Below are 57,671 nucleotides of genomic sequence, written 5' to 3'. Positions count from 1 at the left end.
ATCAAATTCATATTTTTCCGCCATTTTCTTTACTAAAGCATCGGGCGAACCGGAAATCGCAATAATCTTATGGCCTAATTTCTTATGACGGCGAATTTCATCACGAGTAAATTGGTACACTCTTTCCCCTTTTTGTTGAATCACCCGATCCGCAATTAATGTAATATGCTCAGAGGATATGCCAACAGATACTTCTTTAAAAATAGCGACCATTTTTTGCAAATAATCATCGTAGTCACCTTGTCTTCTATCCCAAGCTGAATAAGCCGGTTGGACTTCATCACGCCAGCGATCAGCTTCAATAATTTCATGCGTCACCAGTTTCTTAAAGACCTCTGTAATTAACCCTTCTCGATAAATAGTTCCATCAATGTCAAAAAAAGCAGCGATTTGGCTCATAGATACCTCCTTGTTTTTTGCATTATACCATTAAATAGGAATTGAAATGAAATGAAATCAATTGTAGAATATGACCGTACACAGTGATGGAGAAGGCCTTAAAGCAGAACCTTTCAGCGAGTCTATGATGGTGGAAGTTAGACAAGGGGAGTTTTATGTGTTAAAGACTCCGGAGTGAACCGGTGAAACACGATACTTTTGACTAAATAGGCGGATTCATTCCGTAAATTAGGGTTGGTACCACGAATAAGCTCTTCGTCCCTAAACGAGGAGCTTTTGTTGTTTTAAGGAGGTTTTATGGCAAACAATCAACAACCAGAATTACCATTAAATGACCAAATGCAAGCGCGTCTAGATAAAATGAACGCTTTAGTCGAACAAGGCATTGCGCCTTTTGGTCAAGGTTTTCATCAAGAATCCCATGCTCAAGACATTAAGGATTTATATGGTTCCAAAACCAAAGAAGAATTGGAAGAAAAAAAAGTTGAAACAACCGTAGCCGGTCGTATCATGATGAAACGCAGAATGGGTAAAATGGGGTTCATCTCTTTATTAGATAAGACAGGGCGGATTCAAATCGTTATGAATCAACGCATTATTGGTGAAGAAATCTATGAATTATTCAAAAAAAGTGATCTAGGCGATATCATCGGTGTCAAAGGTACCATCATGAAAACACAAACCGGTGAACTATCCATTGAAGCTCATGAATACACTCATTTAACCAAAGCTCTTCGACCTTTGCCGGATAAATTTCATGGTCTACAAGATAAGGAAGAAAGATACCGTCGTCGTTATTTAGATTTGATCACCAATGATGAATCAAGAAAAGTAGCGATTTTAAGACCGAAGATCATTTCCGCCATTCGTCATTACATGGATTCCCAAGGGTATATTGAAGTAGAAACCCCTGTTTTACAACCACTATTAACAGGTGCCTCTGCCCGCCCTTTTATCACTCATCACAATGCCCTTGATCGTGATTTCTATTTGCGTATTGCCACAGAATTACCGTTAAAAAGGTTAATCGTTGGCGGATTGGAACGGGTATATGAAATTGGTCGTATTTTCCGTAATGAAGGAATGGACTTAAAACATAATCCTGAATTTACCACCATGGAAGCGTATTGCGCTTATTCCGATATGCAAGGCATGATGGATTTGACAGAAGGTCTTTATGAAACGGTAGCGATGGAAGTCTTCGGTAAGACCGATTTTGAGTTCATGGGGAAAACCATTTCCTTGAAGGCTCCATTTAAGAAGTGGAACATGGTTGATGCTGTCAAAGAATGCACCGGTATTGATTTTTGGAAAGAAATGTCTGTTGAAGAAGCTCTTCAATTAGCCAAAGAACATCACATCGAAGTAGAAGAACACCAAAAGAGTGTTGGTCATATCATCAGCTTATTCTTTGAAGCATTCTGTGAAAATAAGATTGAACAACCAACCTTTATTTGGGGACACCCGATTGAAGTTTCCCCATTAGCCAAAAAAGGTAAAGATCCTCGTTTTACAGAACGTTTTGAATTAAGCATCATGGGAATTGAAATGAACAATGCTTTCTCGGAATTAAATGATCCAATTGATCAAAAACAACGTTTCTTAGATCAATTAGCTGCCAAGGAAGCAGGAGATGAAGAAGCTTCGGAAATGGATCAAGATTATGTTGAAGCTTTGGAATATGGCCTTCCACCAACCGGCGGTATCGGCTTTGGGATTGATCGTTTTGTCATGTTACTAACGGGAAATGACTCCATTCGTGATGTTCTTTTATTCCCGACCATGAAACCTTTAGGATCCGAAGGAAAGAAGTTAGCCAATTCCAAAGAAAACGAAGAATTCTCGATATCCAATGAAAAAATTGATTTTTCCAATGTCCAGATCGAACCTCTTTTTAAAGAAGAAGTGGATTTTGATACCTTCTCCAAGTCAGATTTTAGAGCCGTTAAAGTAAAAGCCTGTGAAACTGTCCCTAAATCCAATAAACTCTTAAAGTTTACTTTAGACGATGGAAGTGGAGAAGATCGTATTATTTTATCCGGTATCCGTATGTACTATGATCCGGAAGAATTAATTGGCAAAACTTTAATTGCGATTACCAATCTTCCTAGTCGTAAAATGATGGGTATTGAGTCTTGCGGAATGATTCTCTCTGCTTTGCACATGGAAAATAACGAAGAAGTACTCCATGTCTTAATGGTGGATCATCATATCCCTGCCGGAGCAAAGTTATATTAAACTAAATTATAACTTCAAAAAGTGGGCAATTGAATAGAAGAAATGTGCTAAAAAACAATCATACTTATCTATAACATTGTCATCGCTGTTGATAAGGATGATGAAATCTTAGAAACAGATCATGTGATGATAGTCAGTAAAACCACTGTTGATATTGAAGATTATCCCGGTTTTAACTGACTTTTCATTTGTCTTTCTCGTTCATGCCATATTATAATTGCCCTAGATATATTGTGTAAGTTAAACACTAGATAGGAGATCATATAATGCCATGTACAACTCTTTTAGTTGGTAAAAAAGCCAGCTATGATGGATCTACTTTCATCGCTCGTAATGAAGATTCCCCTTCTGGAGAATTCACAGCCAAAAAATTTGTGGTCATTCATCCAGAAGAACAGCCAAGAAAATACAAATCAGTTCTATCTCATGTGGAGATTGAATTACCGGATAATCCTATGCGCTATACCGCTATGCCGGATGCCTTAGGAAAAATTGGCATTTGGGCAGCAGCCGGTGTTAACGCTGAAAATGTCGCCATGACAGCTACTGAAACCATTACTTCTAATGAGCTTGTTTTATCTGCAGATCCTCTTGTCGAATATAAAGAAGCAACCCAAGATCATCCGGAAGTCATTGGTGGAATTGGAGAAGAAGATATCGTCACTTTAACACTTCCCTATATTCATTCCGCTCGAGAAGGTGTATTGCGTTTAGGTTCTTTATTGGAAACTTATGGAACTTACGAAATGAATGGGATTGCCTTTCAAGATATAGATGAAATCTGGTGGTTAGAAACCATTGGCGGTCACCATTGGATGGCTATTCGTGTTCCGGATGATCAATATGTGGTCATGCCAAACCAATTGGGAATTGACCATTTTGACTTTGAAGATGCTTATGGAGCTCAAAAGAATTATCTATGTTCATCCGATTTAAAAGACTTCGTCACAAATCATTTCTTAGACCTATCTCTGGATGGAAACTTTAATCCAAGATGGGCCTTTGGGTCTCATTCTGATGCGGATCATGTTTACAACACTCCAAGGGCTTGGATGATGTTGAAGTATTTCAATCCAACCACTTATAAATGGGAAGGAGAACATGCGGATTACACACCAGAAATGGATAATCTACCTTTTTCTTTGAAACCGGAAAGGAAAATCACGATTGAAGATGTGAAATATTCTCTTTCCTATCACTATCAAGGTACCGATTTTGATCCTTACAACCAACACGCTGATCCACGATTAAGGGGGAAATATCGTCCCATCGGCATTAATCGAAATAACTTTTTATCTTGTACTCAGATTCGTCCTTATATGCCGAAAGAAAATCGCTCTTTAGAATGGATTTGTTATGGATCCAATGTTTTCAATGCCTTTGTACCTTTCTATACCAATATTGAAAAAACGCCTGACTATTTAGCTAATACCACAGCTGAAGTCACCACCGAAAACTTCTATTGGGTCAATCGTATCATTGGTGCTTTAAGTGATGCTCATTTTGCGGAAACAGCTAATCATATCGAACGCTATCAAAATAGCGTCCAATCCAAAGGACATTTCTTGATTCATCAAACTGATCAGCAATATTTATCTGAAAAGAAAGTGGAATTATTACAAGAAGCGAATGAAATCATCGCTGAAATGGTTAAAAAAGAGACTAATTTTACATTAGATAAAGTTTTATATACAGCCAGTTGCTTAATGAAAAACGGCTTTTCCAGATCTGATGCTTAAATTATTTTTAAAATATCATCACTGGTTCACATATGAAAAAGAAAAGGATTATTCCTTTTCTTTTTAAGATAACGAAAAATGAACACGACGATATCTCCTTTGATACCGCCGCTTTTCGTAAGCTATGACCTAATTTGAACTTCCGCTTTTTCATTCATAAAATGAAACCGGCGGCTTGCTCTTGCTTCTTAAAAAACTCTTCATAAAAATCACAAATTCAATCTTTTATTCAATTCTCAAAATATTGATATCGTGCATTCCGGTACTGAGAAGCACGCTGTGATTTTCTACAGAATGAAACCCTCCGGCTTTTGCTGCATCAGCAATCTGACCTTTTATTACACCCATAGGCATTCCTTGTAAATTAAATGCCATATAGCCTAAAATCATGTCCCATGGTCCGGAATAATCCGGTTCAATTCCTTCATTTAAACATACAACTACACCACCGGGATTTAATGCTTTTTTAACTTTGCAAAGAAATTTGCACCGCCTGCAATGGCGAATAACATAATGGATGAGCAGATGATTAGATCATATCCGCTGCCAATATCATCGTTTATAAAGTCTCCGGTTTTGACTGAAACGCTGTCTTGCATATCGGAAAGCGCCACACTTTCTTCGATAAGTGGCTGCATATCCGATCTGTCAAAAAGAACGCCCGTACGATTGCTTACGTCCTGTATAACTGCAATTCCAAGACAACCTGCACCGCAGCCCAAATCCAATATTTTGTGAATAGATTTATACTCAGGAAGGAATCGAAGAATTTCTAACAGTTCATATTGACGTATCCCTGATTGAGCATCACGCATCGCATCGCCATAAGATGCAAAATCCATAGACTGCTGTGTCTGTTCCTGCGGTTTAGGACCTTCTTTCACTTGCTGTGCTACGTTTCCAAGGCTCATTCCTTGATTATTGCAGAAAAATGCTAACATACTTCCCATATATGCAGGCTTCCCCTTAACAAGATATTTTGAAGTTTCCGGCATATTACAAAATGTATCTCCTTTTCGCTCAAGATAACCAAGACTGTACAAACCTTTCAAAAGATTGAAGGTGTTGCCTTCATTCCAGTTCATTTTTTTAGATAGCTCTTTTGTGGTAATAGGCTTTTCTAAATTAGAAAAGACATCTAATTCGATGGCACCCTGTATCAGTTGCTGATAAGCGGTGAGATACGGTAGTGCTGTAAGTTGTTCATAAATATTTGCTTTGTTAATCATAGTAATTTATCCTTTCTTTAATTTATAATTGCTTATGGCATAATTTTTCCATTTTATGTTTAGTGAATATCAGTTTTATCGATAAATTTCAGATTGTGGGTTTTCAAGCTCTGCAAAACCATTCGAAAGTCTCTTTCGTGCAACTTCAATATATGGATGTATAACGGCTTTTACAGGACATTGATGATAACACTCGGCACATAAAATACAATGCTTAGGTTCACGAACCATTTGTATGGTGTTATCAATATATGCAAACATATTGACAGGACAAGCTGCAACACATCGTTTACAACCAATGCATTTTTCTGTATTGATTGTAACTTTCTTATATTTTCCATGAATTTTTTCTTGGCTGAAAATGCGGAACATAATGCGTTTCATAAACGGTGCATATGCAAATTTCTTTCTTACATTGACCACAGCTATCTTGTCATTTACAACCTTTTCTGTTATTTTTGCCGCTTCTGCAAGGATTTGATCCTCAACTTTTCCCGGCAGATTTGGATTGATCCGTTTTTTGAAAGTTGCTGTCAAAGTATGCTCCGCAGCAATCTTAATGCCCATAATCGGAATATATCCTCTGCCATTAAGCGCTTTACCCATTTCTTCCAGTGCAACACTGCTGTGCACTCCCCCATAGGTCACAAGTGGAATCGCAGGAATCTGTTTTTCCTTTTCCCGAGGAAGTGCCCGTATTGTCCTGAGCATATTTTGCTCACAATGTCCGGCATATACCGGAGCACAGGGAATTAACAAATGATGTTCTCCAAGATCATTAACCAGTGTTTTTGTAATTGTGAAGTCCTGAATATACTTATCGTTTTTTGTGATATTGATCATATGACAGGAAATTCCATTATTTTCAAGCAAATGCATGAATTTTTGTGCCGCAATGAGTGTATGTCCTGATGGACTAAATACAATAAAAACGACTTTCATTGCTTATCACTTTCCTTCCGTTTATCATCAAAACAATAATAACTGCCGTTTCCATACTCCCAGCTTCCACCCCCTGCTCCTAATTCAAAATGTAATTTAGCAATTCCAAGATCAATCATCGCAGTTTCTGTCGGCACTGTAATGGAAGCAGTTACCTGTCCATCTTTATATTTGAATACAAAGGGGCGTAAATTTCTTGCAGTAGGGGCAAGATAAACGGCATCCATACCATGGTTAAACCACTCCGGCAAAGGCGCTTCTGTTTCTATTAAAGCTTCCTTAGCTTTACTCTGCCTGTTCATACCATATTCCATCATTCGTTCTTTAAGTGAATGTTTTTCATCTGAATATCCGATTGCTATCACACAGTCTAATGTGTCGTTCGCTCTACACAATGTCGTCGCTGCTTTTTTGTCATAACTGGTTCCTACCCAACAACTAGATAATCCCATTGCGGTCGCTTCAAGAATTATTTTTTCACCATAACGACCCACTTTCTCCATACGGTCAGGAAGATCTTTGTTGCCAATCATAGCAATGTAGTTCTGAACACCTACAAATAAACCATAGCTTTTTCGGAATCCGTTAAAAAGTTCCGCTCCGCTTCCAATGACTAATTTTATATTAAGTCCGGATTCTTTGTTGAACAAAGCAATGATATCTTCAAGCTGTTTCACATACTTGGAATCAATAGGTCTATTTGTATACTTTCTGCGGGAGCATCTTTTTTTCATAGCGGAAAGATATTCTTCGATTTTCATTTTTACCTCCTCACGCAAAAATTTTGCAAACTTATTTTGCCTAATATATAATTAAATTAGTCGAATCTAACCTATTTTTTATATTATTTATTCATATCTTTAGCGTCAATGAAAGATGACAATAATTAGCTATTAGCATAAACTATTTATCGAATGGAGAAAATATAACTTTATGAGCGGGCAATTAGAAAAAATGTACAAGGATATTTTTGCGGACAGAGGCGTTATTCCGTGTGAACCCTTGCCCGGGTTTAATCCGAACGGCAAATTTTATAAAATGAATCCTGAGCTTGGAAAGGGACACTGCTGGGTATATCAATGTAACCCATACGTGACTATCACCATTATGAATCAGATTCACTACGAAGATACCTGTTGCGCTTTTGAACAGCCGGAATATATTTGCGTCGGTTATTTTTACTCTGTTTCCGGCGAAATACTGACACCATACCGCCGTTTGACATCCGGAGCAATCCAGGCATATGTAGGGAAAAAGAGTGAATATCGTATGATACTTCACAAAAAAATTCCTATAGACAGTGTAAGCATTACCTTTATGCCGGAATACTATAAGAAATATTTAAGCGAACAATACCCGGACCTTTATGAAAATCCTTCAGAAGCATTCGCACAGATAGACGGCTATCCCGATTTTCCTGAACTGGTCACGGTTTTCAACCAAATTAAAAGCTATATGGGTGACGGTATATCTGCAAAGTTGTTTTATGAAAGCAAAGTGAATGAAGCGCTTTCCATAATTCTTGAAAAAGCAAAAAAACGGAATAAAGAACATATTAGACATAGATTTTTAATACCCGATGATGATTTGGATGCCGTTGTATCTGTGGCTAATTATATTAACGACCATTATGCCGCGGATATCAGGATCGATTTTCTTGCACAAATTGCATGCATGAGCCAAGCTAAGCTGAAATATATATTCAAGGATGTATATCGGATGAGCATTCAGCAATATATTGTTACACGTCGTATTACACATGCTGAACATCTCCTTAGAGATACAGTACTTCCGGTATCTCAAATTGCCGAAATGGTCGGTTATAAACATATAAGCAGTCTGTCTGATATGTTTAGACAGCATACAGGAATGAAGCCTACCGAATACAGGGAAAAAATGCAGATGATAATAAATAAGTGATTAGGTTATTTTATGATATGAGTAACCAATGATAATGGGTAGATATCGCCTAAACAAAAGAGATAAAAAGACGAAGAAACAGACATCTAATGTGTCAAATACTAATTGAACAGATCTTACAAAATAAACGTTGCTGTTATATAAATTGAAGCGTTTTTCTTTGCAATCTTTGGCAAAAAGTGAATTTCCGTTGTTGTAGAGATTAAGGGATAAGTGGAATAGCAAGCATAGGAAAGGGGTACCCTTTCCATAAAAAATCTCTATTTCCCGAAGTTCCGGTGATAAAGATTTTGCTTGCTGGGAAGTCTCCCAAACCCTCTATGAACGCAGAAAGGAAATTCACCGCCCTCAAAAAGCCCTGTATTACAAGCCTGTATATGCCTCTATTTCGTAACATGGGTATGAAAAAAACGGTGTCCTTATGCTTTCTTTACAGAAGTGAAAGAACACCTCTTTTACGATTTCCTATTTAATTTTGATCCCTGCAATATACCTTTCTTATCTGTGGTAGAATACTTTTATCTGCAAGAGTTTTTACAGAACATCAAGGCTTTTCCCTCAAAAGTAGTAAATTGGTAGTAAATTCAACTTATTCTCTTGTAAATTCCCTTGTATTTCAAGGGGTTTGAGGGTTAATTATTAAAGTCTAAAGCAAAAAAGTCAATGGCTTCTTGAAAAATAGTACTATCACTTGGATACGTTAAGATATTTTCTACCTCTTCTTGCGTAAGCCAATACACTTCACAAACTTCTTCTAACTGAGGCTTTAAATCTCCATTCAACGCTTTCGCTACGAAAAAAATAACTTTCTTCCAAACACTTGGCATAACCAAATAGTGATGACCCCTTCGAAAACCCGGAAGCAACTGTATTTTCACATTTGTTTCTTCGAAGACTTCTCTTTTAGCCGTCATGAATTCATCTTGCCCTTGTTCCATATGCCCTTTTGGAAATGTCCAATGACCCTGAACTTGATGAATGACCAAAAACCTTCTTTGTTTCAAATCGTCTCGATAGACAATCGCTCCACAAGAGATTTCTTTTTTCATGTTATTTCAATCGAATCGTTAAATAAGTTGTTCCGAAGCGCTGATCAGCTAACTCATCAAAAAAATTTTCAACTTCTCGTTCACCAAAGGTAGCTAATAATTCCTCGTAAGAAATTTCTTTTAATTTTGTCAAAAAATAAATAGGACTTAAAATTTCAATAGTTTGAAATAATTTATGATCATCTTCAACAATAATGGCCTTTTGGTCATCATCTACATTTTGATTATAACAAGCTAAAAGATCCTTTACTAACATTCCCATACCCCTTTTCTTTTTTCATTATAGCATTTTCATTCTAATCGGTTCAAAAAGACTACATCAACCTCTTCTGATAGCCCCCACTAATATCCAATACATTCGTTGTGATTACAAAAGCGTTAGGATCTAAATTTCGAATATCCTTTTTAACATCATTGACTTCTGATTTATCCACAATGGTCACCAGTACTTCTGTTTGTTGATTAGTATAGGCTCCTTTACCATCCCAATAAGTGACTCCTCGTCTATATTCTTTCATGATTTTTTCTTTAACTTCCGGATGATGAGTGAAAATCATCAGTTTGATTTCAATGTTTTGAAAGTGCCAACGATCAATTGTCAAAGAAAAAACAACTATATAAATAATCGAATACAACGCTGTTGCAACGTCAAACAACATCGCCATAATAGCGTATAAAATCATATTATAAAAAGTATTAAATTTACCAACTGAAAAGATTTTATTTTTTGAACTCATATATAAGCCCAATAAATCTAATCCACCAGCACTGGCTCCATTGCTTAAAATCAAACCACAGCCAGCACCACCTAAAACACCAGCCATCACAATACTAGCCAATTTATCATCTAAAACAGGCTCTTTGGTAAGGATAAAGTATGTAAATATCAAAGTTTGCACAGCAATGGATAAGATGGTACCAAACACCATTCTTTTTTTCATTGTTTTATAGGCTAATAATAGTAAAGGTATATTAAACAGTAAATTGATGATACCGGCTAAATCTACACCGGTTAATTTGGGGAACATTAAAGTTCTTACCATCTGTGCTGTCCCGGGCACACCACCAGAATAAAGTGCCAAGGGTAATAAAAAATAATTAACTGAAAACGCATATAAAATAGAACCTACAACAATTAAAATAATATTTTTAATCGTCACTTTTTTAGGTTTGACAAAGACCATATCAGACATATATCAATCCTCTATTCCTAGTTAATAATAGTGAATATTAGAACCCGTTTCAAGTGGGAGGAAAGCGTTTTTCACTTCTTTTTAGATCGTAACAAAAGTTCATGTAGACATTATAAAAAGAATTCAGTATTCTGAACTCTTCCTATAATTTTCTTTATTTTGATCAAAGAGATATCGCATTCCTCGGTAAGCTAAATCACCATCATATTCATCAATCTCTTCTAATTCCTTCGCCATCACTTTGCCAAGACCACCGGTAGCGATCACATAAGCCGTTTCATCATTTAACTCTTTTTTAGCTGTGCGGATGATTTCCTTCACTGCACCAAGATAACCATACACAATTCCCGCCTGCATACCGGTAACGGTACTGGTTCCTAAAATAGATGAAGGTTTCTTAATTTCAATTTCCGGTAATTGAGCGGTTTGATTCGTTAAAGCATTGGCTGAAATGCCTAATCCGGGTTGAATGATGACATATTTAAAATCCCCTTTGGCATCCACATAGTCATAGGTGGTTGCTGTTCCAAAATCCACTACAAGTCCTCCTTCAGGATGAAAATGATGGATATAAGCACAATTCACAATACGATCTGCACCTACTTGATCAGCGTATGGTGTCACCAATTGAAAATTGAGTTTCATCTTATAGTCCACCATCATCGTATTGCAATGAAGGTATTTCTTAAAAGCAGAAGTCAAAGAATAATTCAGCTTCGGAACCACTGAAGATAAAATAACCCCTTCTAAATCTTCCACTTTCACCTTCGCTTGATTCATCAAATTCATTAAAAAGAACCCATATTCGTCCGATGTTCTAGGCGTTTTTGACATCAAGCGAAAACGATCCACAATTACCTCATCTCGCATTAAGGCAATCGCAATATTTGTATTTCCCACATCCACGCATACCAGCATCTTCTTAATCTCCTTTATTGATTTGATCAAAGATCTTTTCTGCCAATTCCTTTTTTGTCAATAAACCAAAATCGGTTTGACCATTTTTGGATAACAGATAGCCATGATTGGTATCCCCTTGAAAACCCGAACCAAGCTCATGAATGGAATTTGCAATTAAGTAATCACACTTCTTTTTTATCAATTTTTCCTGAGCATTCTTTAACAAGTTTTCCGTTTCCATCGCAAAACCGATCAGAATTTGATGTTCTTTCTTTCGAGTACCTAGAGTGGCTAAAATATCCATTGTCCTCTCCAAAGACAATGCCCAACCGGAATCTTGTTTTTAATTTTTTCCTTATAGATATTCACTGGTCGATAATCCGCTACCGCAGCTGCCATAATGGTGATATCTGCTTGTTCAAAATGAGAAAGCATCGATACTTCCATTTCTTTTGCAGATTGAACCGAAATTACTTCAATATCTTTAGGACAAGCTAAACTCACACATCCACTCACCAGATAGACCCTAGCTCCTCGATTTCTCGCTTCCTTAGCCAAAGCATACCCCATCTTTCCAGAAGAATGGTTCGTTAAATATCGAACAGGATCTAGTGCTTCTTGAGTCGGCCCGGCACTAATCAAAACCGTTTTTCCAAGTAAATCTTTCTTAGTGGTTAATAAGCGTTCTATCTCTTCCACAATCAATTCTATTTCCGGAAATTTTCCTTTTCCGACATCTCCACATGCCAACAAGCCGGTTTCACTTTCCATCACTGAAATTCCATAAGCTTCCAATGTTTTTAAATTATGTTGAGTGATTGGATTTTCAAGCATATGACTATTCATCGCCGGCACAAGTAGTTTAGGGCAAGTCGCTGCTAAAAAGCTACTCGTCAACATATTATCTGCCATTCCATACGTTATTTTCGATATTGTATTAGCACTGGCCGGAGCTACTACAAATAAATCTGCCCACTTTGCCAACTCAATATGACGAACAAAAGGGGTTTCTTCATTGACGAAGACATCTGTATACACTTTTCTCTTTGATAACGTTTCAAAGGTTAAAGGAGAAATAAATTCACAAGCTGATTTTGTCATCAAAACTTGCACTTCATAGCCTTGTTTGCTTAAACTAGAAACAAGGAAGGCAGATTTATAGGCTGCAATACCGCCTGTCACTGCAATCACAATGTGTTTATTTGTCATAAAACACCTCACTTTCGGATATTATAACACGCTAAAAAGGAGAGCCTTTATGAAAAAGTATTTAGTCGCATCCGATATTCATGGATCTTTTTATGCTACCAAGAAAATCATTGAAGCTTATGAATTTCACCAAGCAGATGGTCTTTTACTGTTAGGAGATCTTCTTTATCATGGACCTCGTAATGCTTTACCAATGGATTATCAACCAAAAGAAGTAGCGAAATTACTCAATACCTACCAAACCAAAATCATTTGTGTTCGAGGCAATTGCGATGGAGAAGTGGATCAAATGGTTTTAGATTTTCCTATCACTTCGGATTATTCTTTTTATCAAATCGGCACTTTACGTTGTTTTTTAAGTCATGGTCATATTTATGAGCCTAAAGTCTATTCTTTCTTAAAAAAAGACGATATTTTTCTTTCCGGACATACCCATATTCCAACCGCTTCGTTTCAAGATGGTATTTACTTTCTAAATCCCGGTAGCGTTTCTATTCCGAAAGCCAATCATAAAGCCAGTTATGCGATATTATCAGAAAAAGATTTTCAAACCTATACTTTAGATCATCAGCCATATTCCATTTCTTGTCTTTTCAAAACTGAGTCATCTACTGTTTTCATTAAAAAAGAGCCGAAGCTCTTATAATTTATCACAATCCACTAAAACATAGGCTTTTTCATCTGAAATCATCATCGCCAATCGTTGTACAAATGCCTCTGCTTGTTCTTGATTTTTAAAGACACGGATCGGCTCTACACCATTATACATATCAAAACTAACATCATAAGAACCATCATCTTCATACACACGACTAACAATCACTGCCTTAAGTTGATCACTGTTATAATAAGTAATTTCTTTTTCTCTGACCACTTTCAGTAACATAAACCATCTCCCTTTTTCTTAAGTATAGTCTATTTTTATAAAAATCCAAAATGTTCTAATGCTTTGGTAACACCTTCTTCATCCACGTTTGCTGTCACATAATCCGCTACCGATTTAACTTCTTCGCTTGCATTACCCATGGCAATTCCCAATTCTGCTTTTTGAATCATGGTTTTATCATTTCCACCATCTCCAAAACAAATCCAGTCCTTCGAAAAGCCAAGTAATTCAACGGCTTTTTCAATTCCTTCTGACTTCCCACCTTCCTTGGGAATCATATCTGCAAATGTCTCTGTCCATCTTTGCGATTTCAAAGCAGGAACAGCCTTTAAAAAAAGAGAATCCTGTTCTTTTGGAATGTAAGGGCATATTTGATAAATAGGTTTTTCTAAAATTTCATCTAAACTTTTTGGCTCATAGAAATAGGTGGCAGGAAGCCTTTTTTTAAATTGATCCATCACGTCTTTGTTTCGACAAACATGAAAGGATTGATCCTTTGCAAAATAAGCACAAAAAGCCTCTGTTTTCGCCATATAGTCAAAAGCCTTTTTCACACTGTTTTTCGAGATCGGCAATTCATAAATACACTCTTTTTTCTCATTCAAAACATATTGACCATTCATTAAAACATATCCGTCCCATGGAAAACTCATTAAAGAAGAATCCAATGTCGGCAGTTGAATCGGTGGTCGTCCACTTGCTAAAGCTAAGCGAAATCCCTTTTCTTTCAAGCAATATAATGATTGTAAAGTTTGTTTAGATATACGATGTGTTTGAAAAGATAATAAAGTGCCATCTATATCAAAAAAAATGGTTTTCATAACCTTATTTTAACAAAAAGAAATCTACAGTGAATCGTTCTTTCAGAAATTTTTCTAACAAAGAATTGCTCTGATTATCGTAATACCGATAGTTCGACCCTCTTTACTTTTAGTTTAAACACCTAGCATCTATTTTTAAAAGTTCAGGTAAAATTCACATAACCTTCATTTATTTCACACACCCTATCGGTATAGTATAGGTGTCAGTTAATGATAACTGATTCTTCATTCTCTCCCATTAAAAAAGATACCGACTTTGGTCGGTTTTCTTTTTTTATCTTTTTTTGAAAATTCACATAAAATTCAGAATAAGTCCATGAGCTTCTCACATTCTTCTTTTATTCTATAGGTGTCAGTTAATAATAACTGATTCTTCATTCTCTCCCATTAAAAAAGATACCGACTTTGGTCGGTTTTCTTTTTTTTATCCCTTTTTTGAAAATTCACATAAAATTCAGAATAAGTCCATGATCTTCCCACATTCTTCTTTTATTCTATAGGTGTCAGTTAACAGAACTGACACTCATTCTCTCCCCTATAAAAATATTTATGAAATGAAAAACCACTTCTTCAAAAGTGGTTTTTCATTTATATTTAGCTAATAGCTTCGCCACTACATCTCTAAATTGATTTCGCTTAACATCCAGGATCACAAGTGTCTGACGTTTTGGAAACTTAGCATCACTCCATAGATCCGTTACTGTTTTACCAAAGCTGATTTCTCCTTGTGTTTCTACATAGACACCGGCTTTTTTTCCTGTGAAAAGATCTGGATATTTCAAATACAGGACAGGACAAACATCGTGTAAACATAACATTGGTCGATAATAACGGGTGTATAGATCAATATTTGATTTTGTGGATTCTAGGTAAAATTCTGAAACTGCCGTTTTGTCTTGTGCCATTTTTTGAACTTCTTCTACTTCAAGATAAGCCTTCATGGTCACATCTAAGCCAAACATAACAATAGGAATACCGCACTTAAAGACTGTTTCTGCCGCATGAGGATCCGTATGGATATTAAATTCTGAGCAAGGTGTACAATTACCGCCCATAGCAGCTCCACCCATAATTAAGATACGCTTCACATATTGTGTTAAATCAGGATGTTTATACAAACTGATAGCAATATTCGTTAGCGGTCCAACCGCCACAATTTCTAAATTACCTTTAGCTTCCAAAGCCGCTTCATAGAGGGCATCCCATGCCTTTTTTTCTTCTACGATAGCTTTTGACTCCGGGATAATAGCACCACCCAAACCATCTTTTCCATGTACAAAAGCCGCATCCTGTAAATCAATCATTAAAGGTTTATGCGCTCCAGGATAAACTTTAATATCCTCTTTTTTTGCTAAAGAACAAACATTTCTAGCATTCACGAAAGTTCGATCATGCCCTACATTTCCAGCTACTGCTGAAATCCCTTTTATCAAAAGATGATCCAACTGAAAAGCACATAATAAAGCAACCGCATCATCCACTCCGGTGTCTGTATCAATCCATACTGGAATTAAACGACTCATATTTTTACCTCATGACCTTCATAAGCTCTACAGCTATCCACCAATAATTGCACAAATGCAGCTCGATTTACATTGACAACCACTTGGGCATTACAAGTCTTTCCACTCAACTTTCCACCAAAATCACCGATAGTGGCTCCTCTTGTATAATGACCCTTAGTTTCAATTTGGACATAAGCCTCTTTCATTTCAAAAATTTCCGGTTTTACCAAAACCGCCACGGCACATGGGTCATGCAAAGGAGAACCATTCCAACCAAGTTCTTTATGATGCTTAAAGAAAAACTCTAACCAATCCGCTACAATCGTTGCCACTTGGTTTTTAACAGATCTGATCTTCTGACCATCCTCAGGATAAACAATAGCCTTTTCAGTCACATCCAATCCACACATAATCAATGGGATTCCCGATTGAAAAACAATGGCTGCTGCTTCAGGATCTTCAAAAATATTAAATTCAGCCGCCGGAGTCCAGTTTCCATTCTTTAAACCACCACCCATAATAGAAATACGTTCTATTTTTTCCTTCAATTCCGGATGAGCCAATAATAATTCCGCCACATTTGTTAAAGGACCTGTTGCAACAATCGTTACTGCTTCTTCGCTTTCCTTTAAAACTTTTGCCATCAAGGAAACTGAAGATAAAGAAGACAAATTCATGACAGGTTCTGGTAAAGCCGGACCATCCAGACCCGATTCTCCATGGAAATTCCCCGCTGTTATCAAATCTGACATTAAAGGAACCTCTCTACCCTTTGCGATTGGGGCTTGAATTTTTAATAATGTACAAATTCTCATTGCATTATAGGTTGTCTTTTTTAACGTTTGATTACCGGCAACACTGGTTACAGCCAGAATATCGAAGAGAGGATTAGCTTTCGCTATCACCCACGCTATCGCATCATCATGTCCCGGATCACCATCTAAAATCAATGGTATCTTTTTCATGTTTTTCTCCTTATTGATTTATGACTTCCTGTAAAGCTTCTTTAGAATGAGAGCGTTTAGCTTTACGAATTTCATGTACTGCAAAAATGACTAAACCAATGATTGTAATTAAATATGGAATTGGTGAAACTAAGTTTGAATCAATACCCGTTGCTGAAATCTTAATGCCTAGGGCTTGTGCCAAACCAAAAATCATGGCCGCAAACATGGCACCAACCGGTTCTCCTGCTCCCATCGCTTGTGCTGCCAAAGCAATAAAACCACGTCCGGCTACCATATCTAAAGACCAACCGGCCGCATAATACATGGACATAAAAGCACCACCTAACCCACAAAATACACCGGCAATCACCATGGTGATATATTTAATTTTTTTGACACTGACACCAACAGAGGAAGCCGCATTTGGATTTTCACCAACTGAACGAATGTTTAAGCCTAAAGAAGTCCGATACAAAAGAACCCAAGTCAAAGCCACTAAGATAAAGGCAATATAAGTCAATAAATTATGTCCCGAAAAAATTGGACCAATGAAAGGAATAGACTGTAAACCGGGAATATGAATATTTGGAATCTGCAATTCCTTTGTGATAAAGGAAGTCGTTGATGTGAATTGTTTTCCTTCGGTTATTCCGGTAATAATCTTAACTAAGAAAATCGTTCCTCCCGATCCAATCATATTGATTGCCGTACCCGTTAAAATCACATTTGTCTTCAATTGAAAAGCGAAGAACCCCATCAATAAACTCACTAAGATTCCCGTTACAATCGCCACCAATAACCCTATCAGCCAACTGGAAAAATAATACGCAAATAAAGAACCAAACAACGCTGAAATCATCATGGTTCCTTCTAAACCAATATTAGAAATACCTGCCTTTTCACAAATCACAGCCGCCAATGCCGCAAATAAAATTGGAGCTGTAATACGGAAAACAGAGAAGAAAAATTCAGGATTCAAGATCATTTCAAACATACTATTATTTACCTCTTTCCGAGTTCGGTTTTTCTTTCAGTTCTTCCTCAGCGCTCTTAACCACCAAACGTTGACGATATTTCGCCAAGAATTGATCAGCCGCAAAGAACAAGAAGATCACCGCTTGAATAATATCAATTAATTGAGCCGGTACCGTAGAATAAGTGGACATCAACGTACATCCTTTTCCTAAATAAGAAATAAAGAAAGCCGCTAATGGTGTAAAAGCAGGATTATTGCCAGCCAAAATGGCGACCGTTACCCCTGTCCAGCCATAACCAGGTAAAGAAGTCCAGTCAAAATAAATATTCTTACCCAGCATTTCAATACCACCACCCATGCCGGCTAATAAACCACCGATCACTTGAGCCAAGATAATGATGAAGGCCACATTCAAACCCGAATACATGGAGAATTTTTGATTGATACCAATCATGCGGATGGCATATCCCCAACGAGTTCGATACATGAATAAAGTCACCAAAACAACCATAACCATCACAACTATAAAACCAATAGATAATTTTGACCCATTATCAATCAATTGAGGCAACATCGCATTGGATTGAAAATTAGCTGTCTGTACCGTTCCCTTTGTCTTATCAGCAATAAAAGTATTCATTAAAAACTTAATAATGTACATGATAACATAGTTCAACATCAACGAATTTACCATTTCACTGACATTTAATTTAGCCTTTAAAACCGATGGTATCAACATCATCAAGCCCGCTACAATCGTTCCCGCTAATATGGCAATGATTGGTAATAAAGCCCCCGGTAAAGGAGCGTAAACAGCCACTAACGCTGTCACAAAACCACCAAGAAGAATTCCTCCTTCTGAGCCAAGATTAAATTGATTGGCTGAGAACATCACACAAGTCGCTAAACCGGTGAAAACAATTGGAATCATACTGGCTAAAATATCGGTGAAACTCTTAACACTGAAACTACCATCCGCCTTAAATAAAGGTCTAAATAACATCGTTGATAAAGCTGAAAAAGTAGAACTTAATTTTTCAATCAGTGAGTCTCCCTTAGAACTGATAAAAATAAATATGGCTGCAACCAGCAACGCAATTCCAATAGCCATAGCTCCACGAACAATATTAAACATCAAACTTCTTTTCTTATTCATGACATACCCTCTTTATTTCTTCCGGTGTTTGTTTTTGAAGACCTAACATAAAACGTCCCATTGTTTCATCATCCAATTTCGACGTATCCTCAAAATAGGCAACGATCTTTCCACCATACATAACCATCAAACTATCGGATAATTCCATGACCTCATTCAAATCAGCCGATACCAGCAAAACACCAATTCCCGAGCGTGACAATTCCACTAATTTTTTGCGAATAAATTCCGTTGCTCCAACATCAATACCTCGTGTCGGCTGATCAGCAATAATTAATTCCGGATGACTGGAAAACTCACGCGCCACGACAACCTTTTGAATATTTCCTCCCGATAACATGCCGACCCTTTGATTACGATTCTTGCATAAAATTTGATATTCTTGAATCAATTGATCCGAAGCTTCATGAATTGCCTTTGTATGAAATAAAAGACCCTTATTATATTCTTTATAGGAACAACGATCGGATAAAAGATTTTCTTCCACCGTCGCACTGGCCGCAATCCCATACAACATCCGATCCTCAGGAACTAAAGAAACTCGTCTTTGACGTAACTGCAATTGATCCATTCCTACCATATTTTCTCCATTGATAAAAATTGATCCTGCATTGGGACGATCCAAGCCAAACAACATATCCACCAATTCTTTTTGACCATTTCCTTCAACACCGGCAATGCCTAAAATTTCCCCCTTACGTACAGAAAAGGAAACTTTATCCAGCATTTTCTTGCCCCAATCATTGATGAACTCCAGATCCCGAACTTTCAAAACTTCTTTCGTTGGTTTCGCCGTTTCTTTTTCCACTTGTAAAATCACATCACGACCAACCATCAACCGTGAAATTTTTTCTGGTGTTACCTCTTTAGTTTCATAAACCCCTAAAAATTTACCACCCCGTAAAATACTTAAACGATCGGTGATTTCCATGATTTCATTTAACTTATGGGAAATGAAAATCAATGTATAGCCTTGTTTTTTTAAATGAACCAATTCTTTGAATAATTCAGCTGTTTCTTGTGTGGTCAAAACCGCTGTCGGCTCATCTAAAATCAAAATCTTAGCTCCACGAACCAGTGCCTTTAAAATCTCTACCTTTTGTTTCATGCCTACGGGAATATCCACGACACGAGCATTAGGATCCACTATTAAATTGAATTTTTTAGCATACTCCTCTGTAATTTGAATGGCTTTTTGTCGATCAATGAAAATACCGCCTTTTTTAGGGATCATCCCTAAAACAATATTTTCCGCTACCGTTAAACTTGGCACCAACATAAAATGTTGATGCACCATACCAATCCCTTTTGCAATCGCTACATTAGGCGATGTTAAATTCACTTTTTCTCCATGAATAAAAATTTCCCCTTCCGTCGGTTGTTCCAAACCGAACAGCATTTTCATCAATGTTGATTTTCCGGCTCCATTTTCCCCCATCAGAGCATGGATTTCACCTTTACGAACATTCAAATCTACATTTTGGTTGGCCACAACACCGTTTGGATAAATCTTCTTGATACCTTTCATTTGAATGACATATTCTTCATTCATCATGCTTACCTCTCGATCTATTGACTGAAACGATAAAAATAAATCCAATCATCATCCTTTAGAATTGAGAAGAAAATTGGATCTAAATACAATATGTACAATAAATGATTACTTCTCGTAAAAATATAGGGTAGATGAAATAAGTCACCCTACTTCATCTACCTTTCTTTACATTATTTAGGGCGAACTTCTTCGCGCAATTTTTCTAATGTCTTTTTCTTATCGCCTAAGGCTGTTGGAACTTTCACTTTGCCATCTAAAATAGCTTTGATCGCTTCTTCCACTTTCTTTTTCGTTGCTTCAGAAGCGTATTTCTTAAAGTTTTTATCCTTAACCAAACCAACACCATTTTCCTTCAAGCCTAAGGAAACTTCTGTTCCCCAGTGTTCTTTACCGGCATCTAATTCATCAAATACCCAAATCAAAGAATTGCCAATATTCTTTAATCCCGATGTTAATGTAATATCCGCTAAATTCTTTGATAAAGTTAACTCTTGATCAGAATCCACCCCAATAAACCAAGCTTTCTTAGCCAAAGCAGCCTCTGTAGCACCATTACCGGCATTACCGGCAACACCCCAGATAATGTCAGCCTTCTTATCGGAAATCATGGATAAACCATATTCTTTTGCTTTCGCCGTATCTACATAATCATTGGTATAACGAGTATCAATTTTAATATTTGGATCAACAGAACGAGCTCCTTCAATATAGCCATACAAGAAATCATTAATAACCGGACTGTCAATACCACCAACAAAGCCTAATACTTTATCCGGATTGATATTTTTCACATTAGTATCTGTCGTCATGCAAGCAGCGAATACCCCCACCACATAACCCAATTCATTTTGTTTATACGTTAAATTTAACACATTCTTATTGGCACCAACATATGTATTATCATCAAAAATCACATACTTCTGATCCGGATATTTAGTCGCCACTTCTTTTAAATAATCCGGCATTTGATACGTACCAACAACAATAACATCGTATTCCTTACTTTCAGATACTTCATACAACGTTGACAACCATTTAGGTTTATCTTGCTCTGTACCACCCATTTCAATCGTCTTCAAAGTAATACGACCATCATTTTTCAGCTTGGTTAAACCTGCCATAGCGGAATCGAAGAAGGATTTATCACCCAAATTACCGTTAACCAAATAGGCAACCTTATGAACTTTTCCTGTCTTCTTTTCATTGCCCTTGCCATTTTCCTTCTTAGCACCACATCCAATTAATGGAATTACCAAGAATAACGCTAAAAGTGCTTTGTATAATTTTTTCATCTTTTCTCCTCCCAAAGCCTTTGAACTCTTACAAAATCTTCCTAAATGCGTTAGAATATCTGTAAGCGGTTTCACTAACTTTATTTTATGGTTGTTAATACTTTCTGTCAATATTTTATATATGAAAAACAACCAAAAAAAACAGGAGGTTATTTCAATGAGTGAATTTCTTTTTCCTAAAATTGATCTGCACTTGCATTTAGATGGGTCTTTTCGTATGGAAACTATCTGGGAATTAGCTATGGAACAAAAAATTCCAATGCCTGCTAAAACCTTAGATGAATATAAAGCCTACATTCAACGTTGTTCTCATGCCCGAAATGTGAATGAATACTTAAAAATGTTTGATGACCCTTTAAAAGTCATGCAAGATATAAAATCTCTACATCGAATCACTAAAGAACTGATTGAAGATCTAGTTAAACAAGAAGTTTGTTATGCGGAAATTCGTTTTGCCCCTCAACTTCACACGCAAAAAAAGCTATCCCAAGCTCAAGTAATTGAAGCCGTTTTAGAAGGTAGAAAACAAGCTTTAGAACTTTATCCTCATATTCAAATCGGCATTATCCTTTGCATGATGAGTCTTGATTCTATAACCATCAATGAAGCGGCTAACCGCCAAACCGTTGAACTATGTAAAAAATATTTACATAAGGGTGTCGTTGCTTTAGACTTGGCCGGAATGGAAGGAATTGTTCCCTTAAGTGACTTTAGTCCTTTTTTTCAACAAGCTCAATCATTAGGAATTCCTTGTACTTGTCATGCAGGAGATAGTCAACCATCTCAAAGTGTTCAAGATGCCATTTCTTTTGGTGTTCAAAGAATTGGTCATGGGCATCGTATCATTGATGATTTAAAATTGTGTCAACTGGCTAAGGAAAAACAGATTTTGCTGGAAATATGTCCTACCTCCAATGTCCAATGTCAAACAGTCTCTTCTTATCCAAAACATCCCGTTAAAAAACTATATGAACTGGGTGTTCCTGTTTCTATCAATACCGATAACATGACTTTAGCTGGTGTTCATTTAGAAGATGAATATAGACATTGCATAAATGAAATGGGTTTTACAAAGAAAGATCTCATCCAAATGAATCTTTATTCCATCCAAGCCGCTTTTATAAAGGAATCAGAAAAAAAGAAAATCATCCAAGACTTACAACAAGCCTTAAAGAAGTGCTAAAACATCATATTCTTATGTAAAGCATCTTATCCAAGTAAAATCCATCATTATGTTGAATCGTCTAACAGATGGAGATCGAATACCTCCCCATTTAAAAAGTTATAGTGCATGATCATCATGAATTCAGAAATATAAAAAGACATTCGTTTAAATAAAAAGTGCTGTATCAAGCACTTTTTTTGTTGCAATAAAGTGGACAAAGAATTATTTGTGTTATACTAATCATACAAATCATACTTTTAGTTTGGAGGTTATCTATGAAATACCCAGAAGGAAAATACGCTTGGACTGTTAAGATAGGAGAAAAAGGGCAGTTTGTTATACCTAAAGAAGCCCGCGATATTTTCAACATTAAACCCGGAGATACTTTAATCGTTCTAGCGGATACCAATAAGGGTATCGCTATTCCACCTAAAAATATGTTTTCCCATTTAATGGACACTATTTTTAACCAAAACACCTCAAAGGAAGACAAAGAATGAATGCAATCATCATTAGAGATCTTACAAAGAAATATGGAAATATAGTTTCTGTAAATCATCTTAATTTAACAGTTGAACAAGGTGAATTATTTGCTTTACTTGGTGTAAATGGTGCAGGAAAAAGTACAACGATTAAACTATTATCTTGTTTGATACAACCAATGAGCGGAGATGCCTTACTGCTTGGAAATAGTATCATTTCTAATTCACAAGCCGTAAAAAAAATAATCAATATCTCACCACAGGAAACAGCGGTAGCTGCCAATTTATCTGTTTTAGAAAATTTGGTGCTTATTGCAGGTTTATATGGACAAGACCGTAAAACAGCCACTAAAAACGCTCATGAAATAGCACAAAAATTTGGTTTGGAAACAGAATTGAATAAAAAAGCCAGCCATTTATCCGGTGGAATGCAACGCCGACTTTCTATCGCTATGGCTTTGATTTCAAAACCTCAAATTTTGTTTTTGGATGAACCGACTTTAGGACTTGATGTCTTAGCTCGCCGTGAGTTATGGGCTTCTATCAAATCATTAAAAGGGAAAGTGACGATCATTCTTACAAGCCATTATATGGATGAAGTTGAAAATTTAGCTGATCGTATAGGAATCATGATTAAGGGACAATTAACAACTGTTGGAACAGTAGCAGAATTAACTAAGCAAACAGGTACTTCTAAATTAGAAGATGCCTTTGTTGCCCTTTCAGGAGGTTCACTATGAAAATATTTCTATTTGCAAAGCGGAATATCAAAGAGATATTACGTGATCCTATTCATCTCTTTTTTAGCCTTGGCTTTCCACTTGTTCTATTAGCTTTGTTATCCATTATCAACTCTGCTATTCCATCAGAAGCGAAAAACACCATGTTTCAAATCACAAATCTCGCACCGGGAGTGGCCATGTTCGGTAGTGTGTTTATGGCGTTATTTGCAGGTATGTTGTTAGCAAAAGATCGCACATCTTCTTTCTTAATGCGTTTGTTTACATCTCCGATGACAACCAAAGATTTTATTTTAGGTTACACGTTGCCTATGATCGTTATCACCATCGTACAAGCTACCATAACCTTCTTGATGGCCGGTGCTTTTGGCCTTGATATCAACATCAATATCTTTTTTGCCATTATGATGACAGCCTTGACCTCATTATTATTTATCGGTACAGGTTTGTTTTTTGGTAGTCTTTTGAATGATAAAGCGGTTGGTGGTGTTTGTGGAGCATTACTGACCAATATTGCAGGTTGGCTATCCGGAGTTTTTATCCCAATTGATTTGATAGGTGGTACTTTTAAGGAAATCACAACTATTTTCCCCTTTTACCATAGTGTCGAAATAATAAGGGTAAGTTTAAGCGGTCATTTCAACCATATCCTTCCTCATTTAATGATTGTAATAGGATATACAGCCACTATCTTCATATTAACTATGATTGTTTTTAACCGTAAAATAAATGGTGAAAAAGGATAAAAATAAATCCCGACTTCATTGGAATATTCTATTTTCTAACTATACATCAATGACTTAATATCCATGATAATATCCTTCAAAAAGAAATTTTTCAGGATTCTTTTGAATGTAATCAAGTTCTGTTTCTTCTCCATCGTAATCATAAACAAAATCATCCGCTTCTTCTAACATCTCATAAAAAGCATTTTTATTTTCTGCTTCTAATACTTTTAGAACTTTTAACCTTTCTTCTCTATCCAATGGAATCTTTCCCCCAAAATAATCAATCACTTTTTCAAAATTATTGGCAAAATGATTCATCCCAAATAACCTAAAACCATTCAAGGTATCCTCCCAAACAATTCCGGTGGAATTAAAGAAAAATTGATGATGTCCGCCATTATTCACCTCTATAAAGTACCAAATGATCGCCAGTAAATATCTTTGTTCTAAAGTGAAAGATTTCGCCGATTCCAAATATTTCTCATAAGAATCATAAATATTAACCATAGCGTATACCGGCTCAATAACTTCCCATGAGTCTTCCACTTTCTGAATATCTTGTACTGTCATTTTTTTGTATTTTTCCGGTCTTTGCAGTTTTTTTATTTCCTGAATACTTTTATCCACATACGAAAAATAGTATTTATATAAAAGTGGATACTTTTCAGAAGAATCTTCAAGAACTTTCTTTAAATCACTAAGTCTGACCAGTTCAATACACCATTCGATGATTTCATTCTCCTGATCTTTTGCAAGTGCCGTTGCTTTATCAAGCATATATAATGCTTTTTTAGATTCCGTTTCAAAATCATATTTTAAATTTTCTGATAACTTCCAACATGTAAAACCATACCGATAATACCAAACAGCATCTCTATCCTTTTCCAAAACTCTATCTAAAACCTTTTTCGCCTCTTCTGATTGAGCCTGGTTATTATAGGCTTTGGCAAGTTCAGCTAAAAGTTTTCCGTCTAAATTTTCGAATCCTACCGATAAGAGTAAATCAATGATTTCTTCTGATTGATCAGCATTATGTAATTCTATGATACTTTGTAACTTCTGATCTTTACTAAGCTGTTGGAATTCTTCCACCCTCATTATTTGATAATCCATTTTGATTCATCCTCCAAAACAATCCATTTCCCTATCTTCCTATTTTATTAAACTCAATGATAGATTTCATTAAAAATAGCAAGCTAAAAAGAGTCTGATGATTCATTCACCAAACCCTTACTTCCTCCATCAAAGGAATACTTTGAGCAGCTCCTTCTCTGGTAACCGTAATACTGCTAGCTTTACTAGCCATTTGCAAGGCCTCCTTTATAGTACTTCCTTGTAAAATCATGGCTAAGAAAAAACCTGTAAAAGTATCTCCGGCTGCGGTTGTATCCTTTGCTTCAACTTTAAAAGCTTTTTGATGAATCACTTCTTCACCATGGATATAATAAGAACCTTCACTACCGACCGTCATCACCATTTCAGCCTTTGGATACGCCTTTTGCAAAGCCATAATGATGGCTTCATTTTCTTCGCAATCACACTTAGCCAATTCTTTAGCTTCCACTTCATTCACCAACAAATAGTCCACCAAGTGCAAAGGATATTGGAATACCTTGTCATTCATAGGAGCCACATTGAAAGCTATTCTCATCCCTTTCTCATGGGCTTTTTCAATCAAATAAGCCAAAGAAGAAATTTCATTTTGAATCAATAATAAATCCCCTTTTTCAAACTGTTTTAAGACATCATCTACTTGCTCAAAACCGATAGCTTCGTTAGCACCACCATGTAAAATAATACAATTTTCACCATGTGCCACTTGGATAATAGCGTGTCCTGTGGATAAAGATTCATGACTTATCAAATAATCTGTTCGAACACCATATTTTTGTAAATAATCTATAAATGGTTGTCCATCTATACCAACCATCCCCGCATGATATACTTCCATACCGGCTTTCGCTAAAGCAATCGATTGGTTCAATCCTTTACCTCCAAAGTGACGGCTATAACGAAGGGATGAAATCGTTTCTTTTGGTTGAACAAAGTGATCCATTTCATACACATAATCAAAATTTAAAGAGCCAAAACTAAGTACTTTCATCTTTTCACTCCTATTTCATAGGATATTATCTTAAATATCCAAATTTTCCAAAGATTTCTTCAAAATGTTCGCCGACTTCAATAAATCATCTCTTTCTTGTTCCGAAAGTAACACTGGAACCAATTCTTCAATTCCATTGCGCCCTACAATCGCTGGAACACTGAGACTCACCTCACTAATCCCATATTCCCCATGCAAACAAGTGCTAATCGGAAGAACACACTTCTCATCTTTCAAAACCGCTCGACAAAGGCGAACCACGGAAGCCGCAATACCATAATAGGTCGCATGTTTCTTTTCAATAATTTTATAAGCCGCATTCTTAACATCATCTGCAATATCTTTTTGTGAGGCTTCCAAGTCACCAATTCCTTGCATCCCTCTTAACGCAAAGAAATCTGACAACGGAACTCCTGATACATTCGCATTCGACCACGTTACAATTTCAGAATCACCATGTTCACCAATCACATAGGCATGAACCGAACGAGCATCGACATCCAATCTATTACCAATCAGATATCGCAAACGAGCCGTATCTAAAACGGTCCCTGATCCAAAAACACGATTTTCCGGCATGCCGGAATACTTTTGAGCATATAATGTTAAAACATCTACCGGATTCGCTACCACAATCAAAATCCCTTCACAATTTTGTTTGCGAATTTCTGCCATGATAGACGAATGAATTGAAATATTTTTCTTTAATAAATCCAATCTGGTTTCTCCCGGTTTTTGATTGGCCCCAGCTGTTAAAACAATGATAGCAGCATCTTTGATATCCGCATAATCCCCTGCATAGATATTCATTGGGTTGCATAAAGCAGCACCATGGTTAATATCCATAGCCTCTCCTTCTGCTTTCTCCTTCATCACATCCACTAAAACCATTTCTGAAAAAAGGCTACTTTGCATTAACGCAAAAGCACTGGATGATCCAACAAAGCCAGTTCCGATAACTGCTACTTTTCTAAAATTAATACTCATCTTTTTACCTCCTCTCTCATTATATCCATTTCAACCAAAATTGCTTAAAAAAGGATATTTTGTTTTAAGAAACGATATCCATGATCAAATTTCTGTTAAAATAATTAACATGTCCATGAAAAAAATAATTGGTAAAATTTTTAAAGCTGATACAGATTTTAACCTAATTCAAAAAGGAGATCGTATTTGTGTAGGGGTATCAGGAGGCAAAGATTCTGTTCTATTACTTTATGCCTTATCCCTTTATCAAAAAGCAGCGAAACGGATTGCCAACAAAGACTTCAGTGTGATTGGCATTCACTTAGAAATGGGTTTTGAAAATATGGATTTCACCGATTTGCACTCTTTTCTGAAAAAAAAAGAAATTGAATATGTTGATTATCCCACTCGGTTATATGAAATTCTTAAACTTCATCCTAAAAACAATAAGATTCAATGTTCACTATGTTCTAAATTAAAAAAAGGAGCGATTGTTCAAGCAGCCAAAGAGTACAGTTGTAATAAAGTGGCGTTTGCTCATCATGCCGATGATGCCATTGAAACCTTATTGATGAATATGATTTACGGAGCTCGAATTTCTACTTTTTCTCCTGCTATGCATTTAAAAGTATCCGGCATGGATTTTATTCGTCCTCTTATTTATTGCTTTGAAAATGAAATTCGAAAAACGGTAGAACAGGAACAGTTACCATTGGTCAAAAGTACTTGTCCTAATGACGGATATACCAAACGTCAAGAAACCAAGGAACTCTTACACCAAATTTACCATGCTTTCCCCACAGCCAAAGAAAACTTCTTGACTTCCTTATCCAATCAAGCACAATTAGATCTTTGGGTAAAAGGAGAAGATTGGCAACATAGTGCTGAATAAGCACTTTTTTATTTAACAAATGATCATTTTAAAAAGTCAGGAATCCCCTGACCTTTATTTTTAATCAATGCTTTTCAAAACCGGGTTCATCTTGATCTACGTAATCCAAAATAGCTGATCGGGCAATATTACAAGCATGATCTCCCATACGTTCAATCGTTCCTAAAATATCTACATAAACCGATGAAGCAACCGAGGAATGACAATCACCATTAGCCATCCGTGTAAAATGCCCTTGTCTAGCAGCATACTCCGTTTCATCCATTTCATTTTCTTTTTCCATCAATTCGTGATACACCTTTTCATCACGTTCTTCATAAACACGAATACATAGTTTCATCATTTCATTCAATTCATCAAACATGGTATTCATATCTACAATAGCCACCGGTGAGAAGGTGGATTTATCCTCTCGAACCATATCAAAGAATTCTACCAGATTCACTCCTAAATCACCAATACGTTCTAGATTTTTCGTGATTTCCAATCCCCGCCGTAACTCGGTTTGATCTGATGGAGTTAGTTGTTGATTCTTCGAGATGGCAATTAAGAATTCAGTGATCTTCTTATCCAACTTATTGACCGTATTTTCTCCTGTCATTAAGTTTTCATGATCTTCGCTATTACCCGGTTTATTCAGATAATCTCTTGTGTCTTGGTTATCTTGGTCAACCACGGAAGCCATCTTGACAATCGCTGTCTTCGCTGAATCAATCGCCACGGAAGGAAGCGTATTAGCTGCTAAATTAGTCGTCAACTCATCAATATTGATTTCAATACGCTTAGGCTCTTCTCCTGGAAGAATCTTACGAATCAAGTTACAGAATTGGTTCATAAATGGGAAGAAAACGATCGTCGCTGTCGTATTAAAAATAATATGTGCCACCGCTAACTGAGCCATGCCGGAAATACCAAAAATTTGTGAGATCCATAGAATAAAACGAGCATATGGATGTAAGAAAATCATTCCAATCGCTGTTCCGATAATATTAAATAGAATATGAATTCCGGCCGTTCTTTTAGCCGCTGTACTACCGCCAATACAAGCCAAAATACCTGTTACCGTCGTTCCAATATTAGCCCCGAAGACAAAAGGTAAGACTGCAATAAATTGCAAAGCACCAGCCGCATATAATTTTTGTACAATACCGATAGTGGCTGAAGAAGCCTGCACAGCCCCTGTCATCAGCGTCCCTGCCAATAAACCTAAGAACGGATTATTAGCCATATCTGTCGCAAACTTCGTAAATTCCGGTAAATCTTTAATGGCGCTTAAAGCCGATCCCATTGAGTTTAAGCCATAGAATATCAAACCGAAACCCATTACAATGGTTCCAACTGATTTTATCTTTACTTTCTTAGCAAAACTAACGACAATAGCACCAAAGAATACAAAATATAAAACATAATTATCAATATTTAAAGAGATCAGTAAGGAAGTAAAAGTCGTCCCAATGTTGGCTCCCATAATGATGCCTGCAGCTTGCGGTAAGGTCATCAACCCGGCACGTACCAATCCAATCGTAATAGCTGTTGAAGCCGAAGAAGATTGCATAATAATGGTAATCAAAATACCGATGATCAAAGCGGAAAACGGGTTGGTGGTATATTTATTGATATAATCTCTTAATTGATCACCAGCAATAGCTTTTAAACCATCTCCCATAAAGCCAATGCCAAAGAGGAATAAACCGAATCCCCCTAAAATCACATCCCATCGCAAACTACTAAGATTCATTTATTGCCTCCATGCTTTGTGCATTTCTACAACGTAAATTTTAATCGAATTATGTCAAAAAAGAAAGTCACTTCCGATATACTTGTCCATTTTTTCATAAGCTAAAAGTAACCTTATTTCAAAATTCTATTTAAAATACTTTAACAGAAGGAAAGGCAAGTGCTATACTAAAGGCATGCAGGCGTGATTCAATGGTAGAATGTGACCTTCCCAAGGTTAATACGCGAGTTCGATTCTCGTCGCCTGCTTATACCTTGACCCTAGTTAATAGGGTTTTTTATTGCTTTAACACCTCATTTAAGAAACAAACCGATAATGACCATCAGAAGATGGAAAATAAAATCAGAAGATAAAAACAAGTCACCTTAATGAGTTCATTTTTAAAAGGGAAAATCTAGTTTTCTTACTTTATCAAAACCATCCTTTGAATCCTATATCAGCCCTACTTCATAGCATAAGCATAAAAAAACGGTTTTCCTATGCTTTTTTGACAAAAGCACAGTATCACCGCTTTTACAATTTCTTATTTCATTCCATCACTTCAAGAATGACCACTCTTGACTTTAGAATCCATAGCTTTCATAAGAGTATCAGCCAGTAAACTGTAACCGACTGAATATCCATTAATAATCAGCCCTTTTGACATACAATATATATCCTATATCTCATCAATACTGATCTTCCACCATCATTTACATAAGATACAAGCATGAATAGGTATGATTGTATTCATGGATAAAATCAGCTTGCAAAAAATGACTAACCATTTGAACGTTCTCTTTATCATAATAGTACAAAGGATCTACACTTAAGAAAAAGGAAATTTTAATGAAAAGGAATTGTTATTAAGAATTAAGCCGGATATCATTATACAACTATGAATGATACTTACTTTAAATAGTAAAGACCTATCCCATTATTTTAGACGAGTAAGAAACTCCTGATCTATTTCTTCCACTGTCATTGTTGTATGAAAAGATATATGCTTTTTATATTCTGTCCCCAACGATTTCCTTGCTTTAAATTGAAATTCCTCAACAGTTTTAGAATCATATTCAAAGCGATTGTATATTCCACCTGAACACTTTCCCCAATCAGATAAATATCCGATGATTTCAAAAAATGAATCATTGTAAGACTCAAACTTCTTCGTTTCTCTAACTCCCAAGTACTCGCTAAAACAGCTATCAAACGCATAATAAAACTCAGGAGAACGCCATGGAAGAGAATTTCGTTCTCTGTTATGAAAATTTGCATCAATAATATATGATTTAAGCACATCATCCATTGTCGGCTTATCTATTGCTCTTACTGTCGTTTGGATGTAGCAATAGTATGTCTCTTTATCAAAGAATCGTCCGTTTATGGCAATCAAAGCTCCCCACATACCATCATGATATTGAAATGCCATTACTGCTCCGTTTCTGTATTTGCTATCTATCGGAATGGGTGGGGCTACTCGTTTTTTAGGTCTTGCTTTCTTTACACTGATTTTATCCAAAAATTTTTCCAGATTCTTTTGTCTTTGACGTAAAAATTGATCATCGGCACCTAACTTCTTCGCAACGGATAAATCTTCTCCGCTTTCAATCACTTCCTTTACTCTAAGAAAAAAGTCATCCTCTATTTGACCGACTTCCCACATACAATGCGCCAAACTGAATATGACATCAAATCTATCCTCATCATCTTCATAAGGAAGCAAATCATTTTTGATATCAATCGGATCTTCTCCACGATTATATCTTGTGAAAAATTCATCTTTAATATCACATGAAGTATCATTTCCAAAAATAGTCGCATTCCATGTTCCCATAATACCCCCTTCATTTCAATTCTAAGTTGCCTTATCTTTCTGATAGCCATCTTCTTTCATCGCTTTTTAACTCAGAAAACGAAAACCAAACTAAATTGTCAAGCGTGACCATGGTATCATCCACATAACCTTTTGATTTTTGATATTCATTCACTTTGACCGCAAACCGTGTAGGAGAAATTTCTTCAAATTGGTAACGATAATTATTTTCTTTCATCTTGAAGTTAGAAAATTTCATATCCATCACGTCTAAAAATAAAATAAGACTCTCTATTCTATCCATTTCTTTTATACCAATCCGCCACCATTTCCGCACTGTCACCTTAAATGATTGCTACAAAATTGATGCGGTCAACCCAAATTAGTACCCTGATTCATGAATCGAAACATCCAAACTCACTATCCATACCCTTCATCTTCTTCCATGTTAAGATTCTTTATGAGGTAATAGGTATTGTTCAATTCATGAGGACAATATTCCGTCAATAGACTAGGGCAAGTTTCAATATTTTCTGTGATTTCATTATAAATATCATCAAGGGTGTGAGCAGGTGACAACACCCCCAAAAAGTAATCTTCCAATTCAACTTGACCTATCTTTTCAAAATGATTCAATAGCATTCCAAAATCTTTATGATTAAACCAGCAATCTGTATTGAGCCAATATTTTATATCTTGTTGACTGCAATCAATTTTACTGTTCAAAAAATCATCCATATTCGGTTTTTCTTTGTGTAACCAACGGGTACACGCTAAATGGTATTCTATCTTCCTTGGTGTTTGATCTATGGCTGAAACGAATATCAGCCCATATTCATTTTTAAATTTAACAGCAAGAACATCTCCCTTTTTAAAATATGGCTTGCGTTTTACTCTTGCCTTAGGAACTTTGATTGGTTTAAGATTTTTTCTTTGTAGCTGTATAGCTAATTTATGAAGCTCCTTTTGTCTTTGTGATAACGCCTTACAATCTATTTCAAGCCAAAATTCATTCGCTCCTTTTTGGATGATTTTTAAGGCTTGATCTCTTATATCATCCGGAAGATGCCCTATTTTCCAAAGAGAATAGGCCAATGCAGTCCAATAAATCTCCGTATACAATTCATCTGTACAAAAGTTATCCTTATGGCTTAAAACATCGGCAATGATTTTATCTACCTTTTCGCCATCCTTATATCTTTCGATGATTGAATGATATATGTCATAACCATCATCACTGTCGATAATCTTCACTCCATCTATCGCCACTTGATCCTCCTAATGACTTATTTAACCACGTTAACTGATCACAAACGCTCTAAATCTTCATACGACATTTTAAATGGTTCATTCCTATTTGAACCCCATAGGATACGATACATAACATTAAAGTAATGCAAACAAATCTCAAAGGAAATGACCAAGAAGAGATAAGCGGAGTTTCTCTGAGAAAACCATAATTTCCACCTGTGATCTCATTGATCATCACTAAACCGATATTCATCAATCCATTGATTAACAAAGACTCTTTTAAAGATAACTTCTTTTTCGTTTCCAAAAGATATAAAAACGAATTTCCAAATAACGCAAAATGACCTAAATAAAAGGAAACCAATGTCACATGAGGCCAAGCATATTTATCCATAATTGGATAAATCACAGCTATTAAACCGCCAAAAATACCGATGGTCGCAAAAAAATTTTTCATTTTATCATCCTTCATCAACATCATAGCAAACATAGCCATCCGACAATGATATAGTGGTAAAGAAATAGATATTGAAATTCTTTGTACCACATAAAAACCATACAGACCAATCAATTGAACCAATTGAAGAAACCAAAATAATCTCTTACACCATCTCTTGTCATGATATTTCAAGCATAAGATAATCTCCAAAAACATCATAACCATCATCAAAATATACACCCATATAGGAGGCATAAACGCATTCGAAGTTCCCTGTGTACTAAAAAAATGATTCATATGAATCTAGTATAAAGGTAATTCCTTAAAAAAAGAAAGTCCCATTGAGTGACTTTCTATCATAAATGACTAAAATATTGATGATAAAATTTTCCAATCCCTCGCCATTTTGCTTAAAATACTTGCTTAATTTCTGAATTTTTTTCGTTTTTGATTACAACTCATTCTCTTCTAAAAAGTCTTGTTTCAAGCAAAGAAAAAGAAAGTTTGTTAGTATAAAAGCATGTCCTTTCAGAAAAAAGAATTTCAACAACTAATTCAATGGTATCAAGCTCATCACCAAAACTATCCTTGGCGACTCACAAAAGATCCTTATGCCGTCTGGATTTCTGAAATCATGTTACAACAAACACGCATTGAGACTGTACTACCAAAATATGAACGCTTCATGAAAGAACTCCCAAGCATCCATGACCTGGCTACTGTTTCAGAAGATCATTTAATGCACTTTTGGGAAGGATTAGGCTATTATTCTCGCGCCCGCAATCTACAAAAAGCGGCCCTTCAAATAGAAGATAGACATCACGGCATTTTTCCTCATCAACTAGAAGAAATACAAGCTTTAACCGGTATTGGAGATTATACAGCTGGTGCTATTGCGTCTTTTTCCTTTGGTGTGGGGGTACCTGCTATTGATGGTAATGTGCTTCGAGTGTATAGTCGACATGAAGGCCTCTATCAAAACGTATTGGATCCTTCTGTAAAGTCTCTTGTCAAGCAACAGATGTTGCCTTTATACACTAAAGAAAAACACTCTGATAATGGAGATTTTAATCAAGCTATTATGGAACTGGGTGAACAAATTTGTTTGCCTAAAAATCCGGATTGTCAAAATTGCCCCATTCAAAAAGGATGCTTTAGTTTTCTTCATCACAAACAAGGTGAATTACCCATCCGTATCTCAAAAACCAAAAAGAAAAAAGAAGAACATAGTTTCCTGATTTTTTACACCAAAGAAGCTATTTTAGTTCACAAACGTCCAGTTAATGGTCTATTAGCCAACTTATATGAACCTGTCAATCTTGATTTCTTCATTGATATAGAAGATTTCTTACAACAACACCAAATTCCTGTTCTTTCCTACCAAACATTAAGCAGCCACAAACATATCTTTTCCCATCGTATTTGGCAAATTCAAGCATATGCGATTGAAGTCAAAGAACTTTTCCCTTTTCCCGAATACCAGTGGATTGAAAAAAAGAAGAGTCAGCATTTAGCTTTCTCCTCTGCTTTTGATCCATACCGATCGTATTTTTATCAATGATTCTCGTCTGTTTCAATCAAGTATTTCACTGCTTCAATGGCAGAACGAATCGCCAAATCTGTATCATGCACTTGTGGATTCGGTAACCCTTGTTTCTCTCTTTCCTGATTGGCCACGACTAGTAAAGTTGTTCCACAGCGGACATGCAAATAACCAGCCACAATAAACAGAGCCGCTGATTCCATTTCGGAAGCTTTACAACCCATCCCCAACCAAGCATTCCACTTTCTTAATAAATCTTGACCATTGGGTAATGTTTCAGGACGATGTTGCCCATAAAACGCATCCTTACACTCCACAACACCTGTATGATAAGAAGCATTTACTCTCTTGGCCCCTTCTACTAAGGCATTCACCATATCCAGATCCGCTACAGCAGGATATTCAATTGGAGCATATTCTTTACTTGTACCTTCCATTCGGATAGCTCCTGTCGCAATGACCAAGTCACCTGATTGAACATTCATATCCATACCACCACAAGTACCTACTCGAATGAACGTATCCGCTCCACAAGCTACCAATTCTTCCATGGCAATAGAAGCACTCGGTCCACCAACCCCCGTTGAAGTCACAGAAACTTTTACGCCATTCAAATAACCTGTGTAAGTCACAAATTCTCTAGAATCTCCTACTTTCACCGGTTGATCAAAATACTTCGCAATTTTTTCACAACGTTTTGGATCACCCGGCAAGAAAACATATCGCCCCACTTCTCCTTTTCCAACACCAATATGATATTGTTTTCCAGAGCCTTCTGCATAATCAATCATATATAATTCTCCTCTTTTTCATTATAGTAATTTTTTATCTTTTTTTCAAAAATGCCTTGTCAACACACCCCTATCATGTTATTATCATCTAGCACGACATGGCGCGTTGGTGAAGTGGCTTAACACACCGCCCTTTCACGGCGGCATTCACGGGTTCGAATCCCGTACGCGTCACTCATTTTTTTATTTTATTTATAGGGGTGTCGTACAATGGTAGTACATCGGTCTCCAAAACCGCTGACGGGAGTTCGATTCTCTCCACCCCTGTCACTAAGGAAGTTGAACTTCCTTTTTTATTTGATATCCATCAGAAAAAGAAAAAGCCTAGGTTAACCCTAAGCACGCATTGGTTTAATTCTCTGTATAGCCATCTTGGAAATATATCCTGTCAATAAACCGGTTGGAATTGATAAAGCCAAGAAGTAAGGTAAAATCACCATAATCAGTGGTTGGTTATAAAAAAACATCACGATGACCACTTGACCAGCCGAATGAGCGATAGAACTTAAGATAGAAGTAAATAAAATACTCGAATCCATGTAATCACACAACACTAAAAGGCAACTGGATAAAAAGACACCACCAAAACTAATCCAAAAAGAAGAACCTAAGAAAGTACCACTCATCAATGTTCCAATCAAGACTCTCATGCCATTCACGATGACCATCTCTTTAATACCCAGATTCTTCATCGCTACCAAAGCAATAATATTCGCTAACCCAATTCGAAATACCCCGGCAATCGGTGGAATCGTCTTCGTTTCTATCACATTTACAGTGATAGCCATAGCAACCAACAAAGCTAAAATAGTAAATCTCTTCGTTCGATGATATGGATTCATGAATTCACATAGCTTTCTATCCAATCACTCGTTCCAACATAAATACCATTTGGAATACAAGAAATTGGCACTAAGGCTTTTCCATCGTCCCATCCCATTTTTTCGCAAAGATGGTTTGGACAATCCACTTCATGAGCATGCCACTTTCCATTTTTTACTTCAACCCCAAACTTGCCATAATTTCCTTTCACGACATACTTTCCATCAATACCGGAATCAAACCATTTAATCACCTCACGACGATAAACAATACCAACCCATTGTCCCTTTGGCTTTGTTGTCGGTTTTGGTAAACCCTTATTTTGACTTGATTTCTTTTTTGTATTTTCTGTCACTTCATTTTTTTTGGCTACTTGCTGTTCTCTTAGTTTCATAAAACCAATGAGACCAAAAGACACCAAAGCTAATACAATGACAATATAAATTTCTTTCTTTTTCATATTCAAAATTATAGCATAAACTCTCATCCTTCTTTTCATCGAAAAAATCAATTTTCCATTTGATGAATATTGAGCATTCACTTGATAAAAATAAGAACTGTCTAATTTTTCTTACCAAAGGACTTTAAAAAATCTTATTTTGCTAATTTAGCCGCTTGTTCACCCGCAATCTTCCCAGAAACAAATGTCCAAGATTGAGCTTGACCACCCCAAGGTGTATAAGCCTTCCCATCCTGATTACAAACTCCTTGTGAATCTTGACCAACCGCAAATAGATTTTTAATTGGACGACCATCTTTCTTTAAAACATTCATATTCTGATCCACATCTAAAGAACCAACGGTTCCATAAGAATAAGCAGCACTTTCAAACAAGTAATAGTTTTTATCTTTATCACCTAATGATTTCACTAACTCTTCTTCTTTCATGTTCAACTTCTTCGCCAATTCCGCCGGGGTTCCTTTCCAAGCGTTATTGGTATTGATAGCTACTTCAATGATTTTATCAATATCTTTAATTGGCGTGCCGCTAGCTGGTACTTTACCCCCTTGTCCCAAGCCGAAAATCGAAATTTTTGAAGTTTTTTCACTTAAACCCTTTGTTTTTATCGTATCAATATCTTCTTGACTATACACGTTATAAAAGTGGAATCCGGGAGTATGAACAATCCCTGTAGACCCTTCCATATTTTCTGTGACAGTTTGATCCATACGATCTAACTTCCTACCTGTTTCATCCACTTGTTTACCATCAGTTGTGGTTGCCATAGCTGATAAAATAGCCTTTTGATTAGGATTTAAAGAGTTATCACGAATGATATTTGGCACTTGTGAAACATGAACCATTGGTAAAGACTTCATAGCGTAAGTCACACCACCAACCGATTGTCCCATCTTAATGCCACTACCCTTATTTACCGTATTCCCAATTGGGCGAATACTAGAACCATATACTTCCTTTAACATTTCTTCATTTCCCAAAAAACCACCGGTAGCTAAAATCACGGATTTACCAAAAATTTCATAAATCGTTCCATCATAAGAAACAGCTTTGACTCCTATCACATTTCCCTTGTCATCTTTTAATAATTCTTGGGCTGTCAGTTCTAATTGATAGTCATTTTTTCCATTCTTCGCTTTCGCTTTTTCCAGGGCATGCCTAAATTGAAACATATGATCCGGTCCGAAAGTATACCACTTTTTATTCCCTTGATCAGCGGTATAAGCTGCCCATAATTTTGTCCAACTTGGAACGACAAAAGATCCCAACAAGCCGCCCAATCCATCAAAAGAAAATCCATATTGATCCATATAATAATCCAATGCTGTACCGGATTGTTCAACGGCTTTTTTAATGACATCCGCCTTTTTATCCGTCCCCACATACTTCAACCAAGTTTTATACACTTCACTCATCGAAATATACTCTTTACCACCATTGTACTTTTTCGCTAAATTTTTAGAATTTAAAGCCATTGGTCCATACGCAGAAGCGGAATTACCGCCGATTTGAGCAGCCGCTTCTAAACCAAAAACCTTAGCTCCTTGATCCGCGGCACTAGCATATGATAAAATACCCGATCCTCCTAAACCAACCACAATGACATCATAACCATCTAATTTCACTGTATGATTCTTTTTTTGAACCGGTGTATACCATTCATCACTCTTACCACCAGCTTGATCAATAGCGGAGGAAACCAAACTACGAATCGCTGATGAAGAAGTGGTAGCTCCTGTGACAGAATCCGTTGCTAAAGATTGACTGGCCAGTAAACGGGGAATAAATTTCATCTTAGCTTGTTCAAACCACGGTCCTGTACGACTATCACTTTCTTCCGTAATTCTAATACCCGCTATTTTACCATCTTTAATAGTTACCTCACCCTTCATTTGTCCTGTGACAGAAAATGAATTGGTAATAGCACTGTATGTGCCATCTTTCAGTGCTGTTTTTTCTTTCTTTTCCATAGAAGTACTGGCTTGATTGAAAGTAGCCTTTAAAGCTCTTCGAACTGCCTCACTTGTTTCCGTTGCTCCTGTCACTGCATCAAATTCAGCGTTTTGTTTAGTCTGAATATTTTTCATCAACTGTTCCACAGCCGCTTGACCAATAGAAGCTGTTTCCCCATGAGCATCAATGGACACTTTTTCAATTTTATTTTTTGAAAAGGTGGCGGTCACCTTAACTTCACTACTATGTCCCTTAGAAGATCCCGTATACACACCAGGTTTATATTTAGCACTACCAGAACATCCCACAAGACTTACAACCATGGTGATGGTTAAAAGCCCATATATCACTTTCTTCATAATCTTCTCCCTCTTCATCAATTCTCACACGAATTATTAAACCATTTTGCAAAAATTCAAACAAGATATCCGACTTTATTTTTTTATGAATTTTTGGACTATTTTCTGCCCATCTTCCAACGAAAAAAGCTAAGTCTTTGAATCTTTTAATACAATGTGATGATTTGGCACAAATCTCTCATTCCAATCATCACTCTTAATACTAAAATCCCTCTTCATGATTCTTTTATTTTAATATCAAAAAAGTAGTATTTCTTGCAAAATACTACTGAATCAAAAATTCCTGTTCATTCCTGACTCTGATTTTAAAAACCAACATCATACAGACGAAAGAAATGAATAATAAAATCCCCCACTGAGTATGCCATTCATCTCCCGTTGGTACCAACCGCTTTTTCTGATCTTCTACTTTTAACAAAATAGGCTTATTACAATCGAAAGAATCCCCTTTTTCAACTAGAATCGGTATCGGATTCATATCCACTTCATACCCCTTTGGCGCCTTGATTTCTTTTAGAAAATATCCTTCTTTGGAATAAGGAATCGCCTTTTTAGCTTTTCCTTGTTCATCACTGACCAACTCTACAATTTGTCCAAACTCATCTCGTAAAGCTTGACCATTTTGATGGAATACCCGATAATGTGCACCCGATAGCCCTTTAGATTGACCACGCTCTCTTTTTTTAAGTTGAAGTTGTATTTTCTTGGTTTCATTTAAGAAAAAAACGTTAACGGTTTGGGCATATTTTGGAACATGGATGAGTTGGTCTTCCTGATTTCGATATCCAGATGGCGTTTTCACTTCACGAACCCAATAATTTCCATCTGCTTTTACGATGGGGGATATATTCATTTTCTTGCCATTTGAAATCCATTCTTTCAATATTTTTTCTTTCTTTTCATCTAATAGCTGTAACCTAGCTCCCTGTACAAAATTTCCCAATTCATCTACTTTTTGAATGTGTATATCTAAAAGATGATCGATCATGATCACTTTCGTAATAGAGCCATCTTCTTTTATTTTAAAAGAAATACTTGGTGCAAACGCATAGCCGATTGGAGTGACACTTTCCTCTAAACGATAGATTTTTCCTTTTTCCAAGCCTTGGATACAATGTACTTCTTTTTTAGAAGTCCATCGTGTGATTTCGTTTCCATTTTCTTCTTTTAAAATCATCTTAGCCCCTTCAATTTCTTTTCCATTTAAGTCCTGTTTAAAAAATTCCGTTTTGGTAAAGAAATTCTTCATGTGAAAAAAATAAGGGGTTTCAGATAATTGAATGGTCTTTGACCTACGATCCAATTCCACACCCTTTGGAACTTTGACTTCTTGTAACTCATAAGATCCTTGATACAGATTCCACAAATCCGCTTTCCCGTCTTTGTTTAAAAAGAAAGAACCAACTTCTTGACCGAAAATATTTTTCGCTAAATCTCCTTTTTTCATGACCTTTGTTCCATCTACATCTGAATAGATACTTTCTTTCGCCCTTAGTTCAAATTGAACTTTCGCAAAATCCCTGTTAGCAAAATTAGTTTCTTTTTTTATTTCCTCCCACTTCTTTTCCAAATGAAAAGAAGCTTTTTTTCTCTTGTTTTCAATGGGAATCACCACCATACGACTATTCTTTTCTTCTACCGTATCTTGATTCAATACAATGACCTGCTTAAATCCTTTCGTATAACCCTTAGGAGCTTTTACTTCCTCAATTTCATACTTTCCGGCTGATAGGGCTAAAGGTATGGTTAATTCTCCAAGCATGTCATTTTTATCTTGCCAACCAGATTGAATCAGACCACTGGAATTTGTTGAAAAAAGAGAATATTTTTTTGAAGCGATGATTTGAGAAATCACCTCTTTCACTGGTTGTCCCTTTTCATTTTCTAAGCGCGTGATACGAAATGTAGCGGAACTTCTTTGGATTTTTTGTTTTGTATCTTGATCCAATTTCAGAATACGCAAATAGTATTTCTTATTTCTATTTTTCAAGACATAAGATTGATGTTGATGATCTTTTTGTATCGTCAAAAAGAAAGGAGATGGATATATTTGAATATCTTTATTCCCGGCTTTGATTTGTCTAATTTCATAGTTTCCATAAGCCAGTTCAGAACTTTTGGCATATCCTGTTTCATTGGTGGTTAAAATGGCGTATTCTTTTGAATGGAATTCTTTTACATGTTTTCTGGCTTCAGAAAAACTTCCATATTTTCGGATATGTTTAGAAAGAATGGCCATAAATTCCGCTTTTTCTTCCGGTGGTAGAAACTCACTATCTTCAGAAGTGGAAAGATACTTTTGAATAGAAAAAGTACCTGTTTTTACCTGATCACGAACTACTATTGTTTTCGTATTTTCCTTCAAATTTACCAATTCAGAACTCTTCACTTGAATTGGTATTTTTTCTCCATGGAGTCGCATCCCAATCGGTGGAACTAGCTCTTTTAAATAATAGATTTCATCCGGTAAAAGATTCTCGATTCGATTGGATTTTCCTTTTTGAATCAGAAATACTCCTAATGACTTTCCTTCTTTATTGAAAAGCTGATACTTAGTCCCATCAAAGTTAGGAACATCTCCCTGAGGATACTTGGTCTCTATATCTTCTTTTTGAATTTCTAAGTGATAACCCTGCGCTCTGATTTCTAAATCAAATCCTTCGACCTCTTCTCCTTCATAAACCATTAGATTTTGAATGTTTTTACCAATTAACGCAAAATTTTTCTTTCTGGAAGATTGACTCAATAACGCTATTTTTTTATTTTTCTTAGTAAAACTAGCATCTACTGTAAACTCAAATTGATTATGAACGATAGATCCTTGAATATCTCCTTCTGCTTTCTTTAATTGAAAACCGTTTAATTTTCGAGTGACTTGATAGCGATGACCTACCATTGCCTTTGTAAAAAGTAATTTATTTCCTTTTACTTTTGTGACAACTTGACCTGTTGTTAAATCTTTTAATTCAATTTCACTATTCTCTAAACTCAGAACTTTCTTCTGAATTTCTTGGATTCTTTTTTGGACTTCCTGATGGCTATGAGGCCCTTTCTGAATAGTTGGATGATAACCATTCAAAGACCAGGCGTACATCTGTGCTGCCGCATAATTAATATCCCCTTGACCAACACCCTTTTCAAAAGCGTATGCCATAAAATGATTCAATCGATTTGTATTTGAACCCATGACTTGTTCAAGACTTTTCTTGTGATAATCATTCCCAAAATGCATGTCTTGCTGAGGTTCTATACAAATGGCCGGATGGCCTTGATACATCACATAACTAATATATTCTTTTGCTTGATCCTTCTTTGGACCGGGGGTCACCAAATATTCCATGCGTCGAACAACCGTCAATTGTTCAGCATAAACGGGTAAAACTAAACTCATCAGAATACTGCCTATCCAGATCCATATTGCTTTTTTCTGTCGTCTCATACTCCTCTCTTTCTATGTACTTCTTTTTTCCCGAAAGACAAACAGTTCCATAAAAAAAAGACTTATTCGCACAAATAAGTCTTCGGATCTTGCATCAAATGAACCAAATGAAGTCCTTCTTTATCCAGTTGAAAACGAGCAATGCCACCATTATACGAATAAGACTGTCCTTGATTCTTACAATACAATTCTAGACCAAGACGATCCAGTTTCAACAAATAAGCCGCCATAATCGCATACATTGTTCCATGCCCCACTAATAGAACCTGATCACCATCTTGATTTTCAAAATAAACTTTTTCTAATAGAGATTGCCAACGTGTTTTTACTGCCCCTAAATTTTCTCCCTGATGGCTTAAAAAATTTTCCTGATTTTGATGGCACGCATACAATTCTTTTAAAATAGCTTCGTCTATTAATCTTCCTTCCAAATCTCCAAAATTCATTTCTTGAAGATTCTTCTCAATAGAGATCGGAATATCATGTCCTTCTAACACAATCTTAGCCGTATCAATCGCTCTTTTAGCATAAGACACATAAGCTTTTGAAAAAACCTTATTTCTTAATGCTTTTTGAGCCTGATTAGCTTGCTGAATTCCCAGCTCTGTTAAAGGAGCATCACTTCTTCCTTGCACTTGATGTCTTAGATTAAAAATCGTCTGCCCATGACGAACGTAGAAAATATCAATGGTTTTATCTTTCTTTGGCAAACACAAATCCTTCGCTTCACATGGTTTTTGAATCAGGCTAACTTTTCCCATTTCTTCTTTGAAAATCAAAATCCCTGCATTGGGCATAAAAGCCCTACCTTCATCTAAACAAGCTTGACGATACGCTCGCATATCCATTTTCAAAACATAAGACATAAAGGCCATGGACATAATCCCATGGGACACAATTAAGATCCGATCATTTTCTTTAGTTTGGGAAAGTATATCTTGAAAGACTTTTTCTGTCCTAAAGCGAAGAGAATCTTTTCCTTCTCCTTCTGCTTCCTTAAAATCCAAATGGCCAAAACATTTCTGTACCAATTCTTGATCTTGAACATAGCATCCTTCCATGACCCCAAAATCCGGTTCTTGCAAATCTTCTAAATACGTTAATTCTACTTGCCGATTTTTCAATAAAATATCCGCCGTCTCTCGCACTCTTCCGGCTGGAGAAGCAAAGGCTCGATCAAAAAATTGACCTGACAATACTTTGGCACTTTTCTCGGCTTGTTGAATTCCCAACGGTGTCAAAGGAGAATCACAACGCCCTTGAAGTTGTAAACGAAGATTGAAATATGTTTGCCCATGACGAACAAAATAAAATAAACGACTCATTTTTCCTCCCTAAAATCAGATCCTTTTTTCATGAGTTGCTTGAGTTGGAATTGTTGGTTTTTCCACTCAAATAAAGCAATCCCACCATGATAACTTTCCTTTTCACCCAATTTAGCTTGTTGATATTGTAAAAGTTTTCGATTTAAACCGGCATAGCGATCAATCAAAATCGTATAATACGTACCATGTGACACCAACAGAATAGAATCACCATCTTTAGCTTCCAATACCATTTTCTTCAACAAACGATCAAAACGTACTAAAAGATCCTCTTTTCTTTCTCCTTGATGTGAACGAAAATCTTCCCCATGCTCATGACAATCGTTCATTTCATCATTGACTTTCATCCGGGATTGTCCCTCTAAATCTCCAAAGTCTAATTGTTGTAAATCCTTTTCAATAGAAATCGGTACATCTCTTCCTTCTAAAATGATTTTTGTGGTATCAATTGCCCTTTTTGCAAAAGAACTATACGCTTTTCGAAAAGGAATTCGACTTAGTTTTCTTTGAACAATACGAGCTTGTTCAATTCCTTTTTCCGTTAACGGAGAATCGCTTTGACCCATCACTTTCTTTTGTTGATTAAATAGTGTTTGACCATGACGAACGTAATAAAAATGAATGGTTTTTTCTTCGGGTTCTAAATTTATTTCATAAGGGCTAACTGGGGCTTGCACTAATGAATAGTGACCATCCTCATAACTGAAAATCAAAATCCCAGCATTTGGAATGGCCGATTTTCCCTGCTGATGACAATGTTTGCGATACGCTAATACCTCCATTCCTAATAGTACTTTTTCAACCATCTGCATCATCGTGCCATGCGATACAACTAAAATGCGATCATCTTCTTTTGTCTTAGACAAAATTTCTTTAAAAACTCGCTGGATTCTTTCCTTGGTTTTTTCAAAGGAGTCTCCATGAAAAAAAGACCAATCAAATTGTTCAAAACAATCCTTTAATTCACGATGATCCTGAAAATAATCTCCTTCCACTATTCCAAATGAAGGCTCTTGTAAATCATCCAAGTACGTACAGGAAAGCGATCGATTTTTTAATAAAATATCCGTTGTTAAACGAACTCGTCCTGAAGTAGAGGCAAAAACGGCATCAAAATAGCGTTGATCCAACACTTTTTTAAGTTGCTTCACTTGTTCAATTCCTGTTTGGCTTAATGGTGAATCACAATGTCCTTGTAAACGTTTTTCTTGATTAAATCGCGTTTCACCATGGCGAACAAAGTAAAATAGCCGTTTCATATGTCTCCTTTCATAAAAAAAGCCTTGCCTTAGCAAGACTTATCTTATTGCATATCCTTTAAGAAAGCAAAATAAGCTCGATAAGCTTCATACACATCTACTTTTGAAACCACTTCATCTGGAGCATGCATATTTTGTACGGCAATACCGGCATCAATAACATCCATATTCTTTTCTGCCAAGATATAAGCGATGGTTCCACCACCTCCTACATCAACAGCTCCCAATTCAGCAGTTTGGAAAACAACATCATTTTCATCCATAACTTTACGAACTTTTGCCATAAATTCAGCACTGGCATCATTGGATCCCGACTTACCACGAGCTCCGGTATACTTATTGAAACAAACCCCCTTACCTAGGTAAGCAGAGTTTCTTGCTTCAAAGGCTTCTGCGTAATTAGAATCATAGCCGGCCGATACATCAATGGATAACATATAGCTGTTTTCATACAAATCATATAAATCAGTCATCTTGGTAAACCCTTGTTTTTCTAACGCACGAACCATCACATGTTCAAAGAAATCAGAATGAGCTCCCGTTGCCCCAACAGAACCGATCTCTTCTTTATCCGTTAAAATCAAAACGGAAGTTCTCTTAGGAGTTTTGATTTCATTGATAGCTCGAACAGAAGTATAAGCACAAACTTTATCATCATGTCCATAACCTAAAATCATGGAACGATCCAAACCATAATCACGAGCTTCTCCAGCCGGTACCACTTCAATCTCCGCACTTAAGAAATCCTCTTCATCAATGCCATACTGTTCTTGAAGTAAATCAAGTAAGAAAGCCTTCACCGCTTCCTCTTCTACCTCTTTTTTAGGACGACTGGCAACCGTTAAATCCAACTTTTCTCCTTCAATCACCGTAGCACCTGTTTTTTGAAGTTGCTTTTGAGCCAAATGAATCAATAAATCAGAAACACCCACCACCGGATCACCCGGTTTATCACCAATATTAATATCCACCACAGTACCGTCTTTCTTCGCTACAACCCCTACTAAAGCTAATGGTCGTGCTACCCATTGGTACTTCTTAATACCACCATAATAATGTGTATCAAAGAAAGCGATGCCATCTTTTTCATAAAGTGGCTTTTGTTTCAAATCCATTCGAGGAGAATCAATGTGTGCTCCTAAAACATTGACACCCTTATTCATCGGTTCTTCCCCCACGACCAGCATCATAATATTCTTTTTACGGTTCACGACATACACACGATCCCCTGCTTTTAATTCTTGGAAAGAATCAAATGATTTAAACCCATTTTCCAGTGCAAACGCTTCTGTATTCGTCACAAAAGTTCTCTCTGTTTTTGATTTTGTTAAAAATTGACGATATTCTTCATTAAAATCCATGACAGCTTTAACACCGTCTTTATCTAGTTTTTCCCAAACCGTTTTCATTTTTTAGATATCCTTTCTGATTATTTCATATGGTTTTAGAGGCCTTAAGTGATCCACATCACCTGCCACCTTTAAAATCAGCCCCGTCTCCTCTTGACCCACAATTTGAAGATGAGCCAAAGAAGAAAGTCGGTCGAACAGAGCCATTTTATCATAGGGTAATAAGCAAGTAAATTGAACCTCTTTCGGAAATAATAAACCAATCAATTGATCTAGCAGCTCTCCGATCCCTTCTTGGGTATAAGACGAAACCCATAAACCATCTTCAAAAGAAGAAACTAAATCTTTTTTGGTATGAACCAATAGACTTTGTTTTGGATGAGCCCCTATTTTAACTAAAACCGATTTCGTCGCTTCTTGCTTTTCAAAAGATAAGGGGTCACTACCATCCACGACATGAATCAATACATCCGCTTGTTTCGCTGATTCTAAGGTACTAAAAAAAGCATCTATCAATGTTTTTGGTAAATTCGAGACAAATCCGACCGTGTCGTATAAATAAAACGCAAAACCTTTATATTCTACCAAACGAACAGCTGTATCTAAGGTCTCAAAAACACGATCTCGAACCATCACCGGTTGACCGTTTTGTCTGGTATACGCTAATATCGCATTTAATAACGAACTCTTTCCGGCATTGGTGTAACCAACTAAACCTACTCTTGGATACAACGTTTTCGCTCTTCTTTTTTCATCTTGTTGACGTTGTTTTTCCACCAGTTTCAATTCTTCTTGTAGTACATGCTTGCGGCGGGCATACTTTCGAACGATTTGTTCAGAGCGCTGTTCTCCTGATCCACGGGTAATAGTACCTCCTCCTCGTTGATGATCACTTTCTTGTTCTAAAGAAGCCAACTCCTTAGGAAGAGCATACGATAGACGCGCCAACTCCGTTTGAATTTTAGATTGTTTACTACGCGCCCTTTGCGAGAAAATATCTAAAATAACAGCTGTTCGATCTAACACTTCTACTCCCAATTCCTCACTTAGTCTTCTGGAAGCAGAAACAGATATTTCATGATAAAACACAACCGTCTCAACTTCATCCGCTATTAGCCATTCTTTTAATTCTTGTATTTTTCCGGATCGATAGACCATCTTAGGATCTCGTGATTTCAACTTTTGAATAAATGTTTTAACAACTTCATATTCACAAGCTTGACATAAAGCCACACATTCTTGAATGATTTCTTGATCCGAACTTCCTTTTATTTCCACCCCTACAACATAGCAACGTTTCATTTAGTATAGACCACCTGTTCATTTTTTATGATATATCACCTTTTAAATTTCATCTACCATCACAGGATTCACCAAACATCCCACTTCTCTCCATATTTCCATAATAGCCTCTTATGAAAATTCCAAATTATGGCTCAAGACAATAAATGATATCGCCAGTATTTCGAATATACATCATCCCGGATACCGGATTCTTTCCCTCTTCCCAAATCCAACCTGTATAAGTTGTACTATAACCAAAGTATCCTTCCGTAAGAATTTCAAATTCTAAGTTTGAAAACTGATTCATATATTCTTTCAGGCTGATGGCTTTTCCGGAAAAATCACCTTCATAAACAATCCGATCGAGTATAAAAACACTACATTCATCTAAATCACTATCATTAAATATCAAATCCCCTGAATATATGGTTTCCTTATCTTTTGTGTATTGAAATACTTTATCCAACTTTAATGTCAATGTATTATTTTGAATTGTAATTTTCTTTATCCGACTATCGTGCAGACTAAAAGGAATACGATTGTTTCTATCTTGTATCCATTCCATTGTTGTCTCTACCATTTCTAATCTTGATCCATGCTTCTATATTTGGAAGACACAAAGCCCGAGATACGAATCTGTGGTATATTCCATTCATTAGGCGTATAAATCCGACACTCAACCTCATCACCCATCAAACCTTTCGCAATAAACTCGTATTGACCAATCTCTTCATTCAACTCAATCCTATCCATTTTCACTAAATAACTCTTGGCAAAAAATGTCCTGAATTCATTCCAAATAGTATTAGCATCATCTGCTGATAAAATAATTTTTGACCAATAATCCATTCCAACCTTGCATCTTTTCTTTCTTCCTTTATCATCAGGCTGGCAAACTTTCACAGTTCCTTTATGATAGATCCATTCTATCTGTTGAAGTGCTTCAACTTTTGATTCTAATACATCTTTAAATTCACTCATGATACCGATTAAATATTGACATGCCGGTTCAAATGTCTCTAATTCTTTCATATGATTCCCTCCAATATAGGTTAAATACCATCTCTATTTTTACACTTCAATGATACCATTATCCCTAATTCCGATTATAGGTGATCATCTATCTAGATTATTTTTGAATTGTCATATTCGGTTGAACCTTTTGAATGGCCTTCTCCACTTCATCAATCGTTCCTTCCATAAAAAGAAGTGGGATTGTCAAAGCCGGTTGCCCTTTTTCTTTAACATAAAAATTTTGGAATGGAACGGCACCTATGCGATGACCTGACAAATAATGAAGCGATTGCACTTCATCCCAAGTGGTTTTCTCAACACTAATGACTCCCGTCCGATACACTAAACTTTTTTCCGATATTTCAAGAACCGTCTGGTTGCCAAACAAACGAACAACTAAAAGTATGAAATATAGCCAAAGAACCAAATTTATCATAAATAATAAATACGATAAAATGGAATGATTCCATCTGCTTTGACTAGCCATTAAATCTAAAAAATAAGAAATTAGAAAAATAGGCAAAACCACTACTACCATGGCCACTCCTATCTTTTTTCTTGAGTAATGAAATTTTTTCATGATTTCATCCCCTCCTTCTCTCCATAAATCCAATTATGTAAAATGGGTTTTAAATACTTCACCCCATAATCCACTAATGGACTAAACAATAACATCAATATCACGGTTCCTTCCCGCAAAGGAAGAGGAATATGATACCAATGCCAAATCATAAAAACAGCTATAAAGAAGAACACATCTACTACAAAACGTATGGACGAAAAACGCAAGCAGAACTTCTTCGCCACCACCATACAAGTTGATTCCATCGCCAAGCCAATCATCCCCGAAGCGACTACCAAAGAAACACCTAAAATATCCACCAGCACCAAAAACACAAACCAGACCATCTTCAAAACATAACTTTCCGGCATGATTTGATCAAAAATATGGTAATAGAAAAGATTGACCACGACCCCAATCACAATAGATACAAATATCTGTAATAAATAAAGTGGTTTATACTTTTTTCTTAATAAAACCATTTGTGTCAACACACAAAATAAATTGATGATGGTCGCAACCGTTCCCACTTCAATATGACTCAATAAACTAATCGACACAGAAAAAGCGTCATAGGCAGAATTTCCTAAGCCCACTTTCATAATGCCTGCCCCGCCAATACTTAAAATAATGACACCAACGGTTTCAATCAAAAGATGTTTCCAGAAATGTTTTAATTGGATTTCCATACAATCCTCGATGAGAAATATTGTTCTCGAAAGGCAATATCTTTTAAAATTTTATCTTGTTGAACTTCCTCACCAATGCGTCCTACCACCAGTGTGGCTTCATCACTATATTCATGATAAATGACCGCTACTACAACTCCTGAAAAAGAATCAACCATCTCGCCAACTCCAATCACATACGCATTGATCGGTTCTTCCATCGTTTCAGCTTCATAAACATAGCCCATTGGAACTTGGTAGATGGCATCTTCTAAATAAGGATGGAATTTTCCCATAGGTTGGTCAATTTGAACCTTTACTTGTTTTCCTAACCAAGCATTGGCTAAAGGATATTCCAAGAAATCATAACCATCTTCATGTTGAATTCTTTCAAAACCAAAATGAATATAAAGTTGCTTTTCTTCATCAAAAGCACGCTTAATCAATTTTCCATGGCCTTTTTGAGCTTCATATTCCACTAATTCTTTCAGCAATTCAAGATTGTTGGAAGATTCTAATAACGCAATTTCACCATTCCAACTTAGACCAACAATTCCTTCTTGACTATCCGAAGATAACCATTGGAATTCATCAAAACTTTCTAATAACCTTTTTCGAACATTCACAAAAGGAACATATTTATCCAAATAAGGTTTTAGTTGATTGATTTCTAAAATCTTCTTCATGTTTAAAACTCTAAAGAACGATCAAAGAACGGAATACTTTCCTTAATCACTTCCTCTTTCAATGTTGGCGTATAAAATACAGCTTCACATGGTATTTTCTTGGAGTACTCTAAGGCCTTCGTGCAGAATTCTTTCAAGAGATCTTCTTTTTGTTCATCCACATCCAAAACGAAATAAAAGGAAACTTGGCTATTCCCCAATTTTTGTTTTAACCAAACTCGTTGAATATTTCTTCTTTCTTTTGACCATTCATACATTTGGTTAACCAATTGAGTGGGATAAATGCTTGGTTCATTAATTTGAATTTCCATCTCTTCAGGATCACTTGGATGAAGCAATTGATGGATGAGAGCTGCCGGAGTTACCATATTATCTACACCAGGATTGATTATAATCCCCACCGCCTTAGTGTTTGGATCGGATAATAATTTATCATATTGGGTCAAAGTTTGGATCACCATCTTTGGCAACGGTTCATTTGCTTGTGTCAATTGGAACTTTCCGGCACTTTCTAAATCGGTAAAAACAGGAAAGAATGTTTCTCCATCATTGGTGTTAATCAAATAGAAATTAATGTAATCTGATTTTACACTTGGAATATGCTTCTTAGTAAACGCCATCTCAAACTTGGTTGGTGCAATTAATTGAGCTTTTTCTAAAGCTTGGATGAATTTTAATTGTCTTTCCGGAGTAGAACCAAGTTTTAATTCATTAATAGCTGAACGCAACTCAAGATTTTTCACCGGTTTCACATTTAGATTCTTCATTAATTTTTTAGACATAAAAACCCTCTTTTCTCATTATTAAGTGTATTGAAAATAATACTTTTTAACAAGCTTTAAGTTCCCAAAAAACTCATTCAAAATTCACCCAAACTTCACAAATGAACACTAGTATAATAGATATAGAAGCGATCAGGAGGTCTTATATGTCTGAATTTCATTCTGAAGAAAATAAAGTAGAAGATAAAGTGGAAGAAACTTCTAGGGTCGAAAACAATCCAAAACCGACCAAAAAACCTAGCTTTGTTTTAAAAATCAATAAAACACTCTTAAATTTAATTTTATGCGTCGCCGTTGGTGGAGCTAGTGGCTATGTGGTTAGTAAAAGTTCTAAAGGTTCTGCAGTGGTGTACCAATCTGCGGCTGAACCACCATCCAAAACCACTTCTGTTAAAAATGGTCAAGGTTTAACGGTTAGTCAAGCCGCTAAAAAAGCAGCTCCTTCCGTTGTTGAGATCAGAACAGAGTCAAAAGGAAAAACTTATGGTTTCTTAGGTGGTAATTATACTTCTAATTCTGCTGGGTCTGGAGTGATTATTTCCAAAGATGGTTATATTTTGACAAATAATCATGTGATCAAAAATGCGACTTCCATCAAAGTTAAGACTAACGATGGAAAAGAATACACAGCTAAATTAGTTGGAGCTGATCCAAAGAGTGATATTGCTGTTTTAAAGATAGAGGGCAAAAATTTAACACCGGCTACTTTAGGAGATTCCTCTAAGATTAGTATTGGAGATACTGCTATTGTCATTGGTAATCCTTTAGGAACACTTGGTGGTACAGTCACAGACGGTATTATTTCTGCTACCTCTCGTGAAATTGTTGTAAATAATGAAGCAATGGATCTCATTCAAACCAATGCTTCTATTAACTCCGGTAACTCCGGTGGTGGTCTTTTTGACGGTAATGGTAATTTAATTGGTATTGTAAACGCTAAAGACTCCGGTACTACTAATTCAGGAGCAACGATTGAAGGATTAGGCTTTGCGATTCCTATCAATAAAGCGATGGAAGTAGCTAATGAATTGATTAAAAATGGTAAAGTTACATCTCGTGCCACACTTGGTGTTTATCTACAAAACGGAAGTGAAGGTAGTGAGACCTCTGGTCTATTCGTAAGCGAAGTGATGACTGGATCCGGTGCTGAAAAGGCTGGTCTACAAAGAGGAGATCGCTTAGTGAAAGCCGATGGTGTAGAACTCAATAAATATTCCGATTTAGCGAAAATTATGAGAAAGAAAAAAGTTGGTCAAACGATCAAACTAACCATTGAACGAAATGGTCAACGAAAGGAAGTGACTGTCACCCTGACACAAGTTGTTGATACAAACGAACCAAATCAACCAAAAAAATAGGAGAAGTTAACTCTCTCCTATTTTTTATGATTTCAAAATGGCATTAGTCGCTATTTCTATCCTTCTTGTTTACCAGGATAGACCCTATAAATAACCTAAAGACTATTGATTTTAACATTTAGAACATGATATTACTGTCTTTCGAATAACGCATAGCTTCCTTGTAATAGGCAGACTGATGAACTATCCAAATAATACACACTACCAATGAAGGTAAAAATCCTATATTGAAAACAAGTGCACCGATTGCAAGCATACTGGACAAAGCTGTGCAAACTATATTCGTTACTGAATATGCTTTAAAGGCACATTTACCAATCATCATTTTCTCAGCTTCATCACAACTATCTATCCACTTCGTTTGAAACTTCATATCATAAATAGATGCCTTTTTTTCAGGGTTTATTTGCTTACCTGTATCCACACACTTCTGCTGAATAATGATTACCTCAATCATAATGACTACGAAAGCTACAATACCAATTAAAAACATAAAAGTGCTTTCCCGATCATCAAATGTTGAAAAACCACCGGAATAGGATGCTGCCAGAAGAAAATAGGAAAGAATAAATGCTATATTTGTAATCCAAATGGTGCTGGAAAGTTTTCTTTCAATCGTATAGAAGGTGTTCTCATCCTCATCATCCCATCGATCAAGCAACTGTTTTGCATTACGATAAATCGAGATACAAAGGATGGGAATGGTGATCATTATAGTCACCATAATCCAAGGAGCTATATGTGTTCCAAAGAACACCCCTGCACTTTTCATAACCCCAGTCAACTCATTCAATCCATATTTTGCAAAGCAATACCCCATTCCTCCACCAATCATCGCACATACAATCATGAGCCATATAAATTTCGGCAAAGCTTTTCGGTTAGCTTGTCTGATTTCTTTGTCATTCATTTTCTTCTTCCTCCTGTAAATAGAATATTTCCTCCACCGTAACATCACAAATCCTGGCAATCGTCAAAGCAAGGGTAACGGATGGTGAATAATCACCTCTTTCAATCAGACTGATCGTCTGCCGTGATACACCACATAAACGACCCATTTCCTGCTGATTGATGTTCAACATAGCTCTGAATATTTTCAAACGATTTTGTAGTACCATATAGCACCTCCAAATGACAATTTTATTTGTCTTTATGACAATTATAATTGTCAATATATATGATATGCTTGTTATTTCAATTTGCCAAATACTTCAAAAAAAAGAATTACCCTTTCTAAATTGGACAGAAACCTTGAAAATTCACCCATTAAAATAAACAAATTAAAAAATTAGTATAAAAAACTATTTAGAATTCGTGGTATAGTACCAATATGAAAGAAAATTCATATCGTTACATTATTTTTGCTATGTTATTAGAAATAGCGATGGCCACTTTACTTTGGTTTAAAGATAGTGAAATTGCCCTCCAGTTTTTTTGGCAATTGATCCCCATTTTCTTAATTACTTTATTTTTAGGAACTTTCATTTATAATCGCTTGGGGGATTTAAAACTTTTCTTAGCCATTTGTGTTTTATCCACCATTGGTTTAGCTTTTCAACTGTACGCCGATAAAGTCTATCCGATTGTTGGTCATTATTCTATCTGGAAATTTTGGTTAGGGGTTGCCGTAGGTGTTTTTTTTACAATTCTCTATAAATATAGTTATAAAATCAGTTATTGGAAATACTCTCCTTATATCTTTTTTCTGTTATCTCTTGCTTTGTATATTATTTTACGATTCAAAGGATTTGATCCTAATGGCTATGGAACAACCGCTTGGATTAAAATGGGTAGTCTAACCCTTCAATTAACCGATGGCATTAAAATTCTTTCTCTTTTTTTCTATAGCTCCTTATTGGTAGAAACTTGGAATCGATCGAATAAGACTATTTTGATTATTTCCAGTATTTATTTAGGTATGAATTTAATTGGATCGGTGATGATTCATGAATTAGGTTCTTTCTATATTTTAGTCTTTCTACATTTGGCTTGTTTATTCATCTACTTGCCACATGATATCTACAAACGAAAATATTTATTTGGTTTAGTTCTTTCTTTGATATTGGTAATTCTTGTTTTCTTAGGTTTATACGAAATTCTAAAGCCTATCGCCACACAAGGCAATTTAAAATCTATTTTAAGAGTTCTTTGGCCAATTGCGAAAAAAGTCCACTCGCGTTTCTCCATTGCAGCCAACCTGCAAAGTGATCTATATGGAGCCGGTTATCAGCTATTTCAAGGACAAAAAGCCCTTCTCATGGCAGGCTGGTTTGGCAATACCATTGGCTTTAATCAAATTCCGGTGGTAGAGAGTGATATGGCCTTTGTCGGTTTAGTCAATTGTTTTGGATATAGCGTTGGCTTAGTAGTCATCTTATTATTTGGTTTTATCTTAAGAAGAGGATCACATATTTCTCAACGACTACTAGCGATATCGATTCAGAAATCAATTTTTTCTTATGGTTTGACTATATTAATCTTTTTACAAGCCTTCTTGACCATTTTAGGTTCTTGTAATCTGATTCCCCTTGCAGGATTACCAATTCCTTTTTTATCCAGAGGCGGAACTTATCAAATGATTGTTTTTTCTTTAATGGGAGTGTTATTACTTCATTCTTTATATGGTGTAGAAGATCTAGAAGAAAGCGAGGTGGAAGAAGATGAATGATAAAGCAAGTCGACGTATCGGTTTTACCATGGTGACATTTCTTTTAGCTATTTCTGTCTTGATTGCCTATTTTTCTTATTCCTTTTTATATTTACCAAATTATGATGAGAACGTTATTCGTAAAAAAAGAATGTATAGCTTTCTATCTCTTCCCAAAACAGCAAAAGAAGGAAATTATTATGATACGAATGGACATCTTCTTTTAGAACACGGTAAGGCTAATTTACCGGAAGCATATAGTATGGCTTGGTTATTAGGCTATTATTCCAGTAATCAAAATCAAGAATACAAAATGGGTCTACGAGGTAACTTAGTGGATTATAGCTATCTCCATTTAAACAAACAAAAAATAGGAGCTTCCACCTTTTTAACCATTGATGCAAAACTTCAAAATTTAGCCTACGAGCTACTAAATGATCAAGAAGGAAGCATTACCGTCTTAGATGCTCGCTCTGGTGCTATTCTGGCTTTAGCTTCTCATTCTACTTTTAACTTTAATATCAATGATCTATCCACTTTAACCAAACAAACCAAAGAAGATTCCCAATACACCAGAGGTCTTTTTGAAAAAGACCCTCCGGGTTCCACTTTTAAGATTTTAACAGCCATTTGTGCTTTAGAACAGGATAAGATTCCCAATCTCCAATTTAAAGATACCGGTTCTTATTTTCCAAAAGATGGTGGTTCTAAAGTAGTGAATTTTGAGAATAAATCTTATGGGAATGTGAATTTGGAAAAAGCATTGAACTACTCTATCAATACCTACTTTGCTCATCTTGGTGAAACATTAGGAGCTAATGCTTTGGAAAAAACAGCCACTAATTTTCTGATTGGTAAAGATATTCAAATTCCTTATTTAGCCAGCTTGCATTCCAAATTCAATGTACAAGGAACCAACGAATTAGCCGCTACCGCTTATGGACAAGGGAAAACGCAAATCACCCCGGTTCATTTAGCTTTAATTGCTCAAAGCTTAGCTAATAACGGAGTTATGAAAGAACCTTATATTGTTAAATCGATTCAAAGCGATCAAGCAGTCCTTTATGAACATAGTGAAAAAGAACTATCAAAAGTAACTGATCCTAGTGTCATC

General features: G+C 36.1%; 57 protein-coding genes and 3 tRNA genes (2 of these 60 cut by a window edge). 16 read left to right on the top strand and 44 right to left on the bottom strand.

Annotation, left to right across the window (positions count from 1 at the left end; genetic code table 11):
• On the bottom strand, positions 1-399 hold the 5' portion of the coding sequence (locus HMPREF9013_RS03045) for an HAD family hydrolase (protein WP_006626906.1). It extends 333 nt beyond the left edge of the window; only the first 399 of its 732 coding nucleotides appear in the window; the start codon lies at positions 397-399; its stop codon lies beyond the left edge, outside the window.
• Between the two features lie 297 nt (positions 400-696).
• Between HMPREF9013_RS03045 and lysS the strand changes: the two genes are divergently transcribed.
• Both lysS and HMPREF9013_RS03035 read left to right on the top strand, forming a co-directional pair.
• A complete protein-coding gene (lysS, locus tag HMPREF9013_RS03040) occupies positions 697-2,637 on the top strand; it encodes a lysine--tRNA ligase (protein WP_006626905.1) in 1,941 nt (646 codons plus the stop codon).
• A 266-nt stretch (positions 2,638-2,903) separates the two neighbouring features.
• Positions 2,904-4,376, top strand: a complete 1,473-nt coding sequence (locus tag HMPREF9013_RS03035) for a C69 family dipeptidase (RefSeq protein ID WP_006626904.1) — start codon at positions 2,904-2,906, stop codon at positions 4,374-4,376.
• A gap of 225 nt (positions 4,377-4,601) precedes the next feature.
• Here HMPREF9013_RS03035 and HMPREF9013_RS07535 read toward each other — a convergent pair whose 3' ends face one another.
• The 4 genes from HMPREF9013_RS07535 to HMPREF9013_RS03020 all read right to left on the bottom strand — a co-directional run bounded on the left by HMPREF9013_RS07535 (position 4,602) and on the right by HMPREF9013_RS03020 (position 7,308).
• Complete coding sequence (locus HMPREF9013_RS07535) at positions 4,602-4,751, bottom strand: hypothetical protein (protein ID WP_198002118.1); 150 nt, start codon at positions 4,749-4,751, stop codon at positions 4,602-4,604.
• Positions 4,752-4,831: 80 nt separating this feature from the next.
• A complete protein-coding gene (locus HMPREF9013_RS03030) occupies positions 4,832-5,605 on the bottom strand; it encodes a methyltransferase (RefSeq protein ID WP_006626902.1) in 774 nt (257 codons plus the stop codon).
• A gap of 75 nt (positions 5,606-5,680) precedes the next feature.
• A complete protein-coding gene (locus HMPREF9013_RS03025) occupies positions 5,681-6,547 on the bottom strand; it encodes a 4Fe-4S dicluster domain-containing protein (RefSeq protein WP_006626901.1) in 867 nt (288 codons plus the stop codon).
• On the bottom strand, positions 6,544-7,308 hold the full coding sequence (locus HMPREF9013_RS03020; RefSeq protein WP_006626900.1) for a nitroreductase family protein: 765 nt from the start codon (positions 7,306-7,308) through the stop codon (positions 6,544-6,546). The genes HMPREF9013_RS03025 and HMPREF9013_RS03020 overlap by 4 nt, the downstream gene beginning before the upstream one ends.
• Before the next feature lie 172 nt (positions 7,309-7,480).
• Between HMPREF9013_RS03020 and HMPREF9013_RS03015 the strand changes: the two genes are divergently transcribed.
• Positions 7,481-8,467 carry a helix-turn-helix domain-containing protein gene (locus HMPREF9013_RS03015; RefSeq protein WP_006626899.1) on the top strand — a complete coding sequence of 329 codons (987 nt, stop codon included), beginning with the start codon at positions 7,481-7,483 and terminating at the stop codon, positions 8,465-8,467.
• A gap of 632 nt (positions 8,468-9,099) precedes the next feature.
• Here HMPREF9013_RS03015 and HMPREF9013_RS03010 read toward each other — a convergent pair.
• From HMPREF9013_RS03010 to coaBC, 6 genes are all read right to left on the bottom strand, one after another.
• A complete protein-coding gene (locus HMPREF9013_RS03010; RefSeq protein WP_006626897.1) occupies positions 9,100-9,516 on the bottom strand; it encodes a bis(5'-nucleosyl)-tetraphosphatase in 417 nt (138 codons plus the stop codon).
• A 1-nt stretch (position 9,517) separates the two neighbouring features.
• Positions 9,518-9,778, bottom strand: a complete 261-nt coding sequence (locus HMPREF9013_RS03005; protein WP_040333373.1) for a hypothetical protein — start codon at positions 9,776-9,778, stop codon at positions 9,518-9,520.
• Between the two features lie 52 nt (positions 9,779-9,830).
• A complete protein-coding gene (locus HMPREF9013_RS03000) occupies positions 9,831-10,709 on the bottom strand; it encodes a YitT family protein (protein ID WP_006626895.1) in 879 nt (292 codons plus the stop codon).
• Between the two features lie 123 nt (positions 10,710-10,832).
• On the bottom strand, positions 10,833-11,627 hold the full coding sequence (locus HMPREF9013_RS02995) for a type III pantothenate kinase (protein WP_006626894.1): 795 nt from the start codon (positions 11,625-11,627) through the stop codon (positions 10,833-10,835).
• A gap of 4 nt (positions 11,628-11,631) precedes the next feature.
• Positions 11,632-11,913: a phosphopantothenoylcysteine decarboxylase domain-containing protein gene (locus tag HMPREF9013_RS07655; protein ID WP_006626893.1), complete on the bottom strand. Its 282-nt coding sequence runs from the start codon at positions 11,911-11,913 to the stop codon at positions 11,632-11,634.
• Positions 11,901-12,818: a bifunctional phosphopantothenoylcysteine decarboxylase/phosphopantothenate--cysteine ligase CoaBC gene (gene coaBC, locus HMPREF9013_RS02990; RefSeq protein WP_006626892.1), complete on the bottom strand. Its 918-nt coding sequence runs from the start codon at positions 12,816-12,818 to the stop codon at positions 11,901-11,903. Before coaBC ends, HMPREF9013_RS07655 begins: the two co-directional genes overlap by 13 nt.
• 49 nt (positions 12,819-12,867) lie before the next feature.
• Between coaBC and yfcE the strand changes: the two genes are divergently transcribed.
• Positions 12,868-13,464, top strand: a complete 597-nt coding sequence (gene yfcE, locus HMPREF9013_RS02985) for a phosphodiesterase (protein ID WP_006626891.1) — start codon at positions 12,868-12,870, stop codon at positions 13,462-13,464.
• Here the strand turns inward: yfcE and HMPREF9013_RS02980 are convergent.
• The 8 genes from HMPREF9013_RS02980 to HMPREF9013_RS02945 all read right to left on the bottom strand — a co-directional run bounded on the left by HMPREF9013_RS02980 (position 13,459) and on the right by HMPREF9013_RS02945 (position 21,956).
• Positions 13,459-13,704: a hypothetical protein gene (locus tag HMPREF9013_RS02980; protein ID WP_006626890.1), complete on the bottom strand. Its 246-nt coding sequence runs from the start codon at positions 13,702-13,704 to the stop codon at positions 13,459-13,461. The genes yfcE and HMPREF9013_RS02980 overlap by 6 nt on opposite strands.
• 35 nt (positions 13,705-13,739) lie before the next feature.
• Positions 13,740-14,525, bottom strand: a complete 786-nt coding sequence (locus tag HMPREF9013_RS02975) for a Cof-type HAD-IIB family hydrolase (protein ID WP_006626889.1) — start codon at positions 14,523-14,525, stop codon at positions 13,740-13,742.
• Positions 14,526-15,109: 584 nt separating this feature from the next.
• A complete protein-coding gene (locus HMPREF9013_RS02970) occupies positions 15,110-16,048 on the bottom strand; it encodes a nucleoside hydrolase (protein WP_006626888.1) in 939 nt (312 codons plus the stop codon).
• Positions 16,045-16,995, bottom strand: coding sequence for a nucleoside hydrolase (locus HMPREF9013_RS02965; RefSeq protein ID WP_006626887.1), 951 nt, complete (start codon positions 16,993-16,995; stop codon positions 16,045-16,047). The genes HMPREF9013_RS02970 and HMPREF9013_RS02965 overlap by 4 nt, the downstream gene beginning before the upstream one ends.
• 10 nt (positions 16,996-17,005) lie before the next feature.
• Positions 17,006-17,971, bottom strand: a complete 966-nt coding sequence (locus HMPREF9013_RS02960) for an ABC transporter permease (protein ID WP_006626886.1) — start codon at positions 17,969-17,971, stop codon at positions 17,006-17,008.
• A 4-nt stretch (positions 17,972-17,975) separates the two neighbouring features.
• Positions 17,976-19,109 carry an ABC transporter permease gene (locus HMPREF9013_RS02955; RefSeq protein ID WP_006626885.1) on the bottom strand — a complete coding sequence of 378 codons (1,134 nt, stop codon included), beginning with the start codon at positions 19,107-19,109 and terminating at the stop codon, positions 17,976-17,978.
• Positions 19,102-20,664 (bottom strand): ABC transporter ATP-binding protein, encoded by a 1,563-nt coding sequence (locus HMPREF9013_RS02950; RefSeq protein ID WP_006626884.1) that lies wholly within the window; start codon positions 20,662-20,664, stop codon positions 19,102-19,104. Before HMPREF9013_RS02950 ends, HMPREF9013_RS02955 begins: the two co-directional genes overlap by 8 nt.
• A gap of 170 nt (positions 20,665-20,834) precedes the next feature.
• On the bottom strand, positions 20,835-21,956 hold the full coding sequence (locus tag HMPREF9013_RS02945; protein ID WP_006626883.1) for a BMP family ABC transporter substrate-binding protein: 1,122 nt from the start codon (positions 21,954-21,956) through the stop codon (positions 20,835-20,837).
• A 157-nt stretch (positions 21,957-22,113) separates the two neighbouring features.
• Between HMPREF9013_RS02945 and add the strand changes: the two genes are divergently transcribed.
• The 4 genes from add (at position 22,114) to HMPREF9013_RS02925 (ending at position 25,089) form a co-directional block, all read left to right on the top strand.
• A complete protein-coding gene (add, locus tag HMPREF9013_RS02940; protein WP_006626882.1) occupies positions 22,114-23,139 on the top strand; it encodes an adenosine deaminase in 1,026 nt (341 codons plus the stop codon).
• Positions 23,140-23,396: 257 nt separating this feature from the next.
• The gene (locus HMPREF9013_RS02935; protein ID WP_006626881.1) at positions 23,397-23,621 is read left to right on the top strand and encodes an AbrB/MazE/SpoVT family DNA-binding domain-containing protein; all 225 of its coding nucleotides are present in this window, start codon (positions 23,397-23,399) and stop codon (positions 23,619-23,621) included.
• Entirely contained in the window at positions 23,618-24,343 is a 726-nt protein-coding gene (locus HMPREF9013_RS02930) for an ABC transporter ATP-binding protein (protein WP_006626880.1), read from the top strand. The genes HMPREF9013_RS02935 and HMPREF9013_RS02930 overlap by 4 nt, the downstream gene beginning before the upstream one ends.
• Complete coding sequence (locus tag HMPREF9013_RS02925; RefSeq protein WP_006626879.1) at positions 24,340-25,089, top strand: ABC transporter permease; 750 nt, start codon at positions 24,340-24,342, stop codon at positions 25,087-25,089. The genes HMPREF9013_RS02930 and HMPREF9013_RS02925 overlap by 4 nt, the downstream gene beginning before the upstream one ends.
• A gap of 54 nt (positions 25,090-25,143) precedes the next feature.
• On the opposite strand, the gene HMPREF9013_RS02920 is transcribed toward HMPREF9013_RS02925, so the two are convergent.
• From HMPREF9013_RS02920 to HMPREF9013_RS02910, 3 genes are all read right to left on the bottom strand, one after another.
• Entirely contained in the window at positions 25,144-26,184 is a 1,041-nt protein-coding gene (locus HMPREF9013_RS02920; RefSeq protein ID WP_006626878.1) for a DMP19 family protein, read from the bottom strand.
• A 106-nt stretch (positions 26,185-26,290) separates the two neighbouring features.
• Positions 26,291-27,175, bottom strand: coding sequence for a ribokinase (locus HMPREF9013_RS02915; RefSeq protein ID WP_006626877.1), 885 nt, complete (start codon positions 27,173-27,175; stop codon positions 26,291-26,293).
• A 30-nt stretch (positions 27,176-27,205) separates the two neighbouring features.
• Positions 27,206-28,162 carry an L-lactate dehydrogenase gene (locus tag HMPREF9013_RS02910; protein WP_006626876.1) on the bottom strand — a complete coding sequence of 319 codons (957 nt, stop codon included), beginning with the start codon at positions 28,160-28,162 and terminating at the stop codon, positions 27,206-27,208.
• Between the two features lie 109 nt (positions 28,163-28,271).
• Between HMPREF9013_RS02910 and HMPREF9013_RS02905 the strand changes: the two genes are divergently transcribed.
• The gene (locus HMPREF9013_RS02905) at positions 28,272-29,033 is read left to right on the top strand and encodes a tRNA 2-thiocytidine(32) synthetase TtcA (RefSeq protein ID WP_006626875.1); all 762 of its coding nucleotides are present in this window, start codon (positions 28,272-28,274) and stop codon (positions 29,031-29,033) included.
• Between the two features lie 64 nt (positions 29,034-29,097).
• On the opposite strand, the gene HMPREF9013_RS02900 is transcribed toward HMPREF9013_RS02905, so the two are convergent.
• Positions 29,098-30,771: a Na/Pi cotransporter family protein gene (locus tag HMPREF9013_RS02900; RefSeq protein WP_006626874.1), complete on the bottom strand. Its 1,674-nt coding sequence runs from the start codon at positions 30,769-30,771 to the stop codon at positions 29,098-29,100.
• Between the two features lie 177 nt (positions 30,772-30,948).
• Here HMPREF9013_RS02900 and HMPREF9013_RS02895 point away from each other — a divergent pair.
• Positions 30,949-31,019 (top strand) — tRNA-Gly (locus HMPREF9013_RS02895).
• 668 nt (positions 31,020-31,687) lie between these two features.
• Here HMPREF9013_RS02895 and HMPREF9013_RS02890 read toward each other — a convergent pair.
• The 4 genes from HMPREF9013_RS02890 to HMPREF9013_RS02875 form a co-directional block, all read right to left on the bottom strand.
• Positions 31,688-32,587 (bottom strand): hypothetical protein, encoded by a 900-nt coding sequence (locus HMPREF9013_RS02890; RefSeq protein ID WP_006626873.1) that lies wholly within the window; start codon positions 32,585-32,587, stop codon positions 31,688-31,690.
• A 31-nt stretch (positions 32,588-32,618) separates the two neighbouring features.
• The gene (locus tag HMPREF9013_RS02885; protein ID WP_040333370.1) at positions 32,619-32,870 is read right to left on the bottom strand and encodes a hypothetical protein; all 252 of its coding nucleotides are present in this window, start codon (positions 32,868-32,870) and stop codon (positions 32,619-32,621) included.
• Positions 32,871-32,986: 116 nt separating this feature from the next.
• The gene (locus tag HMPREF9013_RS02880; RefSeq protein ID WP_006626871.1) at positions 32,987-33,835 is read right to left on the bottom strand and encodes a hypothetical protein; all 849 of its coding nucleotides are present in this window, start codon (positions 33,833-33,835) and stop codon (positions 32,987-32,989) included.
• Positions 33,836-33,884: 49 nt separating this feature from the next.
• Entirely contained in the window at positions 33,885-34,553 is a 669-nt protein-coding gene (locus tag HMPREF9013_RS02875) for a YwaF family protein (protein WP_040333368.1), read from the bottom strand.
• Positions 34,554-34,776: 223 nt separating this feature from the next.
• Between HMPREF9013_RS02875 and HMPREF9013_RS02870 the strand changes: the two genes are divergently transcribed.
• Entirely contained in the window at positions 34,777-35,817 is a 1,041-nt protein-coding gene (locus HMPREF9013_RS02870; protein ID WP_006626869.1) for an A/G-specific adenine glycosylase, read from the top strand.
• Here HMPREF9013_RS02870 and udp read toward each other — a convergent pair.
• A complete protein-coding gene (gene udp / locus HMPREF9013_RS02865; protein ID WP_006626868.1) occupies positions 35,811-36,590 on the bottom strand; it encodes a uridine phosphorylase in 780 nt (259 codons plus the stop codon). The two genes, HMPREF9013_RS02870 and udp, sit on opposite strands and share 7 nt — an antisense overlap.
• A 100-nt stretch (positions 36,591-36,690) precedes the next feature.
• Between udp and HMPREF9013_RS02860 the strand changes: the two genes are divergently transcribed.
• Positions 36,691-36,764: transfer RNA gene (locus HMPREF9013_RS02860), tRNA-Glu, on the top strand.
• Positions 36,765-36,786: 22 nt separating this feature from the next.
• Positions 36,787-36,857, top strand: a tRNA-Trp gene (locus tag HMPREF9013_RS02855).
• 68 nt (positions 36,858-36,925) lie between these two features.
• Here HMPREF9013_RS02855 and HMPREF9013_RS02850 read toward each other — a convergent pair.
• From HMPREF9013_RS02850 to HMPREF9013_RS02785, 14 genes are all read right to left on the bottom strand, one after another.
• Complete coding sequence (locus HMPREF9013_RS02850) at positions 36,926-37,432, bottom strand: Gx transporter family protein (RefSeq protein WP_006626867.1); 507 nt, start codon at positions 37,430-37,432, stop codon at positions 36,926-36,928.
• On the bottom strand, positions 37,429-37,872 hold the full coding sequence (locus HMPREF9013_RS07185; protein ID WP_006626866.1) for a NusG domain II-containing protein: 444 nt from the start codon (positions 37,870-37,872) through the stop codon (positions 37,429-37,431). The genes HMPREF9013_RS02850 and HMPREF9013_RS07185 overlap by 4 nt, the downstream gene beginning before the upstream one ends.
• 134 nt (positions 37,873-38,006) lie before the next feature.
• Complete coding sequence (locus HMPREF9013_RS02840; protein ID WP_006626865.1) at positions 38,007-40,184, bottom strand: FAD-binding protein; 2,178 nt, start codon at positions 40,182-40,184, stop codon at positions 38,007-38,009.
• A 265-nt stretch (positions 40,185-40,449) separates the two neighbouring features.
• Positions 40,450-43,623, bottom strand: a complete 3,174-nt coding sequence (locus HMPREF9013_RS02835; RefSeq protein ID WP_040333365.1) for a SpaA isopeptide-forming pilin-related protein — start codon at positions 43,621-43,623, stop codon at positions 40,450-40,452.
• A gap of 62 nt (positions 43,624-43,685) precedes the next feature.
• Complete coding sequence (locus HMPREF9013_RS02830; RefSeq protein ID WP_006626863.1) at positions 43,686-44,948, bottom strand: histidine phosphatase family protein; 1,263 nt, start codon at positions 44,946-44,948, stop codon at positions 43,686-43,688.
• The gene (locus HMPREF9013_RS02825) at positions 44,945-46,207 is read right to left on the bottom strand and encodes a histidine phosphatase family protein (RefSeq protein WP_006626862.1); all 1,263 of its coding nucleotides are present in this window, start codon (positions 46,205-46,207) and stop codon (positions 44,945-44,947) included. The genes HMPREF9013_RS02830 and HMPREF9013_RS02825 overlap by 4 nt, the downstream gene beginning before the upstream one ends.
• 44 nt (positions 46,208-46,251) lie before the next feature.
• A complete protein-coding gene (locus HMPREF9013_RS02820; protein WP_006626861.1) occupies positions 46,252-47,616 on the bottom strand; it encodes an aminopeptidase in 1,365 nt (454 codons plus the stop codon).
• Positions 47,617-47,619: 3 nt separating this feature from the next.
• Complete coding sequence (hflX, locus tag HMPREF9013_RS02815) at positions 47,620-48,858, bottom strand: GTPase HflX (RefSeq protein ID WP_006626860.1); 1,239 nt, start codon at positions 48,856-48,858, stop codon at positions 47,620-47,622.
• Between the two features lie 127 nt (positions 48,859-48,985).
• Positions 48,986-49,420 (bottom strand): hypothetical protein, encoded by a 435-nt coding sequence (locus HMPREF9013_RS02810; protein ID WP_198002117.1) that lies wholly within the window; start codon positions 49,418-49,420, stop codon positions 48,986-48,988.
• Positions 49,421-49,422: 2 nt separating this feature from the next.
• Positions 49,423-49,872, bottom strand: coding sequence for a hypothetical protein (locus tag HMPREF9013_RS02805; RefSeq protein WP_006626858.1), 450 nt, complete (start codon positions 49,870-49,872; stop codon positions 49,423-49,425).
• Positions 49,873-49,969: 97 nt separating this feature from the next.
• Positions 49,970-50,434 carry a hypothetical protein gene (locus HMPREF9013_RS02800; RefSeq protein ID WP_006626857.1) on the bottom strand — a complete coding sequence of 155 codons (465 nt, stop codon included), beginning with the start codon at positions 50,432-50,434 and terminating at the stop codon, positions 49,970-49,972.
• The gene (locus HMPREF9013_RS02795) at positions 50,431-51,105 is read right to left on the bottom strand and encodes a YczE/YyaS/YitT family protein (protein WP_006626856.1); all 675 of its coding nucleotides are present in this window, start codon (positions 51,103-51,105) and stop codon (positions 50,431-50,433) included. Before HMPREF9013_RS02795 ends, HMPREF9013_RS02800 begins: the two co-directional genes overlap by 4 nt.
• Positions 51,090-51,770 (bottom strand): hypothetical protein, encoded by a 681-nt coding sequence (locus tag HMPREF9013_RS02790; RefSeq protein WP_006626855.1) that lies wholly within the window; start codon positions 51,768-51,770, stop codon positions 51,090-51,092. Before HMPREF9013_RS02790 ends, HMPREF9013_RS02795 begins: the two co-directional genes overlap by 16 nt.
• 2 nt (positions 51,771-51,772) lie before the next feature.
• Positions 51,773-52,552 (bottom strand): enhanced serine sensitivity protein SseB C-terminal domain-containing protein, encoded by a 780-nt coding sequence (locus tag HMPREF9013_RS02785; RefSeq protein ID WP_006626854.1) that lies wholly within the window; start codon positions 52,550-52,552, stop codon positions 51,773-51,775.
• A 146-nt stretch (positions 52,553-52,698) separates the two neighbouring features.
• Here HMPREF9013_RS02785 and HMPREF9013_RS02780 point away from each other — a divergent pair, with 146 nt between their 5' ends.
• Positions 52,699-53,910 carry a S1C family serine protease gene (locus HMPREF9013_RS02780; RefSeq protein ID WP_006626853.1) on the top strand — a complete coding sequence of 404 codons (1,212 nt, stop codon included), beginning with the start codon at positions 52,699-52,701 and terminating at the stop codon, positions 53,908-53,910.
• A 118-nt stretch (positions 53,911-54,028) separates the two neighbouring features.
• On the opposite strand, the gene HMPREF9013_RS02775 is transcribed toward HMPREF9013_RS02780, so the two are convergent.
• Together HMPREF9013_RS02775 and HMPREF9013_RS02770 are read right to left on the bottom strand one after the other, a co-directional pair.
• Complete coding sequence (locus tag HMPREF9013_RS02775) at positions 54,029-54,820, bottom strand: DUF3169 family protein (protein WP_006626852.1); 792 nt, start codon at positions 54,818-54,820, stop codon at positions 54,029-54,031.
• Positions 54,813-55,028: a helix-turn-helix transcriptional regulator gene (locus tag HMPREF9013_RS02770; protein ID WP_006626851.1), complete on the bottom strand. Its 216-nt coding sequence runs from the start codon at positions 55,026-55,028 to the stop codon at positions 54,813-54,815. Before HMPREF9013_RS02770 ends, HMPREF9013_RS02775 begins: the two co-directional genes overlap by 8 nt.
• Before the next feature lie 212 nt (positions 55,029-55,240).
• Between HMPREF9013_RS02770 and HMPREF9013_RS02765 the strand changes: the two genes are divergently transcribed.
• Both HMPREF9013_RS02765 and HMPREF9013_RS02760 read left to right on the top strand, forming a co-directional pair.
• The gene (locus HMPREF9013_RS02765; protein WP_006626850.1) at positions 55,241-56,578 is read left to right on the top strand and encodes an FtsW/RodA/SpoVE family cell cycle protein; all 1,338 of its coding nucleotides are present in this window, start codon (positions 55,241-55,243) and stop codon (positions 56,576-56,578) included.
• Positions 56,571-57,671 carry the 5' portion of a penicillin-binding transpeptidase domain-containing protein gene (locus HMPREF9013_RS02760; protein WP_006626849.1) on the top strand. It continues 222 nt past the right edge of the window, so 1,101 of the gene's 1,323 nt are visible here — the first part of the coding sequence; it begins with the start codon at positions 56,571-56,573; its stop codon lies off the right edge, out of view. The genes HMPREF9013_RS02765 and HMPREF9013_RS02760 overlap by 8 nt, the downstream gene beginning before the upstream one ends.

The sequence above is a fragment of the Bulleidia extructa W1219 genome (assembly GCF_000177375.1).
In the GTDB taxonomy this organism is placed as follows: domain Bacteria; phylum Bacillota_I; class Bacilli_A; order Erysipelotrichales; family Erysipelotrichaceae; genus Bulleidia; species Bulleidia extructa.
The sequence above is the reverse complement of the archived record's forward strand: the minus strand, read 5'-3'. Positions and strand labels throughout refer to the sequence as shown.

Bases quoted from the DNA above. Each gene is read 5' to 3' on its own strand.
- lysS (WP_006626905.1), top strand. From the start codon at position 697: ATGGCAAACAATCAACAACCAGAATTACCATTAAATGACCAAATGCAA.
- HMPREF9013_RS03035 (WP_006626904.1), top strand. From the start codon at position 2,904: ATGCCATGTACAACTCTTTTAGTTGGTAAAAAAGCCAGCTATGATGGA.
- HMPREF9013_RS07535 (WP_198002118.1), bottom strand. From the start codon at position 4,751: ATGGCATTTAATTTACAAGGAATGCCTATGGGTGTAATAAAAGGTCAG.
- HMPREF9013_RS03030 (WP_006626902.1), bottom strand. From the start codon at position 5,605: ATGATTAACAAAGCAAATATTTATGAACAACTTACAGCACTACCGTAT.
- HMPREF9013_RS03025 (WP_006626901.1), bottom strand. From the start codon at position 6,547: ATGAAAGTCGTTTTTATTGTATTTAGTCCATCAGGACATACACTCATT.
- HMPREF9013_RS03020 (WP_006626900.1), bottom strand. From the start codon at position 7,308: ATGAAAATCGAAGAATATCTTTCCGCTATGAAAAAAAGATGCTCCCGC.
- HMPREF9013_RS03015 (WP_006626899.1), top strand. From the start codon at position 7,481: ATGAGCGGGCAATTAGAAAAAATGTACAAGGATATTTTTGCGGACAGA.
- HMPREF9013_RS03010 (WP_006626897.1), bottom strand. From the start codon at position 9,516: ATGAAAAAAGAAATCTCTTGTGGAGCGATTGTCTATCGAGACGATTTG.
- HMPREF9013_RS03005 (WP_040333373.1), bottom strand. From the start codon at position 9,778: ATGGGAATGTTAGTAAAGGATCTTTTAGCTTGTTATAATCAAAATGTA.
- HMPREF9013_RS03000 (WP_006626895.1), bottom strand. From the start codon at position 10,709: ATGTCTGATATGGTCTTTGTCAAACCTAAAAAAGTGACGATTAAAAAT.
- HMPREF9013_RS02995 (WP_006626894.1), bottom strand. From the start codon at position 11,627: ATGCTGGTATGCGTGGATGTGGGAAATACAAATATTGCGATTGCCTTA.
- HMPREF9013_RS07655 (WP_006626893.1), bottom strand. From the start codon at position 11,913: ATGGATATTTTAGCCACTCTAGGTACTCGAAAGAAAGAACATCAAATT.
- coaBC (WP_006626892.1), bottom strand. From the start codon at position 12,818: ATGACAAATAAACACATTGTGATTGCAGTGACAGGCGGTATTGCAGCC.
- yfcE (WP_006626891.1), top strand. From the start codon at position 12,868: ATGAAAAAGTATTTAGTCGCATCCGATATTCATGGATCTTTTTATGCT.
- HMPREF9013_RS02980 (WP_006626890.1), bottom strand. From the start codon at position 13,704: ATGTTACTGAAAGTGGTCAGAGAAAAAGAAATTACTTATTATAACAGT.
- HMPREF9013_RS02975 (WP_006626889.1), bottom strand. From the start codon at position 14,525: ATGAAAACCATTTTTTTTGATATAGATGGCACTTTATTATCTTTTCAA.
- HMPREF9013_RS02970 (WP_006626888.1), bottom strand. From the start codon at position 16,048: ATGAGTCGTTTAATTCCAGTATGGATTGATACAGACACCGGAGTGGAT.
- HMPREF9013_RS02965 (WP_006626887.1), bottom strand. From the start codon at position 16,995: ATGAAAAAGATACCATTGATTTTAGATGGTGATCCGGGACATGATGAT.
- HMPREF9013_RS02960 (WP_006626886.1), bottom strand. From the start codon at position 17,971: ATGTTTGAAATGATCTTGAATCCTGAATTTTTCTTCTCTGTTTTCCGT.
- HMPREF9013_RS02955 (WP_006626885.1), bottom strand. From the start codon at position 19,109: ATGAATAAGAAAAGAAGTTTGATGTTTAATATTGTTCGTGGAGCTATG.
- HMPREF9013_RS02950 (WP_006626884.1), bottom strand. From the start codon at position 20,664: ATGATGAATGAAGAATATGTCATTCAAATGAAAGGTATCAAGAAGATT.
- HMPREF9013_RS02945 (WP_006626883.1), bottom strand. From the start codon at position 21,956: ATGAAAAAATTATACAAAGCACTTTTAGCGTTATTCTTGGTAATTCCA.
- add (WP_006626882.1), top strand. From the start codon at position 22,114: ATGAGTGAATTTCTTTTTCCTAAAATTGATCTGCACTTGCATTTAGAT.
- HMPREF9013_RS02935 (WP_006626881.1), top strand. From the start codon at position 23,397: ATGAAATACCCAGAAGGAAAATACGCTTGGACTGTTAAGATAGGAGAA.
- HMPREF9013_RS02930 (WP_006626880.1), top strand. From the start codon at position 23,618: ATGAATGCAATCATCATTAGAGATCTTACAAAGAAATATGGAAATATA.
- HMPREF9013_RS02925 (WP_006626879.1), top strand. From the start codon at position 24,340: ATGAAAATATTTCTATTTGCAAAGCGGAATATCAAAGAGATATTACGT.
- HMPREF9013_RS02920 (WP_006626878.1), bottom strand. From the start codon at position 26,184: ATGGATTATCAAATAATGAGGGTGGAAGAATTCCAACAGCTTAGTAAA.
- HMPREF9013_RS02915 (WP_006626877.1), bottom strand. From the start codon at position 27,175: ATGAAAGTACTTAGTTTTGGCTCTTTAAATTTTGATTATGTGTATGAA.
- HMPREF9013_RS02910 (WP_006626876.1), bottom strand. From the start codon at position 28,162: ATGAGTATTAATTTTAGAAAAGTAGCAGTTATCGGAACTGGCTTTGTT.
- HMPREF9013_RS02905 (WP_006626875.1), top strand. From the start codon at position 28,272: ATGTCCATGAAAAAAATAATTGGTAAAATTTTTAAAGCTGATACAGAT.
- HMPREF9013_RS02900 (WP_006626874.1), bottom strand. From the start codon at position 30,771: ATGAATCTTAGTAGTTTGCGATGGGATGTGATTTTAGGGGGATTCGGT.
- HMPREF9013_RS02890 (WP_006626873.1), bottom strand. From the start codon at position 32,587: ATGGGAACATGGAATGCGACTATTTTTGGAAATGATACTTCATGTGAT.
- HMPREF9013_RS02885 (WP_040333370.1), bottom strand. From the start codon at position 32,870: ATGGATAGAATAGAGAGTCTTATTTTATTTTTAGACGTGATGGATATG.
- HMPREF9013_RS02875 (WP_040333368.1), bottom strand. From the start codon at position 34,553: ATGAATCATTTTTTTAGTACACAGGGAACTTCGAATGCGTTTATGCCT.
- HMPREF9013_RS02870 (WP_006626869.1), top strand. From the start codon at position 34,777: ATGTCCTTTCAGAAAAAAGAATTTCAACAACTAATTCAATGGTATCAA.
- udp (WP_006626868.1), bottom strand. From the start codon at position 36,590: ATGATTGATTATGCAGAAGGCTCTGGAAAACAATATCATATTGGTGTT.
- HMPREF9013_RS02850 (WP_006626867.1), bottom strand. From the start codon at position 37,432: ATGAATCCATATCATCGAACGAAGAGATTTACTATTTTAGCTTTGTTG.
- HMPREF9013_RS07185 (WP_006626866.1), bottom strand. From the start codon at position 37,872: ATGAAAAAGAAAGAAATTTATATTGTCATTGTATTAGCTTTGGTGTCT.
- HMPREF9013_RS02840 (WP_006626865.1), bottom strand. From the start codon at position 40,184: ATGAAGAAAGTGATATATGGGCTTTTAACCATCACCATGGTTGTAAGT.
- HMPREF9013_RS02835 (WP_040333365.1), bottom strand. From the start codon at position 43,623: ATGAGACGACAGAAAAAAGCAATATGGATCTGGATAGGCAGTATTCTG.
- HMPREF9013_RS02830 (WP_006626863.1), bottom strand. From the start codon at position 44,948: ATGAGTCGTTTATTTTATTTTGTTCGTCATGGGCAAACATATTTCAAT.
- HMPREF9013_RS02825 (WP_006626862.1), bottom strand. From the start codon at position 46,207: ATGAAACGGCTATTTTACTTTGTTCGCCATGGTGAAACGCGATTTAAT.
- HMPREF9013_RS02820 (WP_006626861.1), bottom strand. From the start codon at position 47,616: ATGAAAACGGTTTGGGAAAAACTAGATAAAGACGGTGTTAAAGCTGTC.
- hflX (WP_006626860.1), bottom strand. From the start codon at position 48,858: ATGAAACGTTGCTATGTTGTAGGGGTGGAAATAAAAGGAAGTTCGGAT.
- HMPREF9013_RS02810 (WP_198002117.1), bottom strand. From the start codon at position 49,420: ATGGTAGAGACAACAATGGAATGGATACAAGATAGAAACAATCGTATT.
- HMPREF9013_RS02805 (WP_006626858.1), bottom strand. From the start codon at position 49,872: ATGAAAGAATTAGAGACATTTGAACCGGCATGTCAATATTTAATCGGT.
- HMPREF9013_RS02800 (WP_006626857.1), bottom strand. From the start codon at position 50,434: ATGAAAAAATTTCATTACTCAAGAAAAAAGATAGGAGTGGCCATGGTA.
- HMPREF9013_RS02795 (WP_006626856.1), bottom strand. From the start codon at position 51,105: ATGGAAATCCAATTAAAACATTTCTGGAAACATCTTTTGATTGAAACC.
- HMPREF9013_RS02790 (WP_006626855.1), bottom strand. From the start codon at position 51,770: ATGAAGAAGATTTTAGAAATCAATCAACTAAAACCTTATTTGGATAAA.
- HMPREF9013_RS02785 (WP_006626854.1), bottom strand. From the start codon at position 52,552: ATGTCTAAAAAATTAATGAAGAATCTAAATGTGAAACCGGTGAAAAAT.
- HMPREF9013_RS02780 (WP_006626853.1), top strand. From the start codon at position 52,699: ATGTCTGAATTTCATTCTGAAGAAAATAAAGTAGAAGATAAAGTGGAA.
- HMPREF9013_RS02775 (WP_006626852.1), bottom strand. From the start codon at position 54,820: ATGAATGACAAAGAAATCAGACAAGCTAACCGAAAAGCTTTGCCGAAA.
- HMPREF9013_RS02770 (WP_006626851.1), bottom strand. From the start codon at position 55,028: ATGGTACTACAAAATCGTTTGAAAATATTCAGAGCTATGTTGAACATC.
- HMPREF9013_RS02765 (WP_006626850.1), top strand. From the start codon at position 55,241: ATGAAAGAAAATTCATATCGTTACATTATTTTTGCTATGTTATTAGAA.